At 42.3% G+C, this 57671-nt stretch carries 49 protein-coding genes and 1 pseudogene (2 of these 50 cut by a window edge); 24 read left to right on the top strand and 26 right to left on the bottom strand.

Annotation, left to right across the window (positions count from 1 at the left end; all coding sequences use genetic code 11):
* Positions 1–66: the 3' end of a VOC family protein gene (locus DP114_RS18935; protein ID WP_171976848.1), read on the top strand. The gene continues 324 nt to the left of window position 1, outside the view; the window shows 66 of its 390 coding nt (coding positions 325–390); its start codon lies beyond the left edge, outside the window; it ends in the stop codon at positions 64–66.
* Between the two features lie 317 nt (positions 67–383).
* Here the strand turns inward: DP114_RS18935 and DP114_RS18930 are convergent, their stop codons facing one another.
* Together DP114_RS18930 and DP114_RS18925 are read right to left on the bottom strand one after the other, a co-directional pair.
* Complete coding sequence (locus DP114_RS18930) at positions 384–1082, bottom strand: class I SAM-dependent methyltransferase (protein WP_171976847.1); 699 nt, start codon at positions 1080–1082, stop codon at positions 384–386.
* Positions 1083–1157: 75 nt separating this feature from the next.
* Entirely contained in the window at positions 1158–2063 is a 906-nt protein-coding gene (locus tag DP114_RS18925) for a carbohydrate ABC transporter permease (RefSeq protein WP_171976846.1), read from the bottom strand.
* Between the two features lie 100 nt (positions 2064–2163).
* On the opposite strand from DP114_RS18925, the gene DP114_RS18920 reads away from it, so the two are divergent.
* A complete protein-coding gene (locus DP114_RS18920; RefSeq protein WP_171976845.1) occupies positions 2164–2892 on the top strand; it encodes a DUF3891 family protein in 729 nt (242 codons plus the stop codon).
* A 354-nt stretch (positions 2893–3246) separates the two neighbouring features.
* Here DP114_RS18920 and DP114_RS18915 read toward each other — a convergent pair whose 3' ends face one another.
* From DP114_RS18915 to tftA, 4 genes are all read right to left on the bottom strand, one after another.
* The gene (locus DP114_RS18915; RefSeq protein ID WP_171976844.1) at positions 3247–3777 is read right to left on the bottom strand and encodes a GAF domain-containing protein; all 531 of its coding nucleotides are present in this window, start codon (positions 3775–3777) and stop codon (positions 3247–3249) included.
* A gap of 178 nt (positions 3778–3955) precedes the next feature.
* Complete coding sequence (locus tag DP114_RS18910) at positions 3956–5182, bottom strand: acyltransferase family protein (protein ID WP_171976843.1); 1227 nt, start codon at positions 5180–5182, stop codon at positions 3956–3958.
* A gap of 1081 nt (positions 5183–6263) precedes the next feature.
* Positions 6264–6407: a hypothetical protein gene (locus tag DP114_RS18905; RefSeq protein WP_216669920.1), complete on the bottom strand. Its 144-nt coding sequence runs from the start codon at positions 6405–6407 to the stop codon at positions 6264–6266.
* Between the two features lie 715 nt (positions 6408–7122).
* Entirely contained in the window at positions 7123–8475 is a 1353-nt protein-coding gene (gene tftA / locus DP114_RS18900; RefSeq protein ID WP_171976842.1) for a hormogonium tapered terminus morphoprotein TftA, read from the bottom strand.
* Positions 8476–8632: 157 nt separating this feature from the next.
* On the opposite strand from tftA, the gene dnaG reads away from it, so the two are divergent.
* Positions 8633–10591 carry a DNA primase gene (gene dnaG, locus DP114_RS18895; protein WP_171976841.1) on the top strand — a complete coding sequence of 653 codons (1959 nt, stop codon included), beginning with the start codon at positions 8633–8635 and terminating at the stop codon, positions 10589–10591.
* A gap of 176 nt (positions 10592–10767) precedes the next feature.
* On the opposite strand, the gene DP114_RS18890 is transcribed toward dnaG, so the two are convergent.
* The 5 genes from DP114_RS18890 to DP114_RS18870 all read right to left on the bottom strand — a co-directional run bounded on the left by DP114_RS18890 (position 10768) and on the right by DP114_RS18870 (position 15722).
* Complete coding sequence (locus DP114_RS18890; protein WP_171976840.1) at positions 10768–11589, bottom strand: hypothetical protein; 822 nt, start codon at positions 11587–11589, stop codon at positions 10768–10770.
* Between the two features lie 12 nt (positions 11590–11601).
* The gene (locus DP114_RS18885) at positions 11602–12525 is read right to left on the bottom strand and encodes an MbnB/TglH/ChrH family RiPP precursor modification enzyme (protein WP_171976839.1); all 924 of its coding nucleotides are present in this window, start codon (positions 12523–12525) and stop codon (positions 11602–11604) included.
* Positions 12526–12840: 315 nt separating this feature from the next.
* Positions 12841–13032, bottom strand: coding sequence for a hypothetical protein (locus tag DP114_RS18880; RefSeq protein WP_169265327.1), 192 nt, complete (start codon positions 13030–13032; stop codon positions 12841–12843).
* Positions 13033–13946: 914 nt separating this feature from the next.
* Positions 13947–14636 (bottom strand): hypothetical protein, encoded by a 690-nt coding sequence (locus tag DP114_RS18875; RefSeq protein WP_169265328.1) that lies wholly within the window; start codon positions 14634–14636, stop codon positions 13947–13949.
* Between the two features lie 114 nt (positions 14637–14750).
* Positions 14751–15722, bottom strand: coding sequence for a molybdate ABC transporter substrate-binding protein (locus DP114_RS18870; protein WP_171976838.1), 972 nt, complete (start codon positions 15720–15722; stop codon positions 14751–14753).
* 580 nt (positions 15723–16302) lie between these two features.
* Here DP114_RS18870 and DP114_RS18865 point away from each other — a divergent pair.
* The 3 genes from DP114_RS18865 to DP114_RS18855 are packed head-to-tail and all read left to right on the top strand — an operon-like array spanning position 16303 to position 18595.
* Positions 16303–17220, top strand: a complete 918-nt coding sequence (locus DP114_RS18865; protein ID WP_171976837.1) for a type I restriction endonuclease — start codon at positions 16303–16305, stop codon at positions 17218–17220.
* On the top strand, positions 17217–17573 hold the full coding sequence (locus tag DP114_RS18860) for a hypothetical protein (RefSeq protein WP_171976836.1): 357 nt from the start codon (positions 17217–17219) through the stop codon (positions 17571–17573). Before DP114_RS18865 ends, DP114_RS18860 begins: the two co-directional genes overlap by 4 nt.
* A 14-nt stretch (positions 17574–17587) precedes the next feature.
* Positions 17588–18595 (top strand): LLM class flavin-dependent oxidoreductase, encoded by a 1008-nt coding sequence (locus DP114_RS18855; RefSeq protein ID WP_171976835.1) that lies wholly within the window; start codon positions 17588–17590, stop codon positions 18593–18595.
* 453 nt (positions 18596–19048) lie between these two features.
* On the opposite strand, the gene DP114_RS18850 is transcribed toward DP114_RS18855, so the two are convergent.
* Entirely contained in the window at positions 19049–20734 is a 1686-nt protein-coding gene (locus tag DP114_RS18850) for a peroxidase family protein (protein ID WP_171976834.1), read from the bottom strand.
* A 442-nt stretch (positions 20735–21176) separates the two neighbouring features.
* Between DP114_RS18850 and DP114_RS34440 the strand changes: the two genes are divergently transcribed.
* Positions 21177–21473 carry a GNAT family N-acetyltransferase gene (locus DP114_RS34440; protein ID WP_216670027.1) on the top strand — a complete coding sequence of 99 codons (297 nt, stop codon included), beginning with the start codon at positions 21177–21179 and terminating at the stop codon, positions 21471–21473.
* Between the two features lie 134 nt (positions 21474–21607).
* Here the strand turns inward: DP114_RS34440 and DP114_RS18840 are convergent, their stop codons facing one another.
* Positions 21608–22378: a glucosamine-6-phosphate deaminase gene (locus tag DP114_RS18840; RefSeq protein WP_171976833.1), complete on the bottom strand. Its 771-nt coding sequence runs from the start codon at positions 22376–22378 to the stop codon at positions 21608–21610.
* Positions 22379–22590: 212 nt separating this feature from the next.
* On the opposite strand from DP114_RS18840, the gene DP114_RS18835 reads away from it, so the two are divergent.
* The 6 genes from DP114_RS18835 (at position 22591) to DP114_RS18810 (ending at position 30962) form a co-directional block, all read left to right on the top strand.
* Entirely contained in the window at positions 22591–23274 is a 684-nt protein-coding gene (locus DP114_RS18835; protein ID WP_171976832.1) for an HAD family hydrolase, read from the top strand.
* A 665-nt stretch (positions 23275–23939) separates the two neighbouring features.
* On the top strand, positions 23940–24425 hold the full coding sequence (locus DP114_RS18830) for a hypothetical protein (protein WP_171976831.1): 486 nt from the start codon (positions 23940–23942) through the stop codon (positions 24423–24425).
* A 251-nt stretch (positions 24426–24676) separates the two neighbouring features.
* A complete protein-coding gene (locus tag DP114_RS18825; RefSeq protein ID WP_171976830.1) occupies positions 24677–25249 on the top strand; it encodes a helix-turn-helix domain-containing protein in 573 nt (190 codons plus the stop codon).
* A gap of 29 nt (positions 25250–25278) precedes the next feature.
* Complete coding sequence (locus DP114_RS18820; RefSeq protein ID WP_171976829.1) at positions 25279–28338, top strand: peptidase domain-containing ABC transporter; 3060 nt, start codon at positions 25279–25281, stop codon at positions 28336–28338.
* Positions 28339–28442: 104 nt separating this feature from the next.
* A complete protein-coding gene (locus DP114_RS18815) occupies positions 28443–29978 on the top strand; it encodes a putative HlyD family type I secretion protein (RefSeq protein ID WP_171976828.1) in 1536 nt (511 codons plus the stop codon).
* 201 nt (positions 29979–30179) lie between these two features.
* Positions 30180–30962: a peptidylprolyl isomerase gene (locus tag DP114_RS18810; protein ID WP_171976827.1), complete on the top strand. Its 783-nt coding sequence runs from the start codon at positions 30180–30182 to the stop codon at positions 30960–30962.
* A 168-nt stretch (positions 30963–31130) separates the two neighbouring features.
* On the opposite strand, the gene DP114_RS18805 is transcribed toward DP114_RS18810, so the two are convergent.
* From DP114_RS18805 to purN, 3 genes are all read right to left on the bottom strand, one after another.
* Positions 31131–31337 (bottom strand): hypothetical protein, encoded by a 207-nt coding sequence (locus DP114_RS18805; RefSeq protein ID WP_169264007.1) that lies wholly within the window; start codon positions 31335–31337, stop codon positions 31131–31133.
* Positions 31338–31454: 117 nt separating this feature from the next.
* Entirely contained in the window at positions 31455–31667 is a 213-nt protein-coding gene (locus tag DP114_RS18800) for a hypothetical protein (RefSeq protein ID WP_169264006.1), read from the bottom strand.
* Between the two features lie 381 nt (positions 31668–32048).
* A complete protein-coding gene (gene purN / locus DP114_RS18795; RefSeq protein ID WP_246163371.1) occupies positions 32049–32696 on the bottom strand; it encodes a phosphoribosylglycinamide formyltransferase in 648 nt (215 codons plus the stop codon).
* 263 nt (positions 32697–32959) lie between these two features.
* Between purN and DP114_RS18790 the strand changes: the two genes are divergently transcribed.
* Positions 32960–33208 (top strand): hypothetical protein, encoded by a 249-nt coding sequence (locus tag DP114_RS18790; RefSeq protein WP_246162581.1) that lies wholly within the window; start codon positions 32960–32962, stop codon positions 33206–33208.
* A gap of 338 nt (positions 33209–33546) precedes the next feature.
* Positions 33547–34203, top strand: a complete 657-nt coding sequence (locus DP114_RS18785) for a pentapeptide repeat-containing protein (protein ID WP_171976826.1) — start codon at positions 33547–33549, stop codon at positions 34201–34203.
* An 85-nt stretch (positions 34204–34288) separates the two neighbouring features.
* Here DP114_RS18785 and fraD read toward each other — a convergent pair whose 3' ends face one another.
* A complete protein-coding gene (gene fraD / locus DP114_RS18780; RefSeq protein ID WP_171976825.1) occupies positions 34289–35320 on the bottom strand; it encodes a septal junction protein FraD in 1032 nt (343 codons plus the stop codon).
* Between the two features lie 67 nt (positions 35321–35387).
* Positions 35388–35930 carry a filament integrity protein FraC gene (gene fraC / locus DP114_RS18775; RefSeq protein ID WP_169264003.1) on the bottom strand — a complete coding sequence of 181 codons (543 nt, stop codon included), beginning with the start codon at positions 35928–35930 and terminating at the stop codon, positions 35388–35390.
* Between the two features lie 543 nt (positions 35931–36473).
* Here fraC and DP114_RS18770 point away from each other — a divergent pair.
* The 4 genes from DP114_RS18770 (at position 36474) to DP114_RS18755 (ending at position 42437) form a co-directional block, all read left to right on the top strand.
* On the top strand, positions 36474–37610 hold the full coding sequence (locus DP114_RS18770) for a cob(I)yrinic acid a,c-diamide adenosyltransferase (protein WP_171976824.1): 1137 nt from the start codon (positions 36474–36476) through the stop codon (positions 37608–37610).
* A gap of 396 nt (positions 37611–38006) precedes the next feature.
* Entirely contained in the window at positions 38007–38555 is a 549-nt protein-coding gene (locus DP114_RS18765) for a cytochrome C (RefSeq protein WP_169264001.1), read from the top strand.
* A gap of 385 nt (positions 38556–38940) precedes the next feature.
* Complete coding sequence (gene secA, locus DP114_RS18760; protein ID WP_169264000.1) at positions 38941–41736, top strand: preprotein translocase subunit SecA; 2796 nt, start codon at positions 38941–38943, stop codon at positions 41734–41736.
* Between the two features lie 437 nt (positions 41737–42173).
* The gene (locus DP114_RS18755; protein WP_169263999.1) at positions 42174–42437 is read left to right on the top strand and encodes a hypothetical protein; all 264 of its coding nucleotides are present in this window, start codon (positions 42174–42176) and stop codon (positions 42435–42437) included.
* A 410-nt stretch (positions 42438–42847) separates the two neighbouring features.
* Here the strand turns inward: DP114_RS18755 and DP114_RS18750 are convergent, their stop codons facing one another.
* Positions 42848–44446: a serine hydrolase domain-containing protein gene (locus DP114_RS18750; RefSeq protein WP_171976823.1), complete on the bottom strand. Its 1599-nt coding sequence runs from the start codon at positions 44444–44446 to the stop codon at positions 42848–42850.
* A 364-nt stretch (positions 44447–44810) separates the two neighbouring features.
* Here DP114_RS18750 and DP114_RS36575 point away from each other — a divergent pair.
* Positions 44811–45826: pseudogene (locus DP114_RS36575) on the top strand (IS701 family transposase); the annotation flags it as partial.
* A 5-nt stretch (positions 45827–45831) separates the two neighbouring features.
* On the opposite strand, the gene DP114_RS35120 reads toward DP114_RS36575, so the two are convergent.
* From DP114_RS35120 to DP114_RS18735, 3 genes are all read right to left on the bottom strand, one after another.
* Complete coding sequence (locus DP114_RS35120; RefSeq protein WP_246162580.1) at positions 45832–46350, bottom strand: penicillin acylase family protein; 519 nt, start codon at positions 46348–46350, stop codon at positions 45832–45834.
* Positions 46340–46645: a penicillin acylase family protein gene (locus DP114_RS35115; protein ID WP_246162579.1), complete on the bottom strand. Its 306-nt coding sequence runs from the start codon at positions 46643–46645 to the stop codon at positions 46340–46342. Before DP114_RS35115 ends, DP114_RS35120 begins: the two co-directional genes overlap by 11 nt.
* A gap of 389 nt (positions 46646–47034) precedes the next feature.
* Complete coding sequence (locus DP114_RS18735) at positions 47035–47796, bottom strand: Uma2 family endonuclease (protein ID WP_246162578.1); 762 nt, start codon at positions 47794–47796, stop codon at positions 47035–47037.
* 68 nt (positions 47797–47864) lie between these two features.
* On the opposite strand from DP114_RS18735, the gene DP114_RS18730 reads away from it, so the two are divergent.
* From DP114_RS18730 to DP114_RS18715, 4 genes are all read left to right on the top strand, one after another.
* Positions 47865–48179: a hypothetical protein gene (locus DP114_RS18730; protein WP_171976822.1), complete on the top strand. Its 315-nt coding sequence runs from the start codon at positions 47865–47867 to the stop codon at positions 48177–48179.
* A gap of 227 nt (positions 48180–48406) precedes the next feature.
* Entirely contained in the window at positions 48407–49783 is a 1377-nt protein-coding gene (locus DP114_RS18725) for a serine/threonine-protein kinase (RefSeq protein WP_171976821.1), read from the top strand.
* A gap of 102 nt (positions 49784–49885) precedes the next feature.
* Positions 49886–52234, top strand: coding sequence for an SPFH domain-containing protein (locus DP114_RS18720; protein ID WP_169263993.1), 2349 nt, complete (start codon positions 49886–49888; stop codon positions 52232–52234).
* A gap of 103 nt (positions 52235–52337) precedes the next feature.
* Positions 52338–53705: a protein kinase domain-containing protein gene (locus DP114_RS18715; protein WP_171976820.1), complete on the top strand. Its 1368-nt coding sequence runs from the start codon at positions 52338–52340 to the stop codon at positions 53703–53705.
* Between the two features lie 31 nt (positions 53706–53736).
* Here DP114_RS18715 and DP114_RS18710 read toward each other — a convergent pair whose 3' ends face one another.
* From DP114_RS18710 to DP114_RS18695, 4 genes are all read right to left on the bottom strand, one after another.
* Entirely contained in the window at positions 53737–54435 is a 699-nt protein-coding gene (locus DP114_RS18710) for a DevA family ABC transporter ATP-binding protein (RefSeq protein ID WP_169264034.1), read from the bottom strand.
* A gap of 64 nt (positions 54436–54499) precedes the next feature.
* Positions 54500–55693 carry an ABC transporter permease DevC gene (devC, locus tag DP114_RS18705; protein WP_171976819.1) on the bottom strand — a complete coding sequence of 398 codons (1194 nt, stop codon included), beginning with the start codon at positions 55691–55693 and terminating at the stop codon, positions 54500–54502.
* Complete coding sequence (locus DP114_RS18700; RefSeq protein ID WP_171976818.1) at positions 55690–56994, bottom strand: biotin/lipoyl-binding protein; 1305 nt, start codon at positions 56992–56994, stop codon at positions 55690–55692. Before DP114_RS18700 ends, devC begins: the two co-directional genes overlap by 4 nt.
* A gap of 244 nt (positions 56995–57238) precedes the next feature.
* Positions 57239–57671, bottom strand: partial view of a YheT family hydrolase gene (locus DP114_RS18695; RefSeq protein ID WP_171976817.1) — the end only. It continues 641 nt past the right edge of the window; 433 of the gene's 1074 nt are visible here — the last part of the coding sequence; the start codon falls outside the window, past its right edge — the gene reads right to left on this strand; it ends in the stop codon at positions 57239–57241.

Below are 57671 nucleotides of genomic sequence, written 5' to 3'. Positions count from 1 at the left end.
CAGCTTGTCGGGTATCTACGCGACAATAACGGCTTTCTGGTCGAAATTTGCTCGCCCCTCCCATGAGGAGCCGGAAAATTTAAACCAGGATTATCTGCATCCATTTGTTCCGCAGTTGCTACAACCGAGGAGACTTGCCCAGGACTTACGCAACTGGCAGGCGTTAAGCGTTTGCGTAGCGCCCCCTTAGGGAGTAGCTCTCCGTCCGAGAGTGCCGCCCCTCTTAGGGGCTAGGAATCGCTCTCTTATAGTACACGTGTATTATTATGACTGACGCAACTGGTACAGGGCGATCGCTCTCTCAAAGATTTAGCGCGATATACTGGTCAAACAATCTATCAAATTAAGCATTGTTAGGCTGCTGTTGAAAACTTTTAATCTTGTCATAGTCGCCTTGCATACCAAGCATGAATAAAAAGAGTTTGCAAAAATAATACAGGAACATCAAAGCCGCTGGATGCGATGATCGACGCGACTTCCTGAGGTGGTAGCACAGCAGCATCCCGACCATGAGAGTCAAGGAATTTTTGGATATCTTGCTCCGGGTATTCGGCATACTTCAACATCCGAGTCCAAACCTCACGAAGGCTTTGATATGAGGAAGTGGACATATCGCAAGCCGAGTCCGCGCTAACCAAGTATCCCTGAGAGCGAAGTCGTGAAGCAATTTGACTGAAAAAGTTGCGCCGCTCTTCTTGCTGCATAAAGAAGTGCGAAACCAGCAGGCAAGTCACCGCATCGAACGGCTCCGAGGCGGGCAAAGAATCGAGATAACCTTGGTGCCATGTACAACGTGATGCAACTCCACACGCTTCGGCTTGCTGACGACAAATGTTAAGCATTGCAGGCGCAGGCTCAACCGCTGTGAATTGCCACTGTGGAAATTCACGGGCGAGATAAATCAATTCCAAGCCAGTTCCTACACCTACACAAAGAATCCGCGCATCAAAAGGAAGCTCACAAAGGATTAGGCGGGTCAGTAAATGAAGTGTGTCGCGCAATGGAGCAACCTTAGCCACTCTTTCGTCGTAGGTAGAGGCGCGTTCTTCGTTAAAGACAACAGTTTGCTTTTGATTTGGCATTATGTAGAGTAAATAATTATACCAATTTAAAAAATGTTTGCGACAGATAAGGCATTAAGGTCGCGTAAGTCCTGATCATGCTGTTATATTATCACCGCCCTGTCGATCAATCGCTAATCGTACAACGGATAGCCCCAAAATGATGAGGAACAGCACTAACCCAATTGTGCAAGCATAGCTAATTTCCAAATTACTAAATGCTTGTTCATATAAATAGTAAACTATTGTTTTAGAGCTATTGCGTGGTCCACCTTGCGTCATGATGTAGATTTCTTCAAACACTTTGGTGCCAGAAATGGCCGAAATCACAGTAACTAGAGCTATGTATGGTTTCATCAAAGGTACAGTAATATCCCAATGCTTACGGATACCGTCTGAGCCATCAATTGCTGCAGCTTCGTAGATGTCACTGGGGATGGATTGCAACCCAGCTAAATAAATCACCATGTAATAGCCTAATCCTTTCCATACCGTCACAGCCATGACGCTAAATAAAGCGAAGCGGGGACTCGTCAGCCAGGGGATTCCTTCTGGGAAAATACCCTTTAGTAATTGATTGAGTAAGCCATTTTCTGCATACAGCCACTTCCAAGCAATCCCCGCGACTACCATTGAAATCACGACTGGTGTATAGTATGCGGCTCTAAACCAGTTCATTCCACGCAGTTTCTGATTGACTAAAATTGCCAGTGCTAAGGGGGCGATGACTAAGATTGGTACAACACCCACAAGGTAGATTAAGGTGTTAAATAAAGTTTGCCAAAAAACTGGATCTTTGCGCAAGCGCTGAAAGTTAGCAAAACCTACCCATTGGGGCATCTGAGTTAAATCATATTCGTAGCGGGTAAAGCTGAGGTAAAACGCTTGTAGTGCAGGCCAAAAGACGGTTAATCCCAGGATAAGCAGGGCAGGGAGTAAAAAAAGGTAAGGAGTCAGTCGCCGTGTGATGAGAACCCAATCTTTGGCTGTCAATCTATTCATAGGAAGATTTTTGTCGTGCTGTTGAGGGATGAATTTCGAGTTTGGATAAGTGCAAAATCAAAAAGAAAATAAATGTTACAAGAGCTTTTAAACCTAATTTATGATTGCTAATCTACACGAGAAGGGTTGGGAAGTTATTTACCATCGCGCCCATGCTTTACTTGCAGCTCAAATAGCGGGACATTGGCACCCAGAAAAGCGCCCGTTGCGTTGGTTAGAGACAATTGCTGCTATTTCCCATCACGACGATTTGGAAAAGGAATGGGAAAGCAATCACCTCACTGAAGCTGGTGCACCGCTAGATTTTACCTTAGCCAAGGGAACTGATGTAAATAGTGTACGACGACACACGCAAAATGCCAGATATCGCGGACGATGGGTTGCTATGCTGATTTCCATGCATATGAGCTTTCTCTATGAGAGTAAGCGTGGAGAATCACCAGAATTGGATAGCTTTTTAGACGAACAACTCCAGAATCACGAGCAATGGCGTCATGAGTTGAATATTACAAAGGATAAAGCTGTGGAAGCTTATGAGTTTTTTCAGTGGTGTGATCGCCTTTCACTCATCCTCTGCAACCGTGTGTTACCTGCTAATGAACGTGCGTTAGAAATTGCAACTCTGCCAGACGGCAAGCGCTATGATGTGGTACAGTCTGACGATGGGAATGTTACAGTACAACCGTGGCTTTTCCTAGAAGAGAAGTTTACTGTTAATGTGGAAGCTTGCTACCTAGAGCAACTGAAATTTGATAGTAACGATGAACTCACGCAAGCACTTCAAACAGCACCGATAAAAACTTTGGAGTGGACGTTTGTTCGGCTCTGATTAGTGATCATCCAGGGAACATCCCAAATGTGTAATATCATCTTCGGATGAACACTTATAAAAAAACTACCCCTGCCTAACCCTCCCATCCCCCTTTCACTCACAAGGGTAGGTATTTTACTTTCTCGTGAGGGGACTCTAGAGGGGTAGCCAATAGGGCGGGTGGGGTGAATGCGCGATTTATAAGTGATTAGGCGAACTTGATATAAGCTATGTCAAACTCAGATGATTAGTTGTGTAGCGAGAAAACGGAATAAACCGGAATCTCTTTTTTCAAACTCTCCTCTGTAGTCGCTTCCACCAGGGTTTGAGGACTGGTAGGAAGATAATTCTTCCGATCCCTGGTCTGTTAAGTTAAACTTCAACATCTCGCACATAAGAAAGCACAAATGGTTTCAGCTTTTCTAGAACCTGATGAATGAAAGATCGGTCGAATTCGTCCCACACTCGGGGATGCCCGAAAATACAAGGTTGTAGAATTGCCCACAGTAACCCATCCTGGCACAGGTGAGCGTGAATCAATGCTCGATGTCCAAAGTATTTCCGCTCAAAATCAATGTTTAATACATCTGAACTGGCTAGATCAACATCTTCTACAAAGATAGAGGGAGCCGCACGGAGGGCTGCTGCAAACATTGGATCTTCCCGCTCCCACTCAATTTCTGCCTCCCAGCCATTCGTACTCGTATCGGGAATCTCAGGGCTACGCCGCCAACAGAAATTTTGATACGTCCTGGTGTGTGGATTTCGCAGGTGAAGAAAACAGCGATCAGTGTGCAACACGTCGCACACCGCTGGTAGTAATGCAGCAAACACATCCTTTGGTTTACTGTTGGCTACAAACACGTTTTCTATAACTTCCGCTAGGACTGTCTCTGGTGTCATAGATGGCGTTTATGATAGAATAACTGGATATTTTTTGAATCAGCCTAGAAGAAGAATTGCTGATCTTAACCAATCAATATTATTGTCCCAAAATTTACAAGTTTTTGGCAATCTCCTGCTTAGTATTATTCGCTGTTAAGTAGGTCAACCTTAAAAAACGTAAAATAGACTGAGTCCTTCACATTTGAGACTTCACTTTAACTGGAAGATGGGACATAAAAGGTCGCTCACAGAATCGGTAGAATACGTAAGCAACAAGTATTGACAATGGAACCCCGATCACAAACCATTTAACGGCCAACATTGAAGGAGACAAGTGCATACTCAGTAAAATTTGAAATACAAGCCAAACTATAGGAGCATGGATAATATAAAGGCTGTAGGAAAATACTCCCAGTCCAACAATCCGTGGTGATTCTAAGAACCGCACCGCAGGGGGAAGTGGCTTACCGTTGATGAAGAAATTGGTACAGTATATGAGAAAACAAGCTGCGCCAAAAGCAATAAAGTAATGGATCACCCATTCCGGCATTTCTTGTATCAAATTAAATCGTATCCACTCTGTTAAAAAACCAAAGCAAATAAAAACAGCAGCAAGTTTATCCCAAGGTAATGATTTTTTCATCCGCACCAAAAATGGTTTTTGTGAAAAGTTGATTTCTGCTGCAGCCATTCCCAAAGCAAAAAGACCTAAAAACCAAGGATGAACAGTAGAAGAAAGTTCACCCATCAGATAGTTAAGTGTAATTCCAACAACAAAGGCAATTGTTAGTGTAGGTAATAAGCCCAGACGTCGCCATATTGGTATTAAAAAGATGGCAAACACAAAATAGATTTGCCACTCTACAGCAACAGTCCATGTTGGACCATTTATCTTATTAATATATGAACTGCCGAAATTTTGAAGAAGTAAGAGATAACAAAGTATATCTTTGAAAGAATATGAAGGAGAGAACAAACCTTTGAGGTTACTTAATCTTTCTTCATCCCAGCCTAAATTAGCAGTTTGCTCTATCCAGAGTACGAATACACCTATTAATGAACATAAGATTAGAGCAGCATAATATGGTGGTAAAATTCGGCGAATCCGTCGCTTAAAGAAACCTAGTAAGCCTCCGGAGAAATATTTTTTATCAGAACGAACTACTGGAAGCATCAAACAGTAGCCCGAAAGAACAATAAAAACAACAACAGCAAAAATTCCATATCTGAGGAACTTTGCTATGGGTAACCAAAGTAAAGCAGGTTGTAAAGCCTCTGCAAGACTGGGTTCCCAACAATGAACGAGAACCACATATAGAGCTGCCAAACCACGTATACCATCTAAGTAAGCCAGACGGAGTCTCTGATTACTAGGCTTTTCAGAATAAGTACTTGAAGACTCGTAAGTGATATTTTGCTGCATTGGTAACGATAAATGATTAAGAGCTAAAGATTAAGAATTAGACGCACAAAATTATGAACACGAGTTGTTTAATAAACTCATGCTATTAGGAAGGTATTTAACTACCTTTGGAACAAGGTATTCAAACAAAAATTTTATGTAAGTTAGTGTCAGAGAATGATTTTTCTAGTTAAAACGACAGTCTTGACATCAAACTCTACCAGTAACAAAACTAAAGCCAAATCAAGGAATTTTCATTTTTTTATTCACAGAGAGTAATGCTTTGTCCTAATATTAACAAACCCTTGAATACGAGAAGTCTTTCTAAAGTAAGAAAACAGTTTAGTACAACTCATCATTAATAGAGTTTGGAAATCAAATTTATGCCAAAGCAAGAAAATGAATTGTCTTTTAAGCCAATTCCGAACCCGTTTTATGGTGAGATGTCCTTAGAAATATTACTTGTGCGATGGTAGGTGACAACCAAAATATATAAGTATTAACTACTTGTATAGATATTTGCTTTAGGATAAAACTAGATTTTTTGCTACCAATGGTAAATAAGTCGCAAAAGCGAATTAAGCCATATCTGAAACTAGTTACATTCTGTTTAAAGCATCAAACACTGTGAAATGAAGTCATAACAAAGACTTTCTTTCACATTTTTCAATGTTGACGAACTTACTACTTTTGCTCTACAGGCGTTCTATTTAGGTTGTGAATGTAATTTTGTTGAACTAACCGTAAAGCACGCGTCCCTTGATGCATGCGCCTGACTGTATTAGGACACAAAGAATTTAGATCAATTACAAAAAATAATGTTGTTCACGAACAATTTAGTATTGCTGTATCTGAACAAACTCTTGTATTGAACAAAGTACAGTTGTTTACATATTCACACCTATATGTAGCGTGAAATTGTGATATTTCATCATCAAGCGAAGCTCTGCATTCCTAGAACATTCGCAACTAAAAATTGTTACGAATTTATACAGTTCTGTACTAAGTTGTGTATTATGAAAATTCTTTATCTTGCAAGGCTGTGTAGAGTAGAGGTCACGCCTCTAACCTTGACCAAGAAAGCCTTTGAAATCTATAAAATTCAGGGGGGAGTAACACCACCAGGAACCCTGACGGCATGAACTCTTGGAACTACTAGCTCATACCCTACAAAAACTGTTCCTTTTAGCAGTGGTTGCTGGATGTGAGTCAGAAGGATTTTGGAAAGAAAACCTAGCTTAAACATACTAATGACCTCTGAGCTTCCATCGTACAGTTCACTCGTCACTGCACATACTGTAGTAAATGCACAGCTGCTCTCTACATTAGACTTCTAGCAAAAATATTGATTTTATTTTTATAACTACAGATAAATGATTGTAAAAAACGTTCCTCTACTGTTGCCATTAATAAGCCATTTCCTTAAAGCTGAGCGACTTGTATCGAGCGAAGTCGAGATAAGTCGAAGCTTTTATTCCTCTTGTGAAGGACTAGAAAAAGGTGATAGAAACAAGTAGACAATAGTACATACTAACAACCTATATGTAGTTATTTGTGTATACTTTGAACATAGCCAAAGATACTTAGTTTTGCTAAGAGATTAATGTTTCTATAGTCAAGTAAACCATAACATCTATGACAATACAAATCGTCATGTTGTGCCCACTCTTTAATAGATATTTACGGAAATAAAGATAATCTTCACCAAATCTTGATTTCAAGAAAAAGCTTCTTATATGTGAACATATTTTCTTCTATTTTTACTGGGGAGCCACCTTGGGCAACAAGCCAACCCAAAGAAAGTAGACGGTTGGGAGTGTCAACTCCCAGCAACCGCGATGGCGCAGAGCGCCCGCCACTACTTTTTTCCTGTGCAAAAATTCCTCAAAGTGATCTCCTTCAACCGCAAACGTACGACGGTTGCGGAGAACAATTTGTTTGTGGTGCTAGGATCTCAGCACTTAGAATAGCCCTGCTGACTCATAAAGCCGTTTGAGCATTGCCATAATTTTGTTACCATATTCCAAATCGGCAGACCAACGTCCCGAAAGTTGTTCGATTGATGGAGCAATACCGCGAGTCACAAAGCGAAATCTTGGATCTTCGAGTTCTTGCACCAGTGGTTCCAAACTGGCGTAAGCTTTCAAGTGTTGGATGTGCGCCCGAACACCAAGTCTGGCACTTTCAAACGACGCTGCGTTTGGTGCACCACCAATAGCCCCTAAACCTGCAAAGTTATTTTGTTCTGATTTGACATCGTCACCAAAGTGTAAAAATCCAGTTTCTAAGCACATTTGGCAGAAAGCAATGTCATGACTCACTCCTTCTATTGTCGCTTCTTCGCGGTAGAGTTTGGGCAAGTCGGGAAACTGCACGATCGCATTTTCATTATTGTTTCTCAGAAATAACTGCAACTGCACTTCTGATGCATGACCATATGACATAATCTTGTCAATTTGACCAAGTGGAATTTGGGCGATCGAGCGCAAATTTAGAGTCTGAGTTGCACTATCCCATACGACAGAAAGATGAAAGTCGCGCAGTTCAACGGCTTTGAGGAAAACAACTCGGCGATAAGTCACGCGGCGGACATTAGGCGCTTTGGATAAATCAATCCGCAAGCGATCCGCCAAGTCAATGGGGATATAAGCATTACCGTTAATGAGTATCCCTTTCTCTGGATAAAGTTGTCCATTAATATTGATACTAAATACCGGATATGTTGAGTCTGTTTCCACAGCTGAACCAGGATCAATAGTACGACTCCAAGATGCAACTCCATCGGCAATTCCTAAGGCAAAGTCGCGGCGGCGAGTTTGCAGCAAGGCGCGATCATCTGGGCTAGTAAGAAAGCCAACTTGCATCAACAAAGAAGCAACTGATGTCTGACGACAAAACGCCAAACGCCCCAAACCTGTTGCTGAGTCTGACTTGACTCCCCGATTTGGTAACTGAGGAACACGACGCAACAGTCCCACCAGTAGCAGTTCGGCATGATTTCTGCGTTCATCATTGTTAGCAATGTAGAAAATGCTTGCCCCACGTACAGAAGGATTGCTCGCAGCATCAGCATGAATTTCTATGGCAACATCTTTTGGACGAGCGCGAGAATTTATCCAAGCGATAGTTTGTTGGGCGCTCAAGTCATCTGGAACTGCCAAAACTTCAAAATTACGCGCTCTGAGTTCGGTGATGATCAAATCCCGCAGCATAATCATTTCCTTGGCTTCGGTTGTCCCACCAGCAATTGAGCCTGGATCTATTCCTCCTGCTTCTTTGCCTCCGTGAGCTGCTGAAAGAAAAATGCGTCCCATTTTCAGTATTTCCTGTTATACAATTAACAATGAGCGATTCTGATGCGTCATTCTTGGATTGGCATCAAGAATATAATATTCATCAGAACCGTTAGTCTATAGACAACAGTCAATGATCAATCATTTGTAACTCTTGACTGTTGACTCCTAATTTAGTATGCACATCCCCCGCCTGCATCCGGACACAATTGAAGAAGTTAAACAACGAGCTGACATTGTCGATGTCATCTCAGAACAGGTTGTCTTACGCAAGCGCGGAAAAGACCATGTAGGTTTGTGTCCCTTTCACTCAGAAAAAAGTCCCAGTTTCACTGTCAGCCAAACTAAGCAGATGTACTACTGCTTTGGCTGTCAAGCTGGTGGCAATGCTATCAAGTTTCTCATGGAGTTGGAGAAGCGCTCTTTTGCTGAAGTGGTATTAGATTTGGCGCGGCGTTACCAAGTCTCAGTGAGAACGCTAGAACCAGAACAGAGGCAAGAGTTGCAGCGTCAGTTGTCTTTGCGCGAACAACTATATGAAGTTCTCGCTGCGGCGGCACAGTTTTATCAACACGCTCTCAGGTATAATGGACAGAAGCGTCCTTCGGAGGCTCCCCTGGTTGAGGCGAGTTCGGGAGAGAAGGCATTACAATATTTGCAATCGGTACGCCAACTGAAGGAAGAAACAATACAGCAGTTCGGTATCGGATATGCGCCCGCAGGTTGGGAAACACTCTACCGTTATTTAGTTGAGGACAAACGCTACCCAGTACAACTGGTAGAAAAAGCAGGTTTGATTAAGGCACGTAAGGAAGCGAGTGGTTATTATGACGTGTTTCGCGATCGCGTCATCATTCCCATCCACGATGTTCTCGGACGTGTCATTGGCTTTGGTGGCAGAAGTTTAGGTGATGAACAACCTAAATATTTGAATTCACCGGAAACAGAAGTTTTTATCAAGGGGAAAACTTTGTTTGCCCTTGATAAAGCAAAAGCAGGGATTTCCCAACAGGATCAAGCTGTGGTGGTGGAGGGATATTTTGATGCGATCGCTCTCCACGCAGCCGGGATAAATAATGCGATCGCCTCCCTTGGCACTGCTCTTAGCATAGAACAAGTTCGGCAAGTCCTACGCTACACCGACTCCAAACAGTTAGTCCTCAACTTTGATGCTGATAAAGCTGGGACAAACGCCGCACAAAGAGCAATTGGAGAAATTGCCGAACTCGCATATAAAGGTGAAGTCCAGCTTAAGATTCTTAATTTACCTGATGGCAAAGACGCTGACGAATACTTGCAAGGACGTGAACCAGAAGATTATAGACAATTATTAGCAAATGCTCCACTTTGGTTAGATTGGCAAATTCAGCAAATGACAAAAGAGCGTGACTTGAAACAGGCTGCTGATTTCCAACAAGTGTCTGGGCAGATGCTAAAGCTATTGAAAAATATAGCTAACAGTGATACACTTAACTATTACATTTCCCACTGCGCTGAAATCCTCAGTTTAGGAGATACCAGACTGATATCCCTAAGAGTAGAAAATCTTCTGACACAAATTGCTCCTACTAGGGCATTTCGTAAGCCAACACCAGTTATCAAACAGCAACCTGTAGAAAGACAGCAAAGTCTCGACAAGAGTGAAAGCAATTTATTACCAATAGCAGAGGCTTTATTGTTGCAAATTTACTTGCACTATCCAGTATATCGTGGGGCTATAGTTGATGTTTTAGACGAGCGAGATTTGCAATTTAGTCTTTCTCATCACCGCTTTTTGTGGCGGCAAATTTTAGAGATTTCCTCTGGGATTGACGATGATTTGATATCAATGGTGCAAGATAGATGTCTAGAGTTTCCAGAAGAAATGAGTTTGGTATCTCACTTATTTCATTTAAATGAGAAAACACAAAAGGAAATCATCTCACGTCATGATAAGTTGATTCAAGCAGCCACTGCTTGCATTGAACTGGTGCTACGTGAAAAGCGCTATCGTCATTTATGTGAAGTCTTTGAGCAAATCGATCCAGAAGCTGAGCCGGAAAAATGGGAATCTTATTGTAAAATTTTCTACCAAGAAAAACAGCAACTTCAGGAATTAGACCGTCAGCGACAATTTTCCCTTGCGGAATTGCTGTGACACAAGTTTCAAAGGCGTGTAGGGGAGCCAGTACCGGGGTGAGGCAGTCCGGACGCCACATGCCTACGGAGGGGTTTCCCACGCCCAGGCGACTGGCGTATGCGCAAAGCGCACGCAAGCGAGGTCTAAAGCGCAGCGAGACCGGAGGTCTTCCCCGAAGGGAAGAGTTGCGATACTTAACGGGAAAAGTCAGATGCTGACAGTATCGATGCTTGGTGATGGAAGCTGAGAAAGCCTCTTTCAGCTAATATCTCTAGGTCTTGAAGTGTTAAAGATAATTGTGTACATAGATGCGATACGCTACGCTGACCATTACAAGCCAATAGGATCTCACCAAGTCGAGATCCTACTGGCTTGATTTGCAACTGATTTGTGGAAGAGATTGTCAAAAGGAGATAGTAATTACCTTCAAGCCCAGATTCAGGCACTCGACCTTCATTCAAGGTTGTGAGCAGACTATCAGGCTCATGCCGAAAAAGGACAATGCGATATTGAGGATTCAAATTAGGAAAGAAATCCTCTGAAACCCCTAGTTTTAAGCTGTTATTGCCAGCTACCTGTTCAGGTATAAATCTCATTAGAAAAAGCACGGAGATCTCGAAACGCAAAATTTCTTCCAGAAATTCATTCTGGATGGTGCCTTGCTCAAGTTGTGCGATCAAGAACTCCCCGAACCGGACGGCTTCCTGCTGGTAGTAGAAATTGCGCGGCGGCTGTGTTTGCCAGTAAATATTGAATACCTGGTTGAGATTCTGAGTATTTAGCACTGTGCAGGTTTTGGGCAAGAGATTTACCAGCATGCTAAGACGAAATGAACGATGAAGCATTCTACCGATGCCAAGCCCAGGCGTCTGAGCCAAAGATACTAGGCGCTGATGTTCTAGGGGAGTTAGATCAAATGCCCCTAGAGCTAAATCAGGACTCGTCAAAACTTGCAAGCAAAACTCTGAAGACATCACTAATTCGGATAAAGCCTGTTGAAAACCTACAAGTGTCATAAAATCATTCCTTTATCGGCTGGCTTTCCAAATCGTTTTAGCCCTACTAAGTTCTTGTTTGAGCAGTTCAGGTCCCATGCGATGGTAATGTGTCCCAAAGACTTCAAAGACAATACCAGCTACATTTGGGGCTTTGGGCAGAAGTTCCTCCAGTAGTTGCCAAACTGCTTCTGGACAAACTCCTGAGTGAGCGTCTAGATAGAAACCTTCCATCATCATTCCGCCTGCGAGATGGATTTCTACCACTTTGGTTAAGTCAAGGTTGCTAAGAAAATCCCAAGGATCAAAACTATGGTTGCAGGCATTGACATAAACGTTATGAAGGTCGAGTAAAAGCCCACAGCCAGTTCGAGCTGTAAGTTGATTGAGGAACTCTGCTTCACTCATCTCTTGGCTGGGAATCTCAAAATAATAGACATTGTTCTCCAGCAGGAAAGGCACTGAGATTTCTTTATGGACATGATTTACCCTCTCTACAAGCAGATCCAGGACTTCTGCATCATAGGGAACTGGCATGGTAAGCCCCACATCGATAAGATGATTAGATGCATCCGCTAAGCGACTAAAGGATAAATGATCGCTGTGCCAAGGGAAGTGATACTGTCGCTGCCATTTCGCAATCTGGGCTACATGTACACGATCAAACCAGTCTGCGCTACCAATGGACAGCCCGATGCTATGAGCAATAATCGGCTTGTGTTTTGCAAGAAATTCTAAAAATCCCTGAGTTTTTCGATTTTCTTGGTAGCGAGGAGCCGCACTAGAACCCAAATCATTCCAGAGGGTATCTGGAATAATCTCTAAAAAATCAAAGGTGTCCAAGTGAGCTTCTACAAAACTTTGCAGCGGTGCTTGAAATGAAAGACCGACGCCGAGTTTGGGAAGAGCAGACAAAGTGTTAGCGTAGTCCTTTGGTTCCTGTTCTAGTGCAAGCATAAAATTGCTATCTCTAATATCAGATGAGGTGGTCGCGCATCGCCAAATAAATGAAGATAGCGAAGTGATAATCTCACTCAGATGTAATTGAAAACCACTCCGTTATTCACCACTCATTCCAAGTAAATGCACCTATTACTGTCACCGCTGTTCAAATTGTTAGTAGAAGTTATCTACTATTGAAAATATCTGCCCACTAACTATTACAGATAGGCTAGTAAGGATGATTCATGAAATAAAATGCAAAACTTTTATTGGATAAAGTGCGTTAGCACTACTCGTAACTCATCCTACAAAAGCTGCTCTTTATTTAATTCACTTCTTAATGATACCGTCATACTGATTAGTCACCTTTGGATCAAATCCGGAACGACAGGCAGGACAGGCACCGACATTGGTATACTTAACATCGATGACAGAGCTTTTACCACCACTCACTTCCTTAGCTTCTTGTTCAGATAATTCTTGAAACTGCTCTAAATCTTTCAACAAAGACTGATCGATCATGATTTTTCTCCACATATATAAATTAAGTGAAATTCGGTGAAAGATTGCTAAATCTCCAACCAAATAAACTTATCATATTATATAGGAACCCGGTTAAATTTTTGAGTCTTGCATCAAAGGAGTGGAATTCACTGCGGTTATCGGGCAACGATGCAGAAGCTGCCCAATCATGCGATACGCGGAGCGTGACGCAATCATGCGATACGGACTTCATAAAAGAGGCGTTGCTGAATCAGGGTATGAATTGTCATTTTGAGCGTAACGAAGTGAAGCGTTCGCGTTCGCGTCTACATTTCGCGCTCGCTACATTCAGCATGACAAAACTGAATTCATACTTCAAATCAGCAACGCCATAAAAGAACATGGATCGCTAGAAGAATTGAAGCAGCAAGTCACCAAACAGTAATCAAATTTGTTATACAGCACAAGTTACGTATCACTGAGTGCTCTTTTTCGTACGAAAATGGATACTTACTGTGATATCCGTCACGTTAGGACACAGCACTCGCCCTTGAGTAGCAACCGAACCAAAACATACGCGCTTGGCTAACTTTGCCTAAAAAAGAATTCACCCAGTATCTTATAAACAGCCGAAAACCTACATATAACAATAGTCTCAGACTAGTTGACACTTCACGAAGGAAAAGAAGCTTACGCCATCATCAAAGCATCAGATGTGATGGTTTCTGTTGATTAGACGACTTTTTTTCTACCGAAGTCTGGCTTGACTACTGATATGATGTCCGCTTAAATACCCTGAATATAATCTCACACAAAAACGTACCAGACGCCAAGAAATAGAGAGATTTTTCTTATGGGTTATTTAGCGGACATCATATTAAATAGAACCACTACATTCTGGGGTTCTTTTGATTTAGATAAAGTCTGCTTTTATTCAGAGAAATTAAAGTGGATTAAGGCTGCCGGAAATATTTGGGTTTTAAAGGGGAAGCAGGACCAGAAAGTACTAGGATGTTTCTAACGTTGCTGACATAACGTCCTCCTGCTTTATCACCAGGAACCACTAGACGAGCAAATCCCTCATCTGTATCTGTCAAATATTGGATGCTACCATCGCTTGCTTTTTTTGCAAATGCAACTAGCACTTGTTTGCCTTCAAAGTTGGGTTGAATTTCACCAATACTTACGATCGCCTCATAGCAGTCAGTGGCTTCAGCAAGAACGTACTGTCGCAGGAAAGCGTTTTTAGGATTTTGACCGGAATTACCAGCTTTAAGTCCCCCTGAAGAAATCTCATTATTAATTAACTCCCACAAAGGGACTCCGTAGTATGTTTCTGTTCTCGGACCTGATCCTGTTTGGAAAGACACAGTAACTTCGGTCACGACTGCTGGGTTTTGGTTTTTTAAATTTTCTTGCAAATTTATAAGCTTTTGCAAGTCGAAGGTTGTCGGATTGTTGACTTCACCACCCAAGCGCAATGTCTGAGAAACACCGCCTGGGCACGCATTTTCTTCCCACGGTGCTGGTGTTTTCTCTGATTTTAAAAGAGAATGGTTACCTGGCGAAGCGAAAGTCGCTTGCCAAAATCCCAATATGGACAGTGTTAAAGACACAATTGCGATCCGACGAGTAAAACGCATAAAACATACCTCTGTAATTGTTAAAAATTCGCTTATAGTGACAGTAAATAGCCACTTTCCTGAGTGTTCGCTTTTTGGAAGATGCTAAGGCGGATGATAAGAAGTCTAATGACTCTAGTCGTGGCAAGTAGCAACTTTTTTGAGTTTTCGTTTTTTAGAAGATGCTGATGTTTTCTTCAGAACTAAGGCGATACCAACACCAAGAACCATACCGCCCCAATTCTGGGATTCAGGAACGGAAACCAAGGATTCTGAACTAAATCCATATTTCGTCAGAATCTTTTGTCCAAAAGGAGAAAGGATATATTCAGCAAGCTTCTTCCCGTCAGGATTGGCATCTTTGAGTACAGTCAGTCCATAATCGGCTTTGACTGCGAGATTGTCTGGTAATTCCACCACTTGCAGGTCAGGTGCAATTTTCAAGGCTGATAGTGCACTCGTGTAATAAGCCAAAAAGACATCTGCCTGCTTAGTCTCCTCCAAAAAGTACACTAAATTATTTTTTCCATCGGGAACTGGTGGAGAACTTGGTCCACCAACCAACCGCAAAGCTTTTGCATCTAGCGTTTGAAAACTACCTGGTCTCAAAGTATCGGCTTTACGAAATATCTCCTGTGCATAATCTCCGGAAGGATCAGATATGGGGGTTGAAGTACCTAGTTTAATGTTTGGGTCTAGCAATACCTCTAAAAGATTATCTGATGTGACCGATAATCCTGGTTTTACAACAAGGGTCATGCGATTGCTAGTGAAGTTTACCACAGGACCACTCAAACCTTCTTGATACAGTTTGAGAGGATTTCCAATGTCAGCACTGGCAAAGACATCAGCCTGTTCCCCGTTTTCCAGACGTCCCCGCAGTGTTCCAGACGGACCAAATTCTGTTTTCACAGGATTTCCGTACTCTTTGGTGAAGTCATCAGCTACTTCTGACAACGCACCTCTCAAACTACCAGCTGCGTATAAGGTGACGGTGGACGGTTCAGACTGATTTTGATTTGTCAATGAAGCTGCGATCGCCTCAGAAGTCGGCATGATGTAGGAAACACAGCTTACGAGAGAGACGGCAAGCAAACATTTTCTCATATTTTTTATTGGTAGAATTTCAAAACAGTGTTATCGTTTCCTGGCTATTTACTAAATCTCAGCTTTTGTCGCATCCATTAATCTCTACGAATAAACTCTGATATATATATTTCGGTTTTTGTACGTTTTGATAATGTACCAATAAGGTTGGTAAAAATCAAGTTAGCTACATTTAAGATTTGTTAAAAGTCATGGCGAGAACCCGATCAGTGGGTGTAAAGGTGTGAGGGTAATACCAATTCAAAATTCGCTCATTCAAAATGAAGAAAGCCAGACGTAACAGGGGCTTGGGAGTGTGTATCTGTCGCATTCTTTTTTCAAATTGGTATAAGAGATTTTCATGGCAAGTGCAGAGTGATTTTCTTGTAAATGACTTACTTAAAACTGTTACATTCTGTTACCAACAATGTTGGAAAACAGCAGCAATTGATACAGTTTTGCTAATCCATCTAGGCTTTGATGTTACTAGGGGGCGGTATCTCCTGTTCAGGGTATACCAACCAATTTTGTAAATCTTCAATTAATTTGGTGGGTTAGGCGAAAACTCTGCGGTCACTCAAAACTACGTCTGTTGGTAAGCATGAATTCCGCACTATCAACAATAGCAACTATAAAAGCGAGCCGTCTGACAACAAGGCTTCGCCGACGCTTTGATATCAAACCTTCAAGAACAGCGCCAGATTTACTGACCCTGTTTGAGGTTATCGGTTACACTGTTCTTCTGGAATCAGATATTAACATAGGTAGATACAAGGCTCAGCTTAGTGGCAATGATCAGGTAGTTTTGTGGACTCGCCTTAGCAACGCTTTGAAGCAGATTAACCCCAAAGTTCCATGTGAGGTCATTGAAACAGTCATATCTGGGCTGATTAGTACCTACAGTTCTGACTTACTGGAAAATAACCGTCGTTTTCACAAACTCCTAACCGAAGGAGTTGATGTTGTTTACCACAACGGTGATCAAATAGTTCATGACAAGGTGTGGTTTATTGACTTGTCTAATTTGCTCTCTAATGACTGGTTAGTGATTCATGGGTTTAATATTGTTGAGGAGTGTGATATTCACTATCTCAATACCATTGTCTTCATCAACGGATTACCTTTAGCAGTCATTGCTTATACTGACTTTCAGGACAAAAAAGCTACTCTCCAAGGAGCATATCAGCAACTTCAGTCCTACAAACAACAAATTCCAACTCTGTTTTTCCACAATGCCCTCCTTATCATTGCCTGTAGAAATCAGGCACGAGTTGGTACTTTAACCTCTGGCTGGAAAGAGTTCTTACCTTGGTGTTCAATTGATGGCGAAGACTTTCCACATCAAGGAGAAACAGAACTAGAAGTATTAATTCAAGGCATTTTTGATAAGCGGCGTTTCCTAGAATTAGTCAAGCATTTCATAGTATTTGAGAAAAACGGAGCGAGTCTCAGCAAAAAATTGCTTCGTTACCCTTTTTGTACAACACAAAACCCGAAAAGTCGTTCAAGGATGATATGAATACGAACACAAGTTGGAACGAACAAGAGATAGTCCAAGAATTTAGAAGAATCGTCAGTCACTCGTTTCCACAATTTGGTGCATTACTAAACCAGTGTCATCTAAAAGTCATTCAATCTTTCTGGGGACAACAGAGTCTTCACTTCCTGCCTTACATTGCAATTTATTGTTCTAAAAACACGATTGCTGCTGTCAAAGCCGAAATCCATGTCTTTAGAGAAGTCGCTTTTTTTCTGGGATTAAGTAAGGTTGTTTGTCTAAATGCGACATGCTTGCTGCATGATCCTCAGTCAAAGCTCAAGCAAGAGAATCCCCAGTTGTGGTTAGAATTGCAGTGGATTGTCACACAATAAAAAGGAAGTGTGCCATGAAAACAGGACTTTTCTGCAATTATGAGAATTATCACTCTGATGCGCGTCGCGCTATTTTGGAACAAGTGGCGCTAGTCAAACACGCAGAAAGTTTGGGTTTTGAAGAAGCTTGGCTGACAGAGCATCATTTTAGTGATTTCAGTGTTAGCCCGTCAATTTTGGTGTTGATTGCACACTTAGCAGGCGTGACTAAAACTATTCGCTTAGGTTCAGCTGCTGTGCTGTTGGCATTTCATGACCCAATTCTTGTTGCAGAAGATATTACCACACTGGATAATCTTTGCAATGGGCGACTTGCTATAGGTATTGCTAAGGGTGGCCCATTTCCTGAACAAAATAAGCACTTTAACACTCCAATGAGTGAATCCCGTGCTAAAACGCTAGAAGCAATAATGCTGATTCATAAGCTACTGTATCACACTGATGTGTCGTTTCTTGGCAAGTATTATCAGTGCGATAGCGTCTCAATTTACCCAAAACCTTTGCAAAAACAAATTCCAGTGTATGTAGCAACGAGTGATGAAGAAGCAATTGGGTTTGCTGCTTTAAATTCTTTTGGTTTGATGGGTGGAGCACCATTTACTCTGGATAGACTTAAGAGTAATGTGACTAAATACCGTGCTATCAATTCCAGTGGTTCTGATAAGTTCATGGTGTCACGATTCTTTTTTGTTGCTCGTACATATGATGAAGCGGTGAGTGAGGCTTTACCTTTCATCCGTACTTTTAGTCAAAGAATGAAGGGGTTGAATGCTAAAGCACAAAAGCATGGCAATAGCAGTCAACATCTCGAGCAAAATGATGGTCAAAAAAGCACTTTTGATGAAGACCAATTGCTGGAAAATTCAATTATTGGTGATGTTGTTACTTGCAGGAACAAAATTAAGCGGTTTCAGGATGAGCTGAATTTGGGCACTTTGGCACTCAAACCTGCTTCGTTGAATTTGCAAAAGAATTTTGAGAGTTTGACGCTCTATAACCAGGAGGTACAAGGTTATGTGTAATAGTTAACTATAATACTCCTCCGCAGATTGTTGCTTAGCTTCGTACACCTTTATTCCTTCTTCAGAGTTAAGAGTTAAGCGTTCGGGTGTTTCCGTTCGGATTTTAAACCCGAAGTGCAGGTTTTTGGTCAGATCTCTGCTCAATACCGCGTTAGAATGGGGCAGCGTACTTTAGGGAATGTGACCGACCCATCCTTGGTTAGTTAGTCGCCAGCTAAGCGGCGAGGAATGCTGAGTGGATATTAATTAAAACGCCGTTGCTGAAATGTTGATATGAATTGAGAAAATCACGATTTTGTCTTAACATTGCATCCCGTCGTTCTACAGGGGTTGGGAAAAATTAAAAATCTCTTGACAAACGCAATTCATGACCAAATTCAGCAACGCCATTAAAACAGTTATCAGTAATCAGTAATCACTTAACACCCCTCCCTATTTTTGCAACATAACCGATTAAAGCAATACTCCCGCAAACTTCAGAAAGTCACCAATCACGCGAATTTCGCCACCATTTGGCAACTTGACACCTTTAGAAGGATCCCAAACACGATTGTACTCACCCTCGTTGAGATAGGAGGATGGATCGTTCTTAATCAGACCAATAATGGTTTCAGCAACAATGCGGCTGCCCACTTCACCCAGAGAATCCCCGTTCGCACGAACTTCGGATTCCTTGAGGATGTAGTACCACGCTGGAGTTTTTTCTAGGAAAGGTTCGAGGGCTTGATTGATATCTGCTGAATTGCCCCGTTTAAGCTCGTCCGCTGTCAATTTTTTGACGCCTAGTTTATCGGCTAAGCTCTGCCCAGTCGGAATACTGAGGAAATATCCGCGCAGTAGGTTCCGTTTAGCGAGGTGCTTGAGAAGCTGTTTAATAGCATCAGACTGTTCTCCTTCGCCTTCATTAATCAGATCTGACAAAGGAAACGCAAGATGCGTGTCGATCTTTCGCGCAGAAAGCGTTTTCCTTTGGGCAGCCTTCTGTTTGTCAACAAAGCGGTCCCATTCAATAATCCAGTTAAAGGGGAGAGTGTCGAACGGTCCTTGACCTACACTACCGCCTATATTGCCTCTTCCTGTAAAACCAAAGAGCAAATTGAACGGTGCTGTTGGTATTACATTGGCTTCGAGTCCAAAATTGCGGTTGAAGTCATAAGCACCGCGAACCATGCTGTGCCCAAAACGATAAGCCGCAACGGAGAATTCCAGAGGCATGAAAAGATCTCCATTCCGGGGTTGGTAGAATTTAAGCCCGTCACTGAGGATGCTGTCTACTGTCCCGTTTGCAGTCACTGTTTTGAGGAAATCATTGACAACAAGCCACTGGTAATGCCAACGAACCAAAGTTTGCGCCCGAACAAACAGAGTTTTATTGTCTTTGGCGTTATCGGGTTCATTTGCCCGTACCCAGTCCACTACTGCGTTGTGGAAACGCAAGAAAGCAGTATGAAACTGCGCCACAATCAGATTCTCGTCGTTGCGACTGTCGCCAATTACAGCTAGTCTCTTATTGAGCGGGTTATTGCGTGGCAAGTCGCGTAGTAAATCTTCTACTGGTGGAATTTCGACTCCAGGCGGAGGGTTCCCGTTAACATCCTGTTGAGCGTTTTGCCCAACTTTCAGTTTCACTGGGTCTTCTTCCTGATAAAAGTCCCTTGCTTCTGTGGGGGTTTGAGGGTCTAGGGTTGGTCCATCGCCATAAACACTGTCAAGATCGAACGTGGGGCGACGTAAATTCTTGAGTTTATCCCTTACGAAGTCGGGTGAGAGGGGTTTGAAATCGTCTTTGGTAATGTCAGTTTTGAGGTCTGTGACAGTGCGATCTGTGTTGGCAGTAATATCATGGTCGATAAACTGTCCCCAGTAGGTATAAACCGGAGGTATATTTGAGTTGGCTTCCTCAGGCTCAGGACCGTTTTGGTCAATTATTAGCTCGCCCAGCTTTTTGAGTTTGTTAATAACATCTGTGGTGTTGTCTGCCGGAAGTAGACTGTTTGGGTTTCTGGCGAGATCTGGGAAGAGGTAATCGAAATCTGTCTCTACATCAATTGCCTCTAAGCTAGTTGTCTCCAAAGATCTTTCCACAGCCTCCTGCTTGATAAATCCGCCGTGACTAAATTGAAAAGGGATATTTTGCATTACTTGCTCCTTTAGGTTTATTCCTTTTTTTCCTTGTTAGAAGGCTTTGCCGCTCAGAGCAGTTACATTGCCTGAGTTTTAAAACTTCCATATTTTCAATAGTTGTCGGTGAAGTCAACTTATGCAGCTAGTTCCGGTAGAAGCCCCACGTCTGCCCCTGCCCGTTCTCCGAAAACCCGAGGAAATTCCATCGGTCGAGTTCAAGGTCAGGCTCAAACACAACGAACTAAGCATTCTGTTGTCAATAAGCAGTCAAAATCAACACCTAATAAACAAAAAATTGCATAAATTTTATTACATTTTAGGCATTTGACTCACTTGAAAAAAAAATGGAGTAATTTATAATACCTAAATTTTTAGTTCGCTAATAATTTACGCGAACCACTTTTTTGTCCAAAGTGCAATTAGTAAGTCTGCTACAAAATGCTGTTAACAGTAGCGCATCTGTTGGTTTTCTACCGCCTTTGAATTCCCATGCACACAGTACTGGTTAGAAGTTTTTGATGCACTCAAAAACAAATCTCGCCTACTTCTGGTTGCACGATACGGACTAACTGTTGTAGGAACTGTTCAACTGGATTTATGCACGCAAGCGAATGGATTATATCGAACTGAAGTGACAAAACTGATAGTGCATAAAGCTTACCGTCGCCGAGGTATCGGTCATTCCTTGATGGAACCTGTGGAATCTAAAGCACGAATCATCGGGCGAACGACGTTAGTCCTGGATACTCGCTAGGCGACCTGTCCGAGAAGCTGTATACAAAGATTGGATATACTAAAGTAGGCGAAATTCCGAATTATGCCAAAAGTGCAGATGGTTCACTACATACAACAGCAATTTACTATCGATTGTTGTAGCGTAGAACTACTCTAAATTAAACCCGCTGAATCTACATCCAAAAATAACGTCGCCTGCTGCTGCTTACGGAGAACAGAAGCCGGACAATCTGTGGTAATCTCCCCCTCCAACATCTGTTTTACAATCTTTGCCTTACGTTTTCCTGGTGCAAGACAAATGATTTTTTTTGCCGAACAAATCATTGGGAGAGTAACAGTAAAAGCGTATTGCGGTACACTTTCCAAACTGGAAAAATACCCTGTATTGACTTGTTGCTGACGGTTCATAGTATCTAGTTTCACAAGTTTCAATATATAGGGGTCGTTAAAATCTGCTACCGCTGGATCATTAAAAGCCAAGTGTCCATTTTCACCAACACCAAGACAGCATAAATCAATGGGTTGTGCTTGCAGGAGTTTGGTGTAGCGATGGCACTCTGCCAAAGGTTGCATAGCATCACCTTCTATATAGTGGAACTCTTTAGGAGTAACCCGCATTTCAACCCGTTCCCGTAGATAGCGCCGGAAACTAGCCGAATTATCTGCAGAAATCCCCAAATATTCATCAAGATGAAAGCAGGTAATCCGTGACCAATCTACACCACCTAATGCTATAAAAGCATCCAGAAATTTCATTTGGGAGTTGCCCGTCGCTAGCAATATAGCCGCAGTATCCTTTTGCTCAAGGGTGCGCTGTAAATGTTTTTGTACAATTCCCGCTACATCCTGCGCCAGTTCAACTTCAGAGTTAAAAATTTGCACCTGTAGAACATCGATGCAAAAAGAATTTTTGGGGGTTGACATCGGAGTATACAGAATATTTTCAGACAAACTCAAAGGAAATGAGTAGGGACAGAGTTACCGATCTGCCCTAACTCGTATCAGCTACCATAGGTTGTCATGTGAATGCTCAATTATAAGTTCCTATTTTTAAGAATGCAGACAGAATCACAAAGTAGGGCAAAACAATGTAAACTCTGTAAAGGAACTTTACAATAGTTTACACCTTAAATACCATGCTAGCTGCAATTCTCTTTGATCTAGATGGAACGATCGCCAACACTGACCCCATACACTACCAAGTTTGGCGGGAAATGCTGATAGCCTACGACATGGACATTGATGAGACATTTTATAAATTCCACATTAGCGGGCGAACCAATCCACAAATTCTAGAAGACTTCCTGCCACAATTATCACCAGAAGAAGGTGCAAAGTTTGCAGACGAAAAAGAGGCTCTTTTCCGCGAAAAAGCCAAGACTATTCTCAAACCTCTAAGCGGATTTTTAGAACTCATAGCATGGACAGATACGCATCAACTAAAACGTGCTTTGGTTACCAACGCTCCTAGATTAAATGTCCAATTCGTGCTAGAAGTCTTGGAAATAAAAGAAGTCTTTCATACAGTTGTCATAGCAGAGAACGAAATAGCTGCTAAACCAAATCCTGCACCCTACCAAGTTGCTCTAAACAACTTAGGTATCACAGCAGAACAAGCAATAGCACTAGAAGATTCTCCCTCTGGAATTCGTTCTGCTGTGGGTGCTGGTATTCGCACCATAGGCGTGACAACGACTCAGGAGTCAATAGTTCTTCAGTCGTTTGGGGCATTTATGACAGTTCCAGACTTCACTGATTTGCAACTGTGGACACTTCTCAACTCATCGGTACAGGAAGATGTGGCTTGTTTAGATTCATAAAGCCTCGCGGGATGTGTGGAAACCCTCTCGAAGAGGCAGGGGGCAGGCAGCACAGGGAGCAACACCAGAAAAAAATTACCCTGCCATGTAGGTTTGGTGCCTCTTCTTTCAAGAATGGAGAAGAAAATATTGTTGAGAGATGCAAAGCGGAGCCAGCGCTCGACTAGGGTTGCAAATAGACCAAAATCTGATTTTTGCCAAGAATATATTATTTTCAACCTTTAGATAGATGCTTATATGCTAAAATGTGCATAAGACTATCATTCCAAGAATGACTTAAAAAAATATAAACTTTAGTGAAAAATTTGATTTTTTACGAAATCACTCTTGACAAAACCTTTGATTATAGAATAAAACAAAACAGTACGTTCATATACAGATTTAGTTAGAACTTGTCTTCTGTGATAACTTCTTAATTTCTCAAAATCTTTTGATGAAAAAAGAGTTAGTGGTTGGCATCTTCAACTAGCAAGTATTGCAGTTAAGTTTAACTGTTGCTATTTTTACACCCTTGAAGCTGTTTTCAAACTTTTTGCAACGCCACTTCATCACCCTACATTTCTGGAGGATAAGTTATTAAACAGTTGGGTAGAATTCATGAAAATAATCAAAACTTATGCAGATGAGTTTTGTATTATTTATCGATATAGGATGAATAGTAAAACATGATTCTATCTGTGCACAGACAGGAAAATAGCCTGTGCAGTTCTTGGGTTACAGGAGTTTTCAGAATCCGGTGGGCATTGCTCACCCTCCGGGTATCTCCTGCGGAGACGCTACGCGAACGCAGTTCCTTCTCCCAAAGGGAGACGCAATCATGCGAACAACGGGGGGAACCCCCGCAACGGACTGCTCACCAACATCTCAAACGTCCGTCATATAAGCTTTTAGGAGCAATGCCCAACGCCCTTCGGGTTCGCCAGTCGCCTAGGTCGGGAGAACGCCAGGTGCTACAACGGGGCGGCAGCTTTTCGGGGGAAGCTTCCCCCGAAAACGTGCCTTGGGAACCCCAACGCCAGATCCCTACGGAGGGAAACCCTCCTGCAGGACTGGCTCCGCAACGCACTGGCTCCCCTCCTGCAGCGCTGGCTCTCCAACGCACTGGCTCCCCTACGATAGCTACTTTTTCCCCTGGCAAATGTCATTTTTAGTTTTCATAACAGGGGTAGTTAAACCTGATTTGGGATGTTCTTTTCAAGGAACGTAATCATCTTTTTGCTAACCACTATAGTTAATTAGATAAATAACAGCTACCTGTCTGATGTACTTTTCAGACAAATTGATTCTACGTCTGTAATAACTGAGCGTAAGAGATTTCAGAACAGATGTGGAAGCATTTTTCCACCTGCTTAAATTTGACAATCACTGCTCCAGAATTCTGTTAAAACATTCAGGTAATGTAATGATTTTTGAGATTTCTGACTTTTATGAAAGGAAGTTTTTAACACCTTCTCAGCGTCAGGTTTTGTTGAAGAATTTGCAAGCTAATTTGCAACCAGAATACCGTCGGAGGATAGAAATTATGTTGCTGGCAGATGTGGGTAAATCGCAAACCCAAATCTGTAAGATTTTAGGTTGTTCTCAGGAGATGGCGCGGTATTGGATCACCGTCGCACAGCTAGGTTTGGCGGAGAAATGGCAAGAACGACCGATAGGTAGACCGAAGATTGTCAACGATCAATATATCCAAAGGTTAAAAGAATTGTTTAGTCATAGTCCGCGTAAATATGGCTATGCATTTAGTTCTTGGACATCTCAATGGTTAAACAAACATTTAGCAACTGAATTTGGAATTGAAATCAGCGATCGCCATATCAATCGCCTGCTAAAACAAATGGGGCTTTCTACACAAAAACGCTCCTCTAAAAAGCAAGCAACTAAAGATACCAAGGAAACTGGCAGCATTAAAATCTGTGACTTGCAATCTCACAATGAGCCTAATTTCCATTGGTTATTCAATCATCATGCAAATTAATAACTAACTCTTGGGATGGAAGAAAAATTATGTCATCAGGGTTTTCCCAAGAACAACTGAGTCAACAACTCATGACTTTCTTAGGAGAGAAGCTTTCACCAAAGGAAGTGATGAATTGTCTAAAAGAAGTGGAAGTTGTCGAACCACCCGTAGCAAAGTTGTTTTGGCAATCAACAGACTCTAAGCCGGGTGTTTATATAGTTCTTGCGGGTAAAGTGAGACTGCTGGATAGTTCTCTTAACTTAATCTCCACTCTTGCAGCAGGATCATCATTTGGTGAGGTGACTCTGTTTCCAGAAGAAGGCTTTATTCCTTACGCGGCTAGAGCTTCATATAACTTAAAACTCTGTTATATCAGCGCAGATGCATTGCAGATTTTGATGGAGAAATACCCCAAAATCCGCGATCGCCTGTTGAGAAACGCAGAACTTTGGGATTTGCAGTTGTTGTATCAAAATCAACACCCCAATACATCTGTCAATAATATATTTCAAGCCTTATCCTTGTTTGAAAGGCTTTCATTCAATAAATTTCAAGAAATTGACGTAGCTCCAGATACTAAGTTATGGCTACTACACCGAGGCAAACTACAGCATTCTGACGGTAGTTGTTTGACTCCAGGCAAAATCTATACTGTTCCACAACAGGGTAGTTGGCAGGCGACTCAACCAACAATTCTGTACAGTCTGTCCAATTCTGATTGGCTTGCAGCAGTGCAACACTTGCCCCAATTAACAGAGTTGATTGCTTCTGACTCTAAACAAATCACAACTGAGGAAAACGAAGCGCCTCACACCTCATTTCCACAAAGACGTACCAATAGCAGGAAAGTCATTCCATTTCCCTCGCAAGCCGCCCCCCCAAAACAAAAGCGACAGCGACGTGTCTACTTCCCTAGCCCTCAGGTAAAAGCAGGACATCTATGGGCACACCTGACGAAACGCTATCCCTTTTTTGAACAACAAAGTGCCTCAGACTGTGGTGCAGCGTGCCTTGTGATGATGAGTCGCTATTGGGGTAAGCGCTTTAGCATCAATATATTGCGGGATTTAGCTAACGTCAGGCGCACTGGGGCATCTCTACAAGGTTTAGCAGTAGCAGCAGAAAGCATCGGTTTTGCGACTCGTCCAGTCAAAGCCAGCCTGGACAAATTGGCACAACAACCCTTACCAGCGATCGCCCACTGGGAAGGGAAGCATTACATCGTTGTCTACGAAATCACTCCTAAACAGGTAATTGTCGGCGATCCTGCTATCGGTCAACGCACTCTCACTTATGCTGAGTTTAAAGCAGGGTGGACTGGTTATGCCTTATTAGTGCAACCGACAGCAGAACTCAAAGAAAGCCAAGAAGCGAGTACACCATTCTGGCAATTGTGGGAGTTAGTCAAACCACATTGGCAAGTCTTGCTGGAAGTCTTCATCACTTCGGTATTTATCCAGGTGTTTGGACTAGTCACGCCTCTGTTCACCCAGTTACTGTTAGACAGAGTGATTGTCCAGGGAAGTACCCTCACCTTAACTGCCATTGGGTTAGGGTTGCTGATTTTTGGTTTGTTCCGCGTCGCCATGAACGGACTGCGACAATACCTGCTAGATCATACAGCGAACCGGATTGGAACAGCCCTGATGGTAGGTTTTATAAAACATACCTTCCGCCTTCCCCTAGCCTTCTTTGAGTCGCGTTACGTCGGCGATATTGTTTCTCGCGTTCAAGAAAACCAAAAAATTCAGCGTTTCCTGACTGGCGAAGCACTCTCAATCATTCTTGATTTACTGACGGTGTTTATCTATGTGGGTTTGATGTTTTGGTATAGCTGGCAGATGGCATTGTTAGTGCTGTTGATTGTGCCGCCATTTTTTATTCTGGCGCTGGTTGCTACACCTTTTTTTCGCCGCATCAACCGTGAAGTTTTTAATGCCTTAGCTAACGAGAACAGTTATTTAATTCAAGCCCTCACAGGAATTCGCTCGATTCGTTCAATGGCAATTGAACAAACGGTGCGCTGGCATTGGGAAGAACTGCTAAATAATTTGATCAAAAAAATGTTTGGCGGACAAGTCATTGCTAACCAACTGCAAGTTCTCAGTTCTACCATCGAATCAGTGGCAAATACAGCATTATTATGGTTTGGAGCATGGCTGGTAATTCACAACCAACTGACAATTGGGCAACTTGTAGCCTTCAATATGTTGTTGGGTAACATCATTCATCCTTTCCAACGCCTAACAGTACTGTGGAATCAATTACAAGAGGTGATGGTTTCCACCGAACGGATTAATGATGTTCTAGAAGCGGAACCAGAAGAAGACTTACAACATCAACCACGCCAATCTTTGCCAAGACTGCGAGGTTACATTCGCTTTCGCGATGTGACTTTCCGCTATCACTCAGAAAGTGATATTAACGTACTGGAAAACCTCAGTTTTGAAATTCAGCCTGAGCAAACTGTAGCGGTTGTAGGGCGTAGCGGTTCTGGGAAAACAACTCTTTCCAAGCTGATTTTGGGTTTATATACCCCGACAAATGGCAAAGTATTGATTGATGGACATGATGTGACGACTCTTCAGATGCGATCGCTACGACAACAAATTGGTGTTGTCGATCAAGAAACCTTTTTGTTTGGTGGTACGATTCGGGAAAACATTAGCATCGCTCACCCAGAAGCCACTTTAGAAGAGATTACAGAAGCAGCGAATCTTGCAGGTGCTTCCGAATTTATTCAGCAATTACCAATGGGTTACGAAACCCAAATCGGTGAAGGCGGCGGAATGCTTTCTGGTGGACAACGCCAACGTCTAGCAATTGCTCGCGCTTTACTAGGTAATCCCCGGTTGTTAATTTTCGATGAGGCAACCAGTCACCTCGATGCGGAATCAGAACGGATTATTCAAAACAATTTGAAAACAATTCTCCAAGGACGTACCAGCTTGATTATTGCCCATCGACTTTCTACGATTCGCAATGCTGACTTGATTCTGGTGTTAGATCAAGGTGTGTTGGTGGAAAGCGGTACTCACAAGGAATTAATCGCCAAAAAAGGTCATTACTACTACCTCAATCAACAACAACTCGCTCAAGTAGGCTAAATCAGTTATCAGTGAACAGTTACCAGTCATCAATCATAAATAGTGGTAACTGCTAATTAATAACTGATAACTGCTAATTAATAACTGATAACTGAAATTAAGCTATGGCTAATCCATCTAATAATTCATCATCGGCATTCACTTCAACCGATGATGAGCAACTGAGCACTTCACCTAATGTAGTAAAGGAAAATAATAATGTAGCAGTTGCCAAAGACTGGTTTTACGGTACTGAAGAACTACTAGATGCTTTACCTCGCCTTTGGACACGCTCTTTGTTGTATTTGCTGATAGGTTTTAGTGCGATCGCCTTACCCTGGGCAATGCTATCTCAAGTCGATGAGACAGGAACTGCTAGAGGACGTATCGAACCACTAGGCGCAACACAAAGATTAGATTCTCAAGTCACCGCCAGTATCACTGCTGTCAGGGTGAAAGAAGGACAGCAAGTTCGAGCTGGACAGTTACTGGTAGAACTACAGTCAGATGTACTGCAAACCGACTTCAAACAGGTGCAGGCAAAGCTAGAAGGACTCATAAATCGGCAAGCACAACTGGAACTCATCAAAAACCAATTGCTACTGGCAATTCGCGTCCAAGAACAACAAAACCAATCCCAAGAATCAGAAAAAATTGCCCAAGTTAATCAGGCAAAGCAAAATCTGGATGCAAAACAGAGTACCTATAACTTACAAAAATTGGAAAAACTGGCTTTAGTAGATCAGGCTAAGCAGCAGATTAACAGCACTCAGAATGACCAAAAGTCAGCCCAAACTCGTTTGAGTATAGATTCAAAACAAGTCCAACGCTTTAGCAAACTCGTGAAGGATGGTGCGGTTTCCGCAAATCAAATTGACCAACTCAGAAAAGAAGAACAAGAAAGCAAACGACTCAACCAAAAAACGCAATCGGATATCAAACAAGCCCAGCTACGCTTCCAAGAAGAACAAAACCGCTATCAGGCAACGATGCGCCAAGCCCAGACAGATATTCAGCTAGCAAAACTGAGGCTACAAGAGAGTCAAAGCAGTTATCAAAGTGTTATTCAAGCTGGGAAATTAGCTGTTTTTAAAAATCAGGAACAATTGAAAGACTTGCAAACACAAATTGTTACTCTGAAATCAGAAATTGCTCAAACCAGAAACCAAATCGCTTCCTTAAAGCTGCAATTAGAACAACGAGTTATGCGATCGCCCGTTGATGGTGTCATTTTTGATTTACCCATCAAAAAGCCTGGTGTCGTCGTACAACCCGGTCAGATCATTGCCCAAATTGCCCCTAAACAAACTCCCTTTGTACTTAAAGCCAATATGCCTAGTCAACAAAGTGGTTTCTTGAAATTAGGAATGCCAGTCAAAATCAAATTTGACGCCTATCCCTTCCAAGATTATGGAGTTGTTCCAGGGCGTGTGATTCGGATTTCACCAGACTCCAAAATTCAGGAAACTCCCCAAGGCAAAATAGAAACTTTTGAGTTGGAAATATCCTTGAATCAGCCTGATATCCAATCTGGTAACAAACATATTCCCTTAACCCCTGGTCAAACAGCAACAGTAGAAGTGATTGTTCGTCAGCGGCGCGTAATTGATTTCATTTTAGATCCGTTTAAAAAGCTGCAAAAAGGTGGTTTAGAGCTTTAGCCAACAGTTAACCAGTTAACAGTTATCAGTTACCAATGATAAGGCTACGGTGTACACACGCTCAAAACCTCACCCTCGCTTTTATCTTTCCCTCTCCTTGCTATAGACGCTTTGCGGCTTCCCGCAGGGTAGGAGAGGGATGCCCGACAGGGCAGGGTGAGGTTCCGAAGGAATAATGTTAATAATTAGAGGAATTAGATAATGTTAAAAGTGTTGAACGTGTCTGGTAAAGAAATGCTAGAACAACTGAAACTTTCTTGCCAGATTCCTGGTTTATTAGATGCGATCGCCACACGCCAAATTATTTTTGATGCAGCAAGATCTGCAGGTATTAAAGTAGAAGTACAAGAACTCCAACAGTCAGCCAATAGCCTGCGGACAGCGAATAATCTACTGAAAGCGGAAGATACTTGGACGTGGCTACAAAAACATCATCTTTCCTTAGAAGAGTTTGAACAATTAGCCGAAATTAACCTGCTATCTGCCAAGTTAGCGAATCATTTATTTGCAGATAAAGTGGAATCATTCTTTTATGAACACCAACTGGATTATTTAGCAGCAGTCACCTACGAAGTTATATTAGATGATGAAGACTTAGCTTGGGAACTTTTTTATGCACTCACTGAAGGTGAAATGAGTTTCCAAGATATGACTCGTCAACACATCCAAAATCCAGAACTTCGCCGTACTGGCGGATATCGTGGAATAAGACCTCGTAAAGATTTTAAACCGGATATTGCCGCTGCGGTCTTTGTCGCCAATCCTCCTGAGTTACTCAAACCCATTGTCACCACACAAGGAGTCCATCTCCTGAGGGTTGAGGAAATCATCCGTCCGGAATTAGATCAGCAGTTACGCTTGAAGATTATGAGCGATTTTTTTTCCACTTGGTTAAAGGAACAAATCGCGCAAATAGAAGTTATTCCACATTTTGAATCAGATTCCTATTCTCCAACAGTCCAGGAATTACTGAAGCTAGCTTAAGACAATTGGAATTTTGTATTCTTTATTAACCAGATGCTAATTGTGTTTGGTTAATGATTTCATTCACACCAATTCTCAATGAATTATGAACAGAAAAACTCGGTAACTTCTGCGAAACCGAGTTTCTAGTATATGGTGTATCAGTTCTGAGTTATTGATATTTTCTTATCATCTTTTCAACTTACTATCTGTCACTATGAGGTAAATTAGATAAGCTGCAAATGCTTTTAATAACGTGTTTGCGAATATACTAAAAGGATTACCACCCATGACAGATGCAGATTCAGCTTCAGATAGTTCGTTTAAAAAAGTTTCAGATTCTGATAAAATTTGGCAAGTAGTCGGATTGAGATCAAAAATTGTAATTTTAGCCATTGTGATTTTTTGATTTATCAAAATTAATTAGTGATAATACTTTTTGGGAATAATGAATGTTATAGAGATAGGTAAAACCTATCTCTATAAATAATACTAATGAACTAGTTCTTTACATTATTTCGCTAGTTCAGCAATCGCGAAAATTCCTGTACCCTTCAAGAATGAATTTTGCAAAATTTCAAATATTTTTAGTGTGTAGGGACCGAAGTTGGTCGCAAAAGTTAGCGCCTCACTACCACCGTTAACAGAGGAAGACTCTGTTTCAGCTACTTCATTGATAAAGGATTTGGAGTCGAATGCCAGGTCGGAAACTGTGATTTTAGACATAAATTTTTCCTGAATTTGTAGTTAGTAGGATTAAGCTCTTGCTTCACCCTTGCATCTATTGTTAGCGAGATGAAAGATAAATTCAATGGGTTTCAATTAGTCAACTTGTCTTAAATAAAGGAATTTTGTCTTCTAGTTTTTCAGGATAAAAAAAGTTCATTTTGGTTTGATGATTATTTAGCCGACATCGCAAGATTGTAGAGAAAGATTGCTTGAAGACATAATTCAAGGAATTTTGTCTTTTAAACTGATCGTGTGGCAAAAATAGACAACTTTCCAATTTGCGATTGTGGAGCAAGGGCGAATCACAAAAATGCACTTGCCTCCAAGCGCACTCTGTGCAGTTCCGCTGTTGGGTGAGGAAGAGGAGGCAGGCTTGTTCTAGAAATCTCCTGAGGCAACAAGGGCGATCGCCGCTGGCAAAATCCGATGTTCCTGAACTTGAATCCTCGCGTGGAGTGTTTCTGGTGTATCATCAGGCAAGACAGGTACCGCTGCTTGCATCAAAATAGAACCGCTATCCATTTCTAAACAAACAAGATGCACAGTACAACCAGCAATTTTCACCCCCTCGGCAAGGGCTTGTTCTATTGCACGTGAACCTTTAAAACTAGGTAACAAACTGGGATGAATATTAATAATCTTGTCAGGATACGCATCAATTAAAACTGAGGTTACCAGTCGCATCCAACCTGCCATAACTACCAATTCCACATCATACTCCCGCAAAGTTTGGACAATTTGTCTATCCAAATCTTCACGGCTTTTGTAGTCGCGGTGATTGAGAAGCACAGCAGGGACACCCCACTTTGCTGCCCGTACTGCGGCATAGGCGTCCGGATTATTGTAGATTAAAACTTGAATTTGGGCGGACAACTGCCCGTCTTTGATTGCTTGAGCAACAGCCTCAAAATTACTGCCACTTCCAGAAGCCAAAATTCCCAATTTTATGGGAGTTTGTGTACGAAGTATGTCAGCACTTACAGTGGGAGAAATAAGGCTAGGGAAGGAAGTGTCAGGGTGAGTCAACTCTGCGGGAGAGTCTTCCTCCGGAGCCACTTCTGTGCGGAGAGCATCGCCTTGCAGGGGTTCCCAAGGCACGTTTTCGGCGGAACGCCTCCGGGCAGGGTAGAATGTGGCGTCAGGCGACTGCTGTGTAAAATCAGGGCTAAAGCTCATCACGGGAGAGAGGACAAATCAGTAGATGCCAAAAATTTTACCAGAAGGAACTCAGGAGTCAGGATTAAGAATAACTGCTGTTAGCTTCAACTTAGTCTTGATGGATAAAAGCATTGAGCAACCTCAATGTTTGTGCTAAATTTGTTAGTATACCAACATACAATAGTTTTTCAATGACTTTTAAAAGAAAAAACAAACTTGGTGCGCTTCCTTTCAATGAAGAGCCGTTTGACAAGTCTCCTGTCTGTCTTAAAGTGCGCGAAGGCGTTAAAGAAAAGTTAAAAGCCATTCCTGACTGGCAAGAACAGCTAAGAGGTCTCATTGATGAATTGATTAAAAATACGGGAGATATTTGTAAATGAATGACTATGTTTGTCTAGATTATTTGCTACTTAGGACAAGCTCAGTTGTCAGAACGCAGAACGGGCTGCGCCCTTGTACTCTACAGAATACATTCCCATAAATAAACAATTGGGACTGCTTTGCTAAAATATCAAGTTTTTGTGACCTTTATCAGAGTCTTTTGACATGAATAAGAACTCAAAGCTTGCATAATAAGGCTTTTACTGATTTTGCTGGAATTTTTGGGAATTTTTCCTAAATTCTTAACTCAGCTTATATACTTCTGAGGTGTAATCTCAAAAATGCAGTGATTTTCGGTATCCGCAGTTTGGATATGTTACACCCAGAGGTCAATACCATGAGAAGCTTTGCTGAAAAACACGAATTCATTCTCAATCAAATTACAGATCAATGTTTTCAACAAAGGGACTTGAGTGGATGCGACTTAAGTGGTATCGACTTGAGAGCAGTTGATTTAAGTGGAATGAACTTGATCGGAGCAGATTTGCGCGGGGCTAATCTGAGTCATGCAATCCTCACTGGTGCAAATTTAAGTGGGGCAAATTTAATGCAAGCCAATCTGCGGGAAGCTTATTTATATGAAGTTTCTTTATGTGAAGCTAATTTGAGTCATGCTGATTTAAGTTATGCAAATTTGTGTGGAGCTTTTTTATGGCGAGTGAAGTTATGTGGAAGTAAACTATGGGCAGCTTCTTTGTGTGATGCTGACTTAAGCGAAGCCGACTTAACTGAAGCTAACTTAATTGAAGCATCACTCATTCAAGCTAATTTAGTAAGAGCCAATCTTACAGGTGCAAAGCTTTGTGGTTCAAGGTTACTAGAAGCCAATTTGAATCAAGCTAACTTAACTGCTGCTGACTTGACATGGGCAAATCTCATAGAGGCAAATTTGAATGAAGCAAACCTTTGGGAGGCAAATTTATCGGGGGCAAAACTACAAGGTGCTATCATGCCTGACGGAACTATTCACCAACCTCAAATCTTCTTTTTTTAAGTAATTGTTGATCACAGAAACTCGGTTTCTTCAAAAAACCGAGTTTTTTCAAGAGTGCTTATCCGAATCTTATTGTCCGAACTCCTCACTGCTGCGGTGGTGGTGAACCAGCAAAAAATGAAATTTTTGAGCCGCATTCTGTTTCGGCGATCGCATCTTTGTTTTCCGTTTTCCTAACAATTTGGCTGGAGGTGCTTCCAGATGTTAACACTGGATCAACTCGACAAGATTTTTCTAAGTAATATCCACGAGCATTAGAACTAGGACCATCCCAGATACTTAGCAGATCCAGTTTGTATCCCCCCCCCTTAACGTTAGATACACGGGGTTCAACATGCCATAAAAACCTTTCTTCATATTCTACCAACTCTTTGTTTATAACCTCCTTGCCTAAGTCACCCACATTTCGTCGTGCATTGAATAACCATTGTTCTGCTTCTGACCAAGGTTTGCCACGTAATTGGTCTTCCACTTTTGGACTAATTTTATCTAGAATTAAAACGCCGTTTTGTGGAATTTTTTCTGTTGATACCGTTTTAGTAACAAAGGCACTCTTCTGATAATTGTCTACTGTAAGACTGGGATATTGCTTTAACCAATTCTGTGTCAAAAAAAAGAATTGCAGCCAACAACTAATTACCATACAACTGCCAACTAAAATAATCATTTTTTGGCGATCTTCTATCTTAGGTATTAGAGTTTTTGCATCTACACCAGATCCTTCAAAAAATTCTGGAATTGCAGTAATGATTGCTGAAATCGTTGGCCAAAGAACAATCGTTCTTGTTGTTAAAACGCTTTCTCCATAACCGAAGGCAAAAACACTGACTAAAAATCCAGTAATCAGTGCTCCTATAGGCAGATTAGTCCCTGGAACATATAATGGGTTATCCGTCGTATACCAAGCAGTACCAGCAATCAGAAATAACCAACCGCAAAATGCTATTAAGTCTTTGACTAATCCCAGTGCAAGAGATGACATTAACCAAGAAAAAAGACTCAAATAAATTAATGTCTGCCAAGAGTAGGCTTTTGGCGGAATCAGGATTTTTTTGATACGTTCATAAACGCTTTCAACAATTCCAAATAGACCAAATGCATCCCTTATTAATTGCATATTTTCTCCTTTATTTAATTCCAATTCAATAAAAGTGATTGTAGTTGATAATTCAACTGGAACACAATTATGTATTCACAGATCTAACAAATAAGATAATTGCGACTAAACTATAGCTGAGTGCATTGGCTATAAGTATAGTAGTCACTATATTTGTATTTTGCCATTTACCCTTAGAAGCAAAACGAGAATTACGTCGTTGTATTATTTGAGGTTCTGGAGGAGCTTTTTTGAATTCACTTAATGATATTAACAAGACTCTTAAAAGAGCATACTTAACTATAAAAGTGCCAAAGAAAATGATAAAAGCCGTTAAAATGAGCAAGGTTTGTATGCCAGGTGTTTGTAAGCGATTGAAGAAAACAAAAGTTATTAATTCGGATTTCATCTTTGGTAATAATGCTGGCTCTACAAAGAAAAAGATGATCCAACCAATCACATTAGAAAAGACATTGATAGAGATACCATAAAAAGCGCTCGTTCTTTTGTCGAATTTTAGCCTTGTATTTAAGACATATGCTTCGATAGGGATTGCTACTAGTAAAAATAAAAAATTAAACAAAATTGCAGCAAGAGGAAAAATTTGGGGAACTTCAGGAATGTCAAACATAAACAAGTAATCGCTAAAGTGTAACTTAAGAAAGTATAGCCGCAACACTGAGCATGATGGGGGGGCAACTAAGTTATTCAGAAGATGCCCTCTACGCAGGCTAAGCGCAATTTGCCGATGAGTGTACAGGAGGGACAAAATTCACTTCCTAAACCTGGAAGAAAACCAGGGAAGCGCAAGTAGTATAGCCCCTAGCTGTATGCAGTTTTTCAGTGTGACCAGAACTAGCGGGATAGGGGAGTGGGGGTGTAAGGGCGCGAGCGCTCTAGGCGTTGCCGTTACAACCTTATATTTTTACACCCTGCCCTTTAGGCATTGACAGTTTATCTTATTCTTCCAGTTTTTTAGCATCTTTTTGTTTACATATCCTCTTGTTGTATTTCTTCATATATTTCAATACCTTATAGAGCGTGAGGTGTGAAGAGTCCTTACACCCCACAACGCCATGTTTGCTTCAATCGAACTCCCTGCATTGGCTTGGATGCACGAAATCTGATCAAACCTGGGTAAGATCAAAGACTCGGACGTTAAAGCTTTCAAAAGATGACAAGGAACAGCATTGGTATTCGTACGGCGCAATTGCGCCCCTCACGGCTTACTGGTCAAATTCACGTTTATGATGGTGCAGGTAAAGGCAAGTCACAAGCAGCTTTAGGAGTCGTGTTGCGCTCTATAGGGTTGGGGATAAATACTCCCAATAATTGTAACCGTGTTTTGCTATTGCAGTTTTTAAAAGGACCAGAACGGGATTACGATGAGGATGGCGCTATAGCAGCCTTGCAACGAGGTTTTCCCCATCTGATTGACCAAGTTCGTACTGGTAGAGCAGAATACTTTGGACCAGAAGAAATTACGCCTTATGACAGGGCCGAAGCGGCGAGGGGTTGGGATGTGGCTAAAGGTGCGATCGCAAGCGGTTTATATTCAGTTGTCGTATTGGATGAAATTAACCCCGTCCTAGATTTAGGTTTGCTTGGAGTAGATGAAGTGGTACGGACACTAAAATCTAAAACACAGGAATTAGAAATCATTGCTACTGGGCGTGCAGCACCGCAAAAATTACTCGATATTGCGGATTTACACTCAGAAATGAAACCCCATGTCCACCCAACCGCAAAAATACATGGAATACAGGGTGTTGAAATTTATACTGGGTCAGGCAAAGGTAAATCAACAAGTGCCTTGGGCAAAGCCTTAAAAGCAATAGGTAGAGGAATTAATCATCCAGGTTCTACTCGGGTATTAATTATGCAATGGCTAAAAGGTGGGACGGGTTATACTGAAGATGCCGCCATAGCTGCTTTACAGCAGTCCTATCCAGAGGTAGTGGATCATCAACGCTGTGGACGAGATGCGATTGTCTGGCGCAACTCCCGTCAAGAACTGGACTACGTGGAAGCAGAACGCGGTTGGGAAATTGCTAAAACTGCGATCGCCTCCGGATTGTACAAAACGATTATTCTCGATGAGCTTAATCCGACAGTCGATTTGGAACTCCTACCGATTGAACCGATTGTTCAAGCTCTACTTCGTAAACCCAGCGATACCGAAATCATTATCACAGGTCGCTGCCAAAATCAACCAGCATACTTCGACTTAGCTAGCGTTCACTCTGAAGTATACTGCCACAAGCACTATGCCAATCATGGTGTAGAACTTAAACAAGGGGTAGATTTTTAAATGAGTCATCAGTTATCAGTGATCAGTGCTTGAAATCTTGATAACCCTTCGGGTTCGCCAGTCGCCTACGGAGGAGCCAGTACTGTAGGAGGGTCTCCCTCACTTGGTATCTGGCGTTGGAAACCCTCCTGCAGCGCAGGCTCACTGATAACTGATAACTGATAACTGTTCACTGTCTGTTTTGTAAATATGGATAACAATACACTGGACTTAATTACAGCAGGATTGGCGATCGCTATTATCTTAGGTGGCTTCCTGATGATGTTTACTACGATTCTGACCACCAAACGCAAGTAAGCTAAAGCTTGTGGACAAACATTTTGAAACACATACTTGGCTATCTATGTCATAAGATGTGCAACAAGCGCCGATATCCAAAGTTTGTGAGTGTGACGAATGTCAAATATTGTTAAGCGCCAATCACGTAAGCGAAAACAAAAGCAAAAGCCCATCGGTTTGCTTTTGGTCATTTTGGCTTGGAGTCTAGCTATGGGATGGTTGTTAGCTTTGGCAACTCATGCCAATGGTGCTACTCCTACCTCTGAGGTAGGTACTGTTGATATCGTACCAGCACAATATCAACTAGGACAACAATTATACATAGAAAACTGCTCCACTTGTCACATAGCCATACCACCAGCTGTTTTGCCTACCCAAACTTGGAAAAATCTTTTGGAAGATACACAACATTACGGCGCACAGTTAAAGCTTTTGGTCGATCCGCCACGTGCTTTAGTATGGAAGTATCTTGCAACTTTTTCCCGTGTTCAACTCCAAGATGAGCAAACACCATATCGCATCAATAGCTCCCGGTATTTCAAAGCTTTGCATCCTAGAGTCAAGCTACCTAACCCCGTGCAAATTGGCAGCTGTGTCACCTGTCATCCCAGCGCTAAGGACTTTAACTTTCGTCGTCTGACTCCGGAGTGGGATAACTCCCAGTGAACTTTAAACTCGTGGTTAAGAGCGCTAGCAACCCCCCTTAAGAAACACTATCCCCCTTCTATTTTATTCCCTGCTCCCTGCTAAGCGCTCCCTGCTAAGCGCTCCCTGCTCCCCATCCCTCCCTTGGGGCAATCACGACCTCTGCTTGGTCGGGCTTATCTGCCTCATCTGGAGGTGAAATGATACTATAAAAACAGTTTAAATTTAAGCTGAAAAATAAAACCAAACCTAATAGCAAACTGATTGGGTGTTTATAAGCGCGTGTTTTTTACCAAATTCTCATGTACAACCCATCCAAAACCACACCCGGATCCGTTGGGTTAGGAGTTTATAATCAGTCCCAATCATTATTTATCCCCATCCCCTTGATTTTGTATAATCTGCCATGCTAAAGACTTTGTTGGGCGACCCCAACGCTCGTAAACTTAAGAAATATCAACCTTTCATTACAGAAACTAATCTTCTAGAGGAAGACATAAAAGCGCTTTCAGACGAAGAGCTAAAGGGTAAAACGGCAGAGTTGAAACAGCGTCTGAAGAAAGGCGAAACTCTGGATGATATTTTGCCAGAAGCTTTTGCAGTTGTGCGGGAAGCAGGACAACGAGTTTTAGGGTTGCGGCACTTTGATGTTCAACTTTTAGGCGGTGCTATCCTGCATAAAGGGCAAATTGCCGAAATGAAAACTGGTGAGGGCAAAACTTTGGTTGCTACCTTGCCAAGTTATTTGAATGCCCTGAGTGGAAAAGGTGTACACGTCATCACTGTAAACGATTACCTGGCTCGTCGGGACGCAGAATGGATGGGACAGCTGCATCGTTTCTTGGGATTAAGCGTGGGGCTGATTCAGCAAAGCATGACGCCATCTGAGCGCAAGAAAAATTACGAGTGTGATATAACTTATGTTACTAACAGTGAGATAGGGTTTGATTACCTGCGCGATAACATGGCGACAGACATCAAAGATGTTGTGCAGCGCCCATTCAATTACTGTGTGATTGACGAGGTAGATTCTATCTTAGTTGATGAGGCGCGGACTCCACTAATTATTTCTGGGCAGGTAGAAAGACCTACAGAAAAATACTTAAAAGCAGCTGAAATTGCAATAGCGCTGCAAAAAGAAGAACATTATGAAGTAGATGAAAAAGCTCGTAACGTTCTGCTCACCGATGAAGGTTTTGCTCAAGCAGAAGAACTTTTAGGAGTAAAAGATTTATTCGACCCTGAAGATCCTTGGGCACACTTCGCTTTCAACGCGATTAAGGCGAAAGAACTGTTTCTTAAGGACGTCAACTATATTGTCCGCAACGAAGAAGTTGTCATCGTAGACGAATTTACGGGTAGAGTCTTACCAGGACGACGTTGGAGTGATGGACTGCACCAGGCAATTGAAGCAAAAGAACGGGTAGAAATTCAACCTGAAACTCAAACTCTCGCAACAATTACCTACCAAAACCTGTTCTTGCTTTATCCAAAACTCGGTGGTATGACCGGAACAGCGAAGACAGAAGAAGCCGAGTTTGAAAAAATTTACAAACTGGAAGTCACGATTATTCCCACCAACAGACCGAGAAGACGCCAAGACCTTTCTGATATGGTCTTTAAGACCGAAGCAGGCAAGTGGGGGGCGATCGCCAAAGAATGTGCCGAAATGCACACACTCGGCAGACCAGTCCTGGTGGGAACAACTAGCGTCGAAAAATCGGAATATCTCAGCCAGTTGTTAAGACAAATGTCAATTCCCCACGAACTGCTGAACGCTAGACCAGAGAACGTTGAACGCGAAGCAGAAATTGTCGCACAAGCAGGACGAAGAGGAGGGGTGACAATTGCGACAAACATGGCTGGAAGAGGTACTGACATTATCTTAGGTGGTAATGCCGAGTATATGGCGCGTCTGAAGATGCGGGAATACTTCATGCCCCGGATAGTCAAACCGGAAGATGAAGATATGTTTAACATTCACAAAGCCGTTGGTTTACCGTCCTCAGCAAGTGGCGGAGGGCAAGGTTTTGTCCCAGGTAAGAAAGTCAAAACTTGGAAGGCTTCACCACAGGTTTTCCCCACTCTGCTTTCTAAAGAAATAGAGAAACTCCTCAAAGAATCAGTGGAAGCAGCTGTACGGGAGTATGGCGATCGCAGCTTACCGGAACTGGAAGCAGAAGAGAAAGTCGCTGTGGCAGCAGAAAAAGCTCCCACGGATGACCCTGTGATTCAGAAAATGCGGGAAGCATACAACCGCATTAGGCGCCAATACGAAGAGTTCACCAACCGTGAACACGATGAAGTGGTAGAACTGGGTGGGTTGCACGTGATCGGGACTGAACGTCACGAGTCGCGACGGATCGACAACCAGTTGCGAGGACGTGCAGGACGACAAGGTGACCCCGGTTCAACAAGATTTTTCCTGAGCTTGGAGGATAATCTGCTGCGGATTTTTGGTGGCGATCGCGTCGCACGCCTGATGAATGCTTTCCAAGTCGAAGAGGATATGCCCATCGAATCTGGAATGCTCACCCGCAGTTTGGAAGGCGCTCAGAAAAAAGTCGAAACCTACTACTACGATATCCGTAAGCAGGTTTTTGAGTACGACGAGGTGATGAACAACCAGCGCCGTGCCATCTACGCCGAACGCCGTCGGGTGCTAGAAGGGCAAGACCTCAAAGAACAGGTCGTCAAGTACGCCGAAAAAACGATGGATGACATCGTGGATTTCTACATCAACCCAGACTTACCCTCAGAAGAATGGGAATTGGACAAGTTGGTTGAAAAAGTCAAAGAATTTGTCTATCTGCTAGCGGACTTGCAACCCAATCAATTAGAAGATATGGCAATGGGCGAAATCAAAGCCTTCCTGCACGAAGAGGTGCGAAAAACTTACGATCTCAAGGAAGCAGAAGTTGACCAAATTCGACCAGGATTAATGCGGCAAGCCGAACGATTCTTTATTTTACAGCGGATTGACACCCTGTGGCGGGAACACCTGCAACAAATGGATGCTCTGCGGGAATCCGTAGGACTGCGGGGTTATGGTCAAAAAGATCCGCTGATTGAGTACAAGAGCGAAGGGTACGAATTATTCTTGGATATGATGACCAATATTCGCCGAGATGTGGTATACTCCTTGTTCATGTTCCAACCCCAGCCTCAGCCAATGATGGAAACACCTTCAGAGATGGTTTGAGGTATGGGTAGATAAAATAAATTCGGCGCATCAGACGCAAAGGGACTCACAAAGACTTTGCGTCTTTGTGTTTTGGAGTAAAATTGCTCAACGGTTTTCTATCATAGAGATAGATACCGCAAGTCCCAGCTGCTCCGAATAGGTAAAATGTCTAAAAGCGACTTCAAGGAAGCAGAAGTTAATTCAATCGGACCAGGATTAATTAGGAATTAGCTGGAATCAGCTTCAGTGTTGCAGCAGAGTTCGTTAGTACCCTTTTAGGACTTACGCACTGTACAAAAGAACTATCTTGTGTATTAACGTAAATACGTTGTTTCAGGCTTTTGGATGTCGCGCCAAAATATGATTGAAAAATCTAGCTACAAGCCTTGAAAACTATACCTGTTATTTTGGCTTTTCTGTCAATGCGTAAGTCCTATATTAATAAGTGAGAAGCATTGCTGAAATTAGAAGTATTTGGTGTAGAAATAGTTGAAGAAATTGACGAGACTTTTTTGAGTCAAATTGTTGAAATAATTGCTAAATTTGAAAATCCTCCAGTTTCGTTCGATGCAATTAGAAAACACCGTTCTTGGCAAAGAGAATGGAACACTAAATCGCCAGCATCAGCAGCACTAAGACAGGGTTTAACACAATTAGTTTTAAGTGAAAAATTGGGTGGTAATGAGGCAGAAGGGTATTTTTTATTTAATAAAAATTAATTGTCTGTTCGTAACCGTTCACGGGGGGGCAAAAAAATGTCCCATATGAAATCACACGCAATCAGTACGAAAACCAGTCTTGAATTGATTTTTTACGGCTAATTTTGAGTAGTCAAAAGTCCTACATTGGTCGGTAAATTGTCGTTTAGACATTTTCGGCACTATTAGCGCCTACGATAAATATCCCGAAACCCTTGCTTAGCAAGGGTTTTAGAAATTAGACGAATGTTCTACCCCCCGTGAACGGTTACAGTCTGTTCCAACTGTTCCAGTGTTCCTGATATGTCTTTAACAACTACTGTTCCAACGTACTAACAGTCATTGCAGCGTTACTGGAACAATTGAAACGTTCTAGGAATATTATTTTGAAACAGTAGATAAAGAGTGGTATTAGTTATTTAAACTTGACTTTATTTCACAAATTGAATGTTTCTGACACGTCCACCTTCTACCCGCAAACTGAATTTAGTAACTTGATGAAAGTCATCACGAACAAACTGCAAAGTGAGGTCTGTACCTTTCAGCAAATCTTTGTTAATTGGCTTGAGGGTTTCTCGAAGAGAATTTCTTCGATTTAGCAGCAACTCTCCGTCTTCGATACTGATTCTGTATGTTGCATCTAACTCTTGGGAATAATACTCTCCTGTAAAATCCACCAATTGTTCAGAATTAGGAGGAGCAAATTCTAGCCGTTGGAAAACGTCCCGTGTTTTGCCCTCCACATAGTAAAAATAAGAGGGTTTATGTAAACCTGATTCTTCAAATTCAACAGATATAAAAGGAATATCCATTATTACAAAATGACTTGAACTTACAGGAGCAAAAATCAAGCTCATTTCAGCAGCTTCCAGGATTAATTTACCATCCTTTACCAATAACTCCCAAACGGTTCCTGTTTTTGGGTTTTGATAAAAGCCAGTCTTCCTCTCTAAATCAATCGATGGAATTTCTATTATTTGGGTTTGACGGCTGACAGATTCTTCAGTAAAGTCATCAACTAAGTAGATATCTGCAACTTTTTTGGCAAGTTCTGCCGGTTTAGCGCTGCCCAAATTTGACAAGCAAATTACAGAGAATCTCTGTTTGGGGAATCGCAGCATTTGCGATCTGTAACCCATCCATGCGCCACCGTGACTGATGGTTTCTAATCCTCGGTAATGCTCTCTGATTAAACCAAAGGCATAATCTATCACTTCGCCGCTATTCAATATTCCAGGTGTAATGATTTCTTCGATCAAGTCTTGCCCATATCCTCCTAATTTGTTTTGGTAAAAATTCTCATCCCAGATACATAGGTCTTCAACCGTAGTATAGATACCACCGTCACCCACGATATCAAAAATAGTCGTATCAATCTGAAAACTACCCTCTTCCCTCACAGAGTAGCCAATCGCTCTATTCTGGACAATCCTTGTGAAATCATCGTGAAAGTGAGTTGCTTTCATTCCCAGGGGACTGAAAATATGCTGATCAGCAAAAACCGCCAGAGATTTTCCAGAGACACGTTTGACGATTTCTGCCAAAAGAAAATATCCTGAGTTGCTGTACAAATGCTCCTCTCCTGGCTTGAAGTTCAATTCTTGTTGACGAGCTATTAAAGCAATGATTTCGTTCTCAGGATAGTCATTCTCGCATCGCATTCCTGCCAATTCCATGAGGTTTAGGAAATCACGAATGCCGCTTGTGTGGTGAATAAGATGCCGCACAGTAATGGGATACTCATATCTGGGTATCTCTGAAATGTAGATTTGGATCTCGTCATCTAAAGAAAGTTCCCCCTTTCTTGCAAGTAAAGCAATGCACATCGCTGTAAACTGCTTGGAGGTTGAGGCAATATCAAAGACCGAATTTGGAGAAATCGTTACGTTGTGTTCTAAGTCAGCCATACCATAGCCGCGCTTATAAATAGTCTCACCATCTTTAATGATGGCTAAAGCAAAACCAGGAGAGTCTGGTTTATCCCATTCGGAAAATAATTCATCGACTTTATTTGGTGATGGAAGTGTCATTATCAAAAGCTAGAAAGATTACTTTTTTACTAACTGGAGTTTACACTAAAAAACCAGTAATCAGGAAATAGCACTTAGAGAATTATTAATAAAAAGTAACACGCGAGTCTAAGTGAAACGTTACTGAAAAGAAAAAAGAGGTCAGCTATATTAAAGTGACCGCAAATTGGTCAATGCTGGTAAGTAGTTCAACTTAATTAAATTAGGACTTACGCATTGACAAAATAGGCAAGAAGTGCAGATGCGTGAATGAGGAAAGTAACAAGGCGAGTGCGCGAAGGCGCACGCTGGGCGAACGCTAATTAACAGGGACATTGAAAGACGGATAATACCTATATTGTCTTGATGATGTAGGGTTAGGGCTATTAGAGCGACTACTAAAGTATCAACTTACATATGCGACTTGGACACTTACACTCTGTTCTTGCTTGCAGAATCAAAGTATCCAGGTTGTACACGATCTTGCTGAGATTTTAGGAGAAACATCTCACGATAGCGTCAATAGATTTTTGTTGAGAGAACGTTATGAACCAAAAGATTTATTTCTGGAGGTAAGTCCACACATCAATTTAACGGGTGGTACATAAGTTACGACGATACAGTTATTGATAAACCTTATAGTGACCCGCTATTAACAGCAATTTTTTGCTTATTTTTGGTCGGGTAAACATCATCGTGTAGTTAAAGGGATTCAGTTAATTACCTTGTATTACACTGATTTGTCGGGTAAATCTGTACCCATCAATTATCGCATATATAAAAAACAGGAAGGTAAGACAAAAAACGATTATTTAAGAGAAATGATTGCTGAAGTACTGGATTGGGGATTAAAACCGAAGACCGTGACTACAGATGCTTGGTATGCCAGTAAAGAAAACCTAAAATTCCTGAAAAACAAAGAATTAGGGTTTTTGGTGGGGGTAGCCAAGAATCGTTCCTGTTCAATCAATGGTCGAGATTATACCCAAATCCAAAATCTAGAAATACACAGGTGTTGGTTTAATAGTTCATCTAAAAAGTTTCGGCAAAGTGAAAGTATTTCGGAAAAACTTCTCCCAAGGGGAGACGCTGAGTCGCAAAGCGACACGCTGCGCGTTCGCCCTCTGGGCGTGCGCTTGCGCTTACGCGAACAAAAACGAAGAAAAAAGATACTACATCATATTTTTACCGGATGAAGATGCACTAATTGCAATTAATCGAGTGGAATTTAAGGCATTACATTCAATCCATTGGGGAATTGAATGTTACCACAGAGCCATTAAACAGGTGTGTGGGATTGAACGTTTTATGGTTCGCCAGCGCGTTGGGCGGGTTCCCCGACTTGAAGCGACTGGCGAACCCGTAAGGGTTAGAACAACTGAGGCTATTCATACTCACTTTTGAAATTATTCTGAGAGGACATTGGTGACACCCCAGGCAATGCGCTCGCTATGACCGACAATCACACCCAGCATTCCAGCAAACGAAAACCCAGTCACATTGTATGGACAATCTGCACTTTTTGGTGTACAATGCAGACCAACTTCATACCAGATAGAAGGCATTTGTACAGCCAAGTGAGGATCATTTGCCAAAATGGGTTTACCTGTCGTCGTCTGCTGACCTGATATTACCCAGCTATTTGAACCAATACCGACTCCAGTAGTAGAACCTAGCAATTGTTCTAAAGCAGTCATCGGTTTGGTTATTGACTCTAAGGCAGAGATGATATTATTTACACCACTCACTGGGGAGAAAACATCTGGTGTACTCACTGCTTTACCCACTTGAAACTCAGGCAAAATCACTGGTAGGTTTTCAGGGTAAGGTGGAAATAGTTCTTCTACCTGAGCAGGAGTCAGGGTTTTGAGCAAGATACTACGTTCAATTTCACTATCAAGGTTTTTGCCAAGATCATAAGCCATCACCTTGCCCCATGTGAAAGTCCATTTGCCAGAAACGGTCTTGCGCGTGGACATAACCTTGCGCCATAAATAAATCATGGGAGTTGGCAGCGTAAATGTGGGGAATTCCCCAGTCATTACGCTCGACTTTTACCTCAGCCTTCAACCCTGGTATTTGAACCGTGCCAGTTTCTACTGGAAATGATTGCCTCACAGCATAGGTGACAAGCCCCACTAGCGATAGCCCCAGCACTAGTAGTACAATCACGGTAATCTTGAATGCTTTATGAAACCAAAGTTTCTTGGATCTTTTCATTGGCTGGTGGAAGTCGTGCGTTTTATTTCGCCGCATGAAATGAAAATAGGATGATTATCTCACGCCAAGATGCTAAAAAGAACTTTGAAACGACAGTATCTGTCTAGTACCGCTGCCTTGGAATTCGCTGCCTACGGCACGCTACCTCACATCTTGCACCAGTTGCGTTATTGCAATTTTTGTAAGGGAGCCAGTGCGTTGGACGGGTTTCCCGGCTTGTTCGCCTTTGGCGTCTCCCCTTGGGAGATAGCATCTGGCGTTGGGCACTGCCTAGAGTTCGCTCAAAACCTTATTTTTACGTTGACAGCAGTGCCCACCCTACGGTTATTGAGAATGGTGCAAGATCTCAGCTACGCTAACATTCACGCATTCACGCATTCAAAAAGCTTTTATTCCCGTAGCAAAGCTCTCAGTTCTCGCAGCATTTGACTGGTTCCATCATCAATTGCTTTTTGCACCAGTCGGGGAATAAGTTCAGTGACGGGTAAATTAGGAAAGGTGGGACTGAGGAGAGATTCTACGTAGCCGTCAGCTTGGAGAATATAAACGGTTAGTTGATGGTTGCTGTAAATCCACACTTCCGGAACTCTCAGGGATATATAGGCGTTGAGGGTTGTTTTTGAGGTAACATCAGATTCAACGGCAAGGTCACAGGGAGGATATACGGTTAAATCCATTTGGGTACATCCTTTGACCTGGCTGGCATTTTGAATATAAAAGCAGGTATCTGGTTCAACCCCAGCAATATCTGGACGTTTAAAAGTTGTCGAGCCGAAGTCTTCCCAGTTGCGTCCTTGTTCCTCCAGAATTGTGGTGATGATGTAAGCAATGATGCGGTGGGGACGCTCATGTAATGCTAACGGGGACATTATTTCTAGGGTTCCTCGGTAGTAAGCAATGCGGGTGTTGCGTTTTTCTCCCAAGTCTTCGAGAAGTCGCTCAAAGTCTTGCCAGGACAGGTTATGAATGGCAATCTGGCTACCGGGAGCGAGTTCTATGGCATGTAGGGGAATAGTTACGCTCATGTTTTTGTCTCCGTTATGCTGTCCTGCTTTCTCAATTTTGACCAAAACTAACGCGATCTGCACAGCAGCGAAGCTATCGCGGGATCGCCCAGTGCCGCAAGCAGCGATTGTGGATAGATTTTGCACAGCGTCGTTTCCTAACTTAGTATTAAGACACGGCGGAGCAATGTTGAGGATGAGTCAGGTGGGCTGATATGGAAACGATGAAATTACGAGCGCATATTGGGGCTGATGGTATGTTGCAAATCCAGACACCCACTGATTTTAAAGATATCTCTGTTGAGGTGGTGATAGTTGTACAGCCGTTACCAGATGCAGAAGTTGCAGCATCCTCAGAACCGGAACCGCGTTATAACGCTTGGGGAAAGCCGACGACGAAAAAATCGATAAGTAATGCGTTAGCGAAGCGGCTCCAAAGGAGCATCGCTCTTATGGAACAATTGCGGCAAGAAGTGGCATTGGATAAAACGTCAATCGGCTCCATGATAGAAGAGGGGCGAAGATTTTAATGCACCTGGCGTGACACAGAGAGAGAGGAAAGAGGAATAATTCCGATATCAACGGATTTGATATGACTGTCCACCGAGTGTGAATCGCAACTGAATTGTTCAAATTTCCCAATCTGTGCATTCAGATTTCGATTATCGCTTTGTATGCCCTGCACATCATCTCACAAGGTGCAGCCAAACAAGTAAAATGCTTCTAGTGATCTCAAACTAGGGAGTAGCCAATCCCAATGCAACTTTGGACACCAGGTCAACCACTTCAAAACGGAAGATTCATTATTCAAAAAGTCCTTGGAGGTGGAGGCTTTGGTGTCACCTATAGTGCCATTCAATCCCCCATCGGTAAATTAGTTGTTATTAAAACCCTAAACCAAAAGCAACAAGGTCAAGCAGACTTTGATAAACAACAAGTAAAGTTTGTCAATGAGGGGTTGCGGTTACGAGGGTGTAGCCATCCTCATATCGTCAAAATCTACGAAATGATTAAGGAGGCTGAACTGTGGGGCATGGTGATGGAGTATATTGACGGGCAAGATTTATGGGTTTATGTTGAGGATCGTGGGGCATTGCCAGAGTCTGAGGCATTACGCTACATTGACCAGGTAGGGAAAGCCCTGGAATCTGTCCACCAACAAGAACTTTTACATCGGGATGTCAAGCCACATAATATTATGCTGCGCCGTGGTACACAAGAAGCTGTACTGATTGATTTCGGTTTGGCACGCGAATTTGCCGTTGGAATAACAGGAAGCATGACTAATGCCAAGACGGCAGGTTATGCACCCATTGAACAGTATCAAAGACGAGGTAAATTTGATACTTATACTGATGTTTATGCCTTAGCCGCAACGCTGTATACATTACTGACTGCGGAAGTTCCTTTACCTGCTGATTTTAGGAAAACTGGCATACCTTTACCACCGCCAAAGCAACATAACTTCCGGATTAGCAACAGGGTAAATGATGCTATTGTCAAAGGGATGGCGTTGGAACCGCAAGATAGACCACAGACAGTGCGCGAGTTTAGAGAATTGCTTGGTATTGCAACTATTGAAACTCAACCACCTTTTGTAGATAAACCTTTTCCACCAGATCCAATTGTTCAACCACCTTTTGTAGATAAACTTTCTTCAACAGATCCAATTGTCGATTACGCTAAACTAGAGGGCTTGTTGAGAGCTAATCAGTGGAAAGAAGCGGATCGTGAAACCTACCAAGTGATGCTTCAAGCAGTTGATCGTCAGAACGAGGGTTGGATGAGAGCGCAGGAATTATCGAACTTTCCCTGTACTGTCCTTCGCAAAATTGACCAACTATGGGTAGAGTACAGTGATAGTAAGTTTGGCTTAAGTGTTCAGCAGCGAATCTGGCGTGGCATTCGCGGTTACCCTGGCAAGTTAGATAGGTTAGATAGCGCAACTTTTTATGAGTGTGGCAAATACGTAGGCTGGCGAAGGAATAATGAATGGTTAAGATACGATAACTTTACCTTTAGTTTAGAAGCTCAGGAAGGGCACCTTCCGTCATTTGGATATGGTGTTCTGCTTTTCCACGAGTGGCTACCTATGTGTAGTGGTTTCTTCCCTCGCATTATTCGTTGTCTATAGAGAAATATCTTTAATTTTCCTTTAAGATTCTTCGGGAATTGCTGATTAAAAATACGTAGTTAACTACACTTCTTTATTATAGTCAGGAAGAATAGCATCACTATGAAAGCAAAGCTATTTGTCGGTCTGCTAGTGAAGAGTGCAATGGCTCTAGGCAGCATTGTTATCATGAGTCAGTATATCGATTCAGTGAATCCTCGATTAACAACTGCTTCAGTAGAACAACCCCCAAATCTGCTGTTTGTTCAGACTCCAACTACGGTATCACTACAAACTAGCCCAGGAAACTCAATCAATCAGCCCATGAGAACTGCGGGAATATCTTTGGGCGGAACTTTTGCTATTTTCTTGGTGTTCGGAGTTGTTGTATTTGCGGTTATCTCGTCCAGAGGAGTTGTAGTAATTGCTAACGATGAAGTTGGGATTGTGATTAAGAAATTTAACCTTAATCCTTTTTCCCCTAAACTTCCTGCTGGTCAGCTGATAGCTTTTAAAGAAGAAGCTGGTCCCCAAGCGAAAATTCTTACCCCGGGTTCACATTGGGGTTATTTTCCTTGGATGTATACCATTCGCAAAGAAAAACCAATCAAAGTTTACTCTGATGCAATTGGGCTAGTCGTTGCTAAAGATGGTGCGTCTATGTCACCTGGGCAACTTTTTGGTAGGGTTGTTGAATGTAACAACTTTCAGGATGCCGGTGCATTTATTGAAAATGGGGGTCACAAGGGTAAACAGCTGGCAATTCTAACAACTGGCACTTACCGGATTAACACTGAATTGTTTCACATTTATAAGAAACCAGTAATTAATATTCCTCCAGGAGAAATTGGACTAATCGTTGCCGAAGATGGTGCGCCCATGCCACCAGAACAACTGTTGGGCAAAGTTGTGGATTGCCATAACTTTCAAGATGCGTCTAAGTTTATTGAAAATGGAGGTCAAAAAGGTAGACAGCTAGCAATCTTAACTGCTGGCACCTATTGGATTAACACCGATTTATTTACTGTAATTACTGCTGCTAATGCCACCCAATATGGCCTGAAACCTGAAAATTTACAGGTGTATACAGTAGAAGCTGGGAAGATTGGCATTGTCACTACTTACGATGGTATTTCAATTGAATCAGATGAGATTGCTGGTTCGCCTGTTGCAGATCATGGCAACTTCCAAAACGGGCAAAAATTTCTTGATGGAGGCGGACGCAAAGGTTTGCAACAAGAGGTTCTGCCACCTGGTTCTTGGAATCTAAATCCTTGGTTTGCCAAAGTTGAGCAAGTAGAATTAACTGACGTTCCTGTTGGGACAGTTGGAGTTATTATCTCCCACGTTGGCAAGCCTCCCGAGAATAAGGCTGGTGTAGTTGAGCGTGGATGCAAGGGAGTTTGGAATACCCCTCTCCCCCCTGGTAAGCATGTAATCAACACAAAAGTGATGAATGTAGAGATAGTTCCAACTCTTCCCATTGCGCTAGACTGGTCAAACAAAAAAAAGCCACCTACAAACTACGATGCAAACCTTCATGCTATACAACTGCGCTCTAAGGATGGATTTTGTTTTGATATAGAAGTAACGCAAGTTATTCGCGTAGCTGAAGAAAATGCTCCCACAATGATTTATCGTGTTGGTAATAATGTTGGTGGCTCTGGTAGTAACTCTATAAAAGCTCTTATTGTAAAGGTACTACAGCCAGCAGTGAGCAATTACTTCTGCAATTCTGCTCAAAATTCTGAGGCGCTTGACTTTCTCGACAAACGTAGTGACCAACAAAGACAAGCAAAAGACTATATTAAATCAGCTCTCAGTGATTTTGCAGTTGAAGCAGTTGACACATTGATTGGAGAGATTGACCTACCCGAACAACTGGAAAAGATTTTAACTGATCGCAAAATCGCCCAGGAAATGCGTATAACCATACAAGCTGAACGAGAAACAGAAAAAGAACTCCAAAATCTTGAATACGAAAAAGCCGTGACGAAAAAGCAAGCAGATTTGGTTAAAGCTCAAGAGGATGTGAAGATTGCAGAACTTAATGCCATAGCAGCGAAATACGGAATTGAGGTTGAAGTAGGACGAGTTCGACAACTACGTGAAATAGACTTATTAATTTTGAAAGAAACTATTGATATCATTGGTCGTGAAGGCTGGCTAGATATCGAAAAACTGAAGGAGTTAGTCAAACTTAAACTTCCAGAGGTCTGGGTTAGTAATTCTCATGATGGTGGTTCTGGATTAATCGATGCAGTCATGCCTCAGGTATTGAGGACTCTGAGAACTAGTACCATTGGTTCAAATAATGGTTTATCAACAGCACACCAAGGGCATCAAACATTAGAGACTTCATCTCCGTCAACGGCACTTCCTCAAGGTTATGTTATCTGTACTCATTGCGAGACTAAAAATCCATTGGGTAACAATTTCTGCTCAAAGTGTGGTAAACCGTTAACCAGTTAATAAAACCCACAGTTGCCAAATAAGCAGTACGAAGTCATTGCGAGTAGAAAGAAGTCAAAATTCACCCGCAATGACGAACAATATCAAAGCCTATTATTTTCCCATGTCAGCTAAAATCACTCTTACTGTCACCCAAGGCAAACTTCAGGGACAACAATTTATCTTTGACTCCCGCACCAGCTGTATCATCGGTAGAAGTATGGATTGTAATCTCCAACTGCCTGATGATGAAGAACATTGCACCATCTCCCGCTATCATTGTTTGCTAGATATCAACCCTCCTGCTATCCGGGTACGGGACTTTGGCAGTAGAAATGGTACTTACGTTAATGGAAAAAAAATTGGACAGCGCCAAACTAACCAAACTCCAGAAGAAGGTGCCAAATTCCAATTTCCAGAGTATGACTTGCAGGATGGAGACGAAATCAAACTGGGTAATACTGTTTTTACAATTGGTATTGAAGTTGATCCATACGAGATAAATATTTCCAACTTTTCTCCTGGCACCATTTATCTAAACAAAAACCCAACACAACCGCCAATTTTTTTGGAAATTATTAAACGCTTGTTGGGCTTAGCGGAAGATGGTGACAAGAATCTAATTGCAATTCGCGGTTATCAAATTGTTAAATTGCTGGGAAAAGGTGGATGTGGGGAAGTTTATTTAGCACAGCACAATCAATCCGGGAAATTCGTAGCACTGAAGGTCATGTTACCAGCAGTAGCTGCTAATGAACGTGCTGTACAGATGTTTCTCAGGGAGACGGAAAACACTAAAGCTTTACGACATCCCAATGTAGTGCGGCTAATAGATTATGGATACTCCGAAAACATTTTCTTCTTTACTATGGAGTATTGCGAGGGTGGTAGTGTATCTGATTTGATGCGCCACCAGGGTGGGCGATTATCTATTGATATAGCAGTACCGATTGCTCTACAACTTCTCGACGGTTTAGAATACACGCACAATGCTGAAATTCCCTATGTCAAACTGGGTGATGGCGGATTTGGTAAAGGCAGGGGTTTAGTTCACCGCGACCTCAAACCTGGTAATATCTTCCTTGCCTGCGTTGATGAAAAAATTGTTGCAAAAGTCGGCGATTACGGCTTATCTAAGGCATTTGACATAGCTGGTTTAAGCGGTCAAACTCTCACTGGCGCTAAAGCAGGTACTCCGGTTTTTATGCCCCGACAGCAGGTGCTTAACTTCAAATATGCCCAACCAGACGTAGATATATGGGCTACTGCTGCTTGTCTTTACTATATGCTTACTGAAACTTTCCCTCGCAACTTCACAGGCGGTGATCGGTTCCTGGCTGTATTACAAAATGACCCCGTGCCAATCGGAGCGCGAAACGCACAAATTCCGCAACATCTGGCAGAGGTTATTGATTTGGCGTTGGTGGAAAAGCCAGAAATTTATTTTAAGAGTGCGGCGGAGTTCAAGCAGGCATTGTTGGGTGTATTGTGATCTTAAATGAAGTTGGCTGCTATATATCTTGCTATCCAACGGTAGCAGGGGCTTTCGCTAACTTACCATCTTCCATGTAGACAATGCGATCGGCTATATCCAAGATACGATTATCATGAGTCACTAACAAAATCGTACAAGCTTGCTCTTTCGCCAAATTATGCATTAGGTTCACCACATCTCTACCCGACTTACTATCAAGAGCGGCGGTGGGTTCATCTGCGAGAACCATTTTGGGGCGACTCACCAGGGCACGGGCGATCGCAACCCGTTGTTTTTGTCCTCCTGACAAATCATCCGGGTAGTAATTGAGACGCTCCCCTAATCCTACCAACTCTAGCATCTCGGCTGAGCGTTTTTTCATTTCTGCTGGAGTTATACTCTTGTGAAGTTCCAAGCCCATCCTGACATTTTGCAGTGCGCTTAAGCTACCGTGCAGGTTGTGTGCTTGGAAAATATAGCCGTTATTGCGTCGCGCCAGTGTGAGTTGTTCTGCATTCGCACCACAAAGTTCTCGTCCTAACACTCGCAAATGACCGGACTGGGCAGAACGCAGCCCACCTACTAAGGTCAGAAGTGTGGTTTTCCCAGAACCAGACGGACCTGTCATAATGATAATTTCACCAGCGTTAATCTCTAAGTTGATATCATATAGCACTTGTTTGCGGAGTTGACCTTTACCAAAGTAGTGGTTGAGATTTTGAATAGAGATAACAGGTTCATTCGTCATAGTCATTAGTTATTCTCCGCGTCCAGTGCGTCTTTGAGTCCTCTGGTTGTGTACAACGCCGAATTTAGAACATATCAGCGGGATCAGCAGATTGGACTTTACGAGTGGCGATCGCCCCAGATATCATACACATGATTATAGTTAGCATCTGTACCTGAATGGCTCGTGCTATTGTCATCAACACTGGTAAGTTGGTAGCGTTGCGAGTAAGAGCATATAGTCCCAGGGATACACTGATGCCAGGTAGAAAACCTAATACTGCCATAATGATTGCTTCTTCAAACACCACTCCTAGCAAGTAAGCGTTGCGATACCCCATTGCTTTGAAAGTGGCGTATTCTTTCATATGTGCATTCACATCGGTAGAAAGGACTTGATATACGATAATCACCCCTACCGTGAACCCCATTGCTGCACCCAAGCTAAAGATAAAGCCGATGGGAGTACTTTTTTGCCAGTAGTCTTTCTCAAATTGAACAAATTCCTCTTTTGTGAAGACTTTGACATCCTGACTACTCCCCAGATAAGATTTCAAAATATTTGATACTTTCTGTGGGTCAGAACCTGGTTGTAGCTGAATCAAACCTAGATTCACGCTGTTTGCTTGTTGTCTAGGAAAGAGTCGCAAAAAGTTCTGGTCGCTGGTTATCAAACTACCATCAGCAATAAAGGAAGCCCCGACTTTAAATAAGCCACTAACATTGAGTGTCCGCCGTTCTATTTCGGTGGTAACAGATTTCCCTTGCTCGATTTGGGCTATGATCTTGGCGTAATCTCCTTGAGAACCACGGTCAAATAAAACTGTATCCGGTAGCTTGAGAACATTTAATTGACGGTTAACATCCGGTAAATCAAAGGTTGGCTTATTAGGATTAATTCCTATTACAAGCACTCCACTTTTCTTAAGCGTTTCCGGATTCTTCCAATCAAGAAAGCCAAGATACATTCCCTCCGCTGACTTTACTCCTGGTATATCCATCGCTTGGAATAATCGCCGTCGAGGAAATGTCGTCAAATATGCCAGGTTACGTCCTTGGGGACTGACTAAAAAAATGTCTGCCTGCATGGCAGTATGCAGTCTGGTGTTACTGTTAAACAGGGCACTTTGAAACCCCAGTTGCATGAACATGAGAACATCAGCGAAGGCAATTCCTGCTAATGCTACTAAAAAGCGCCCTTTTTCGTGACTCAGTTGCAGCCATCCTAGTGGTGTTCGCCCCCTTAGTTGCTGAATTTGCTGGGTTATCAGTCCAATCACAGTGAAATCACCGCCTTGACTTGCAAATTCGAGAATTTAGCAGCTTTGAGGGTGGATGGCTGATCAAGTCTTACGTGCACTTCCACGATTCTGGAGTCAATATTGCTTGTGGGATCACTGTTGATCACGTTTTGCCGTAGAACTTGCGAATCAATCCGATCTACAATCCCTGACAATTCACCCGCTACAGAATCACTGAGTAGCCGTACTCGTTGCCCCAAACGTACTTTATTGATGTCACTTTGGTAAACTTCTGCAACTGCGTACATCTGAGCGTTTTGCCCCATCTCGACAATACCGTCATTAGAGACTAACTCTCCAGGACGGCTATGAATTTTGAAGACTTCTCCTTCTTGGGGCGATCGCACAAAAGCCTGTCTTAGATTTGCCTCTGCTTTTTTGACAGCCGCTATGGCTTGATTTATTTGTGCCTGTGCTGCTGCTACATCCACAGAGCGGACTTCTGCAATTTTAGCTAAGGTTGCTCTAGCTTCGAGTAGTTCTTGATCGCGAGATGTCTGAATCCGTTTGAGGTTTGCTCGTGCTTCTGCCAGTTGTTGTTCTCCGGATGAATCGATGCGCTTGAGGTTTGCTTGTGCTTCTACTATTTTTTGCTGCGCTGTAGTCAAACTCAAGCGCTTGGTATCCTGGAACGAGGTAGAAATCGCCCCTTGTTGATAAAGTGTTTGATAGCGTCGGTATTCTGCCAAGGCATTGTTTAGCTGTGCCTGCAATTCAGCAATGGTTGCTTTTTGTGCCTCGATTTGCGTGTTCTTTTCTGCCTCTAAGCGGGCAATAGTTGCTTGTTGTGCTAGAACTTCTGTGTCTTGTTGTGCTTGCAGGCGAGCGATCGCTGCTTTTTGCGCGTCTATTTCACCCTTTTTGGCACCCGCTTTGGTTTGGGCAAGATTTGCTTGGGCGACTCGTACCTGTTCTTGTGCTTCTGCTACTGCTGCACTGAGGCGATCGCGACTATCCAAAATCGCAACCAGCTGCCCTTGCTTCACCTTAGTTCCTTCCCGCACAAGCAACTGTTCAACCCGACTTCCTTCTGCTGATGCTGGTGCAGAAAGTTTTATGATTTCTCCGTTTGGCTCTAATCGTCCTAGGGCTGTTACTGTTGTTACTTGTACTACAGGTACTGCTTGCTGTTTTGCTGCTTTCGCCTCATTCTGAAATCTTTGTACTGTATAAACACTGATACCACCTGATGTTATAATTGCAAGTATAATTAATAGAATTGGTAGACGAAATGTAGGTTTTAGCTCAGATGAACCCTCTAGGTTCGAGTGTTCAAGCATAGTTATGGTTCCATTGCCTGTCAAACTAAACCGTTTAGTCTAATATAATATCTAAACTAAAGCAATTAGTTCAGTCTTATTTATAGGAGTTTTCATTGAGATATATAGGAGTTTTCATTGACGACATATTATTGGGGCGCTGCAATATCGGTGAGCCTGGTTTTTCAGGTTGTCACTCATTGGAAACGACTTGTTTTGGATACACCCTAGATGGAAACCATATATTAGAGAGGGTACATCATTCTCACATCGGCTGATTGACACTCTTTGTGTGCTGATTTATCCACTCTAAAATTCTATTCCACGCCCACCACGGATCGGGGTCTTGTGCTTGGCGCTGACACTTTTTACTACTGATATATCCTACATGACCACCGTAACGAGTCAGCAACAAATCTATCTTTGAGTTACTAACACAAGCGGCTTGCATCTCTGGTATAATAACAGGCTCAAAAAACGGATCGTCTTCAGCGTATATAATTAAAGTCGGTTTTGTCAGGTTTGGCAGAAGTGGTAAAGCGCTGCTTGCGTCGTAGTAAGCATCTACTGTAGGAAAACCCAACCGCCTTATCACGAGTTCGTCGTCAAAACCCCAGATACTGTTAGCTCTTTCAATCGCTTCAGGCTCAATAGTTCCAGGATGAGCATCATGAATTTGCCATGCGAGTTTCTTCAAC

The organism is Brasilonema sennae CENA114, assembly GCF_006968745.1.
GTDB lineage: Bacteria > Cyanobacteriota > Cyanobacteriia > Cyanobacteriales > Nostocaceae > Brasilonema > Brasilonema sennae.
Note: the sequence above shows the minus strand (reverse complement) of the source record. Positions and strands in the feature narration are given on the sequence as shown.

Excerpts from the sequence above, each read along its gene's own strand:
- DP114_RS18930 (WP_171976847.1), bottom strand. The coding sequence starts at position 1,082 with ATGCCAAATCAAAAGCAAACTGTTGTCTTTAACGAAGAACGCGCCTCT.
- DP114_RS18925 (WP_171976846.1), bottom strand. The coding sequence starts at position 2,063 with ATGAATAGATTGACAGCCAAAGATTGGGTTCTCATCACACGGCGACTG.
- DP114_RS18920 (WP_171976845.1), top strand. The coding sequence starts at position 2,164 with ATGATTGCTAATCTACACGAGAAGGGTTGGGAAGTTATTTACCATCGC.
- DP114_RS18915 (WP_171976844.1), bottom strand. The coding sequence starts at position 3,777 with ATGACACCAGAGACAGTCCTAGCGGAAGTTATAGAAAACGTGTTTGTA.
- DP114_RS18910 (WP_171976843.1), bottom strand. The coding sequence starts at position 5,182 with ATGCAGCAAAATATCACTTACGAGTCTTCAAGTACTTATTCTGAAAAG.
- DP114_RS18905 (WP_216669920.1), bottom strand. The coding sequence starts at position 6,407 with ATGTTTAAGCTAGGTTTTCTTTCCAAAATCCTTCTGACTCACATCCAG.
- tftA (WP_171976842.1), bottom strand. The coding sequence starts at position 8,475 with ATGGGACGCATTTTTCTTTCAGCAGCTCACGGAGGCAAAGAAGCAGGA.
- dnaG (WP_171976841.1), top strand. The coding sequence starts at position 8,633 with ATGCACATCCCCCGCCTGCATCCGGACACAATTGAAGAAGTTAAACAA.
- DP114_RS18890 (WP_171976840.1), bottom strand. The coding sequence starts at position 11,589 with ATGACACTTGTAGGTTTTCAACAGGCTTTATCCGAATTAGTGATGTCT.
- DP114_RS18885 (WP_171976839.1), bottom strand. The coding sequence starts at position 12,525 with ATGCTTGCACTAGAACAGGAACCAAAGGACTACGCTAACACTTTGTCT.
- DP114_RS18880 (WP_169265327.1), bottom strand. The coding sequence starts at position 13,032 with ATGATCGATCAGTCTTTGTTGAAAGATTTAGAGCAGTTTCAAGAATTA.
- DP114_RS18875 (WP_169265328.1), bottom strand. The coding sequence starts at position 14,636 with ATGCGTTTTACTCGTCGGATCGCAATTGTGTCTTTAACACTGTCCATA.
- DP114_RS18870 (WP_171976838.1), bottom strand. The coding sequence starts at position 15,722 with ATGAGAAAATGTTTGCTTGCCGTCTCTCTCGTAAGCTGTGTTTCCTAC.
- DP114_RS18865 (WP_171976837.1), top strand. The coding sequence starts at position 16,303 with ATGAATTCCGCACTATCAACAATAGCAACTATAAAAGCGAGCCGTCTG.
- DP114_RS18860 (WP_171976836.1), top strand. The coding sequence starts at position 17,217 with ATGAATACGAACACAAGTTGGAACGAACAAGAGATAGTCCAAGAATTT.
- DP114_RS18855 (WP_171976835.1), top strand. The coding sequence starts at position 17,588 with ATGAAAACAGGACTTTTCTGCAATTATGAGAATTATCACTCTGATGCG.
- DP114_RS18850 (WP_171976834.1), bottom strand. The coding sequence starts at position 20,734 with ATGCAAAATATCCCTTTTCAATTTAGTCACGGCGGATTTATCAAGCAG.
- DP114_RS18840 (WP_171976833.1), bottom strand. The coding sequence starts at position 22,378 with ATGTCAACCCCCAAAAATTCTTTTTGCATCGATGTTCTACAGGTGCAA.
- DP114_RS18835 (WP_171976832.1), top strand. The coding sequence starts at position 22,591 with ATGCTAGCTGCAATTCTCTTTGATCTAGATGGAACGATCGCCAACACT.
- DP114_RS18830 (WP_171976831.1), top strand. The coding sequence starts at position 23,940 with ATGATTCTATCTGTGCACAGACAGGAAAATAGCCTGTGCAGTTCTTGG.
- DP114_RS18825 (WP_171976830.1), top strand. The coding sequence starts at position 24,677 with ATGATTTTTGAGATTTCTGACTTTTATGAAAGGAAGTTTTTAACACCT.
- DP114_RS18820 (WP_171976829.1), top strand. The coding sequence starts at position 25,279 with ATGTCATCAGGGTTTTCCCAAGAACAACTGAGTCAACAACTCATGACT.
- DP114_RS18815 (WP_171976828.1), top strand. The coding sequence starts at position 28,443 with ATGGCTAATCCATCTAATAATTCATCATCGGCATTCACTTCAACCGAT.
- DP114_RS18810 (WP_171976827.1), top strand. The coding sequence starts at position 30,180 with ATGTTAAAAGTGTTGAACGTGTCTGGTAAAGAAATGCTAGAACAACTG.
- DP114_RS18805 (WP_169264007.1), bottom strand. The coding sequence starts at position 31,337 with ATGGCTAAAATTACAATTTTTGATCTCAATCCGACTACTTGCCAAATT.
- DP114_RS18800 (WP_169264006.1), bottom strand. The coding sequence starts at position 31,667 with ATGTCTAAAATCACAGTTTCCGACCTGGCATTCGACTCCAAATCCTTT.
- DP114_RS18785 (WP_171976826.1), top strand. The coding sequence starts at position 33,547 with ATGAGAAGCTTTGCTGAAAAACACGAATTCATTCTCAATCAAATTACA.
- fraD (WP_171976825.1), bottom strand. The coding sequence starts at position 35,320 with ATGCAATTAATAAGGGATGCATTTGGTCTATTTGGAATTGTTGAAAGC.
- fraC (WP_169264003.1), bottom strand. The coding sequence starts at position 35,930 with ATGTTTGACATTCCTGAAGTTCCCCAAATTTTTCCTCTTGCTGCAATT.
- DP114_RS18770 (WP_171976824.1), top strand. The coding sequence starts at position 36,474 with ATGACAAGGAACAGCATTGGTATTCGTACGGCGCAATTGCGCCCCTCA.
- DP114_RS18765 (WP_169264001.1), top strand. The coding sequence starts at position 38,007 with ATGTCAAATATTGTTAAGCGCCAATCACGTAAGCGAAAACAAAAGCAA.
- secA (WP_169264000.1), top strand. The coding sequence starts at position 38,941 with ATGCTAAAGACTTTGTTGGGCGACCCCAACGCTCGTAAACTTAAGAAA.
- DP114_RS18750 (WP_171976823.1), bottom strand. The coding sequence starts at position 44,446 with ATGACACTTCCATCACCAAATAAAGTCGATGAATTATTTTCCGAATGG.
- DP114_RS35120 (WP_246162580.1), bottom strand. The coding sequence starts at position 46,350 with ATGGCTTATGATCTTGGCAAAAACCTTGATAGTGAAATTGAACGTAGT.
- DP114_RS35115 (WP_246162579.1), bottom strand. The coding sequence starts at position 46,645 with ATGAAAAGATCCAAGAAACTTTGGTTTCATAAAGCATTCAAGATTACC.
- DP114_RS18730 (WP_171976822.1), top strand. The coding sequence starts at position 47,865 with ATGGAAACGATGAAATTACGAGCGCATATTGGGGCTGATGGTATGTTG.
- DP114_RS18725 (WP_171976821.1), top strand. The coding sequence starts at position 48,407 with ATGCAACTTTGGACACCAGGTCAACCACTTCAAAACGGAAGATTCATT.
- DP114_RS18720 (WP_169263993.1), top strand. The coding sequence starts at position 49,886 with ATGAAAGCAAAGCTATTTGTCGGTCTGCTAGTGAAGAGTGCAATGGCT.
- DP114_RS18715 (WP_171976820.1), top strand. The coding sequence starts at position 52,338 with ATGTCAGCTAAAATCACTCTTACTGTCACCCAAGGCAAACTTCAGGGA.
- DP114_RS18710 (WP_169264034.1), bottom strand. The coding sequence starts at position 54,435 with ATGACGAATGAACCTGTTATCTCTATTCAAAATCTCAACCACTACTTT.
- DP114_RS18700 (WP_171976818.1), bottom strand. The coding sequence starts at position 56,994 with ATGCTTGAACACTCGAACCTAGAGGGTTCATCTGAGCTAAAACCTACA.